This window comes from Achromobacter sp. HZ34 (genome assembly GCF_002209485.1).
Classification (GTDB): domain Bacteria; phylum Pseudomonadota; class Gammaproteobacteria; order Burkholderiales; family Burkholderiaceae_B; genus Bordetella_C.
In genome coordinates this window covers 1-57,671 of sequence record NZ_NJIX01000004.1, presented here as the reverse complement: position 1 = coordinate 57,671, position 57,671 = coordinate 1, and the positions used below count along the sequence as shown (strand labels likewise).

General features: G+C 64.0%; 44 protein-coding genes and 3 tRNA genes (1 of these 47 running past the window's edge). 35 read left to right on the top strand and 12 right to left on the bottom strand.

Translation table 11 applies throughout. The annotated features are described in order from the left end of the window. Positions 1 to 175, top strand: partial view of a DSD1 family PLP-dependent enzyme gene (locus CEY05_RS16840; protein WP_088596672.1) — the 3' portion only. It extends 989 nt beyond the left edge of the window; 175 of the gene's 1,164 nt are visible here — the last part of the coding sequence; the start codon falls outside the window, past its left edge; the stop codon is at positions 173 to 175. A 69-nt stretch (positions 176 to 244) separates the two neighbouring features. Here CEY05_RS16840 and CEY05_RS16835 read toward each other — a convergent pair whose 3' ends face one another. The 3 genes from CEY05_RS16835 to CEY05_RS16825 form a co-directional block, all read right to left on the bottom strand. Further along, a complete protein-coding gene (locus CEY05_RS16835) occupies positions 245 to 1,258 on the bottom strand; it encodes a zinc-binding alcohol dehydrogenase family protein (RefSeq protein ID WP_088596671.1) in 1,014 nt (337 codons plus the stop codon). Positions 1,259 to 1,390: 132 nt separating this feature from the next. Continuing rightward, positions 1,391 to 2,077: a YoaK family protein gene (locus CEY05_RS16830; protein ID WP_088596670.1), complete on the bottom strand. Its 687-nt coding sequence runs from the start codon at positions 2,075 to 2,077 to the stop codon at positions 1,391 to 1,393. A gap of 53 nt (positions 2,078 to 2,130) precedes the next feature. Beyond that, positions 2,131 to 2,706, bottom strand: coding sequence for an NADPH-dependent FMN reductase (locus CEY05_RS16825; RefSeq protein ID WP_088596669.1), 576 nt, complete (start codon positions 2,704 to 2,706; stop codon positions 2,131 to 2,133). A gap of 347 nt (positions 2,707 to 3,053) precedes the next feature. Here CEY05_RS16825 and CEY05_RS16820 point away from each other — a divergent pair, with 347 nt between their 5' ends. From CEY05_RS16820 to CEY05_RS16780, 9 genes are all read left to right on the top strand, one after another. Next, the gene (locus CEY05_RS16820) at positions 3,054 to 4,445 is read left to right on the top strand and encodes a GumC family protein (RefSeq protein ID WP_143220480.1); all 1,392 of its coding nucleotides are present in this window, start codon (positions 3,054 to 3,056) and stop codon (positions 4,443 to 4,445) included. Positions 4,446 to 4,609: 164 nt separating this feature from the next. Next, complete coding sequence (locus CEY05_RS16815) at positions 4,610 to 5,605, top strand: CpsD/CapB family tyrosine-protein kinase (RefSeq protein ID WP_088596667.1); 996 nt, start codon at positions 4,610 to 4,612, stop codon at positions 5,603 to 5,605. Positions 5,606 to 5,614: 9 nt separating this feature from the next. Further along, on the top strand, positions 5,615 to 7,024 hold the full coding sequence (locus CEY05_RS16810; RefSeq protein ID WP_088596666.1) for an O-antigen ligase: 1,410 nt from the start codon (positions 5,615 to 5,617) through the stop codon (positions 7,022 to 7,024). Beyond that, positions 7,021 to 9,390, top strand: a complete 2,370-nt coding sequence (locus CEY05_RS16805; protein WP_198952811.1) for a capsular biosynthesis protein — start codon at positions 7,021 to 7,023, stop codon at positions 9,388 to 9,390. The genes CEY05_RS16810 and CEY05_RS16805 overlap by 4 nt, the downstream gene beginning before the upstream one ends. Beyond that, complete coding sequence (locus CEY05_RS16800) at positions 9,387 to 10,322, top strand: glycosyltransferase family 2 protein (protein WP_088596665.1); 936 nt, start codon at positions 9,387 to 9,389, stop codon at positions 10,320 to 10,322. The genes CEY05_RS16805 and CEY05_RS16800 overlap by 4 nt, the downstream gene beginning before the upstream one ends. Positions 10,323 to 10,329: 7 nt before the next feature. Beyond that, entirely contained in the window at positions 10,330 to 11,520 is a 1,191-nt protein-coding gene (locus CEY05_RS16795) for a glycosyltransferase family 2 protein (RefSeq protein WP_088597616.1), read from the top strand. Further along, positions 11,517 to 12,827 carry a lipopolysaccharide biosynthesis protein gene (locus CEY05_RS16790; protein ID WP_088596664.1) on the top strand — a complete coding sequence of 437 codons (1,311 nt, stop codon included), beginning with the start codon at positions 11,517 to 11,519 and terminating at the stop codon, positions 12,825 to 12,827. Before CEY05_RS16795 ends, CEY05_RS16790 begins: the two co-directional genes overlap by 4 nt. Continuing rightward, positions 12,824 to 13,876: an acyltransferase family protein gene (locus CEY05_RS16785; protein WP_088596663.1), complete on the top strand. Its 1,053-nt coding sequence runs from the start codon at positions 12,824 to 12,826 to the stop codon at positions 13,874 to 13,876. Before CEY05_RS16790 ends, CEY05_RS16785 begins: the two co-directional genes overlap by 4 nt. Before the next feature lie 16 nt (positions 13,877 to 13,892). Beyond that, positions 13,893 to 14,975, top strand: coding sequence for an acyltransferase (locus CEY05_RS16780; RefSeq protein ID WP_088596662.1), 1,083 nt, complete (start codon positions 13,893 to 13,895; stop codon positions 14,973 to 14,975). Here the strand turns inward: CEY05_RS16780 and CEY05_RS16775 are convergent. From CEY05_RS16775 to CEY05_RS16755, 5 genes are all read right to left on the bottom strand, one after another. Then, the gene (locus tag CEY05_RS16775; RefSeq protein WP_088596661.1) at positions 14,947 to 15,963 is read right to left on the bottom strand and encodes a capsular biosynthesis protein; all 1,017 of its coding nucleotides are present in this window, start codon (positions 15,961 to 15,963) and stop codon (positions 14,947 to 14,949) included. The two genes, CEY05_RS16780 and CEY05_RS16775, sit on opposite strands and share 29 nt — an antisense overlap. Positions 15,964 to 15,987: 24 nt before the next feature. Continuing rightward, entirely contained in the window at positions 15,988 to 16,968 is a 981-nt protein-coding gene (locus CEY05_RS16770) for an NAD(P)-dependent oxidoreductase (RefSeq protein ID WP_088596660.1), read from the bottom strand. Continuing rightward, positions 16,965 to 18,674: an FAD-dependent oxidoreductase gene (locus tag CEY05_RS16765; protein ID WP_088596659.1), complete on the bottom strand. Its 1,710-nt coding sequence runs from the start codon at positions 18,672 to 18,674 to the stop codon at positions 16,965 to 16,967. Before CEY05_RS16765 ends, CEY05_RS16770 begins: the two co-directional genes overlap by 4 nt. Before the next feature lie 61 nt (positions 18,675 to 18,735). Then, positions 18,736 to 19,500 (bottom strand): GDSL-type esterase/lipase family protein, encoded by a 765-nt coding sequence (locus CEY05_RS16760; protein WP_088596658.1) that lies wholly within the window; start codon positions 19,498 to 19,500, stop codon positions 18,736 to 18,738. A 58-nt stretch (positions 19,501 to 19,558) separates the two neighbouring features. Further along, positions 19,559 to 20,644 (bottom strand): SLBB domain-containing protein, encoded by a 1,086-nt coding sequence (locus tag CEY05_RS16755; RefSeq protein WP_158219348.1) that lies wholly within the window; start codon positions 20,642 to 20,644, stop codon positions 19,559 to 19,561. Positions 20,645 to 21,011: 367 nt separating this feature from the next. On the opposite strand from CEY05_RS16755, the gene CEY05_RS16750 reads away from it, so the two are divergent. Together CEY05_RS16750 and CEY05_RS16745 are read left to right on the top strand one after the other, a co-directional pair. Continuing rightward, positions 21,012 to 21,806 carry a WecB/TagA/CpsF family glycosyltransferase gene (locus CEY05_RS16750; protein WP_233161573.1) on the top strand — a complete coding sequence of 265 codons (795 nt, stop codon included), beginning with the start codon at positions 21,012 to 21,014 and terminating at the stop codon, positions 21,804 to 21,806. An 8-nt stretch (positions 21,807 to 21,814) separates the two neighbouring features. Continuing rightward, entirely contained in the window at positions 21,815 to 23,095 is a 1,281-nt protein-coding gene (locus CEY05_RS16745; RefSeq protein WP_088596655.1) for a hypothetical protein, read from the top strand. Positions 23,096 to 23,150: 55 nt separating this feature from the next. Here the strand turns inward: CEY05_RS16745 and CEY05_RS16740 are convergent, their stop codons facing one another. Continuing rightward, the gene (locus CEY05_RS16740; RefSeq protein WP_233161572.1) at positions 23,151 to 24,569 is read right to left on the bottom strand and encodes an undecaprenyl-phosphate glucose phosphotransferase; all 1,419 of its coding nucleotides are present in this window, start codon (positions 24,567 to 24,569) and stop codon (positions 23,151 to 23,153) included. Positions 24,570 to 24,591: 22 nt separating this feature from the next. Beyond that, positions 24,592 to 26,010 carry a mannose-1-phosphate guanylyltransferase/mannose-6-phosphate isomerase gene (locus CEY05_RS16735; RefSeq protein WP_088596654.1) on the bottom strand — a complete coding sequence of 473 codons (1,419 nt, stop codon included), beginning with the start codon at positions 26,008 to 26,010 and terminating at the stop codon, positions 24,592 to 24,594. Between the two features lie 563 nt (positions 26,011 to 26,573). Between CEY05_RS16735 and bcsD the strand changes: the two genes are divergently transcribed. From bcsD to CEY05_RS16675, 12 genes are read left to right on the top strand one after another with little or no spacing between them, the layout of a single operon-like run. Further along, a complete protein-coding gene (gene bcsD / locus CEY05_RS16730; RefSeq protein WP_233161571.1) occupies positions 26,574 to 27,029 on the top strand; it encodes a cellulose biosynthesis protein BcsD in 456 nt (151 codons plus the stop codon). A gap of 54 nt (positions 27,030 to 27,083) precedes the next feature. Next, complete coding sequence (gene bcsP, locus CEY05_RS16725) at positions 27,084 to 27,818, top strand: cellulose biosynthesis protein BcsP (RefSeq protein ID WP_088596653.1); 735 nt, start codon at positions 27,084 to 27,086, stop codon at positions 27,816 to 27,818. Next, positions 27,815 to 28,594, top strand: a complete 780-nt coding sequence (bcsQ, locus tag CEY05_RS16720) for a cellulose biosynthesis protein BcsQ (protein ID WP_088596652.1) — start codon at positions 27,815 to 27,817, stop codon at positions 28,592 to 28,594. Before bcsP ends, bcsQ begins: the two co-directional genes overlap by 4 nt. Then, entirely contained in the window at positions 28,591 to 30,789 is a 2,199-nt protein-coding gene (gene bcsA, locus CEY05_RS16715) for a UDP-forming cellulose synthase catalytic subunit (protein ID WP_088596651.1), read from the top strand. The genes bcsQ and bcsA overlap by 4 nt, the downstream gene beginning before the upstream one ends. Positions 30,790 to 30,803: 14 nt before the next feature. After that, positions 30,804 to 33,149, top strand: a complete 2,346-nt coding sequence (gene bcsB, locus CEY05_RS16710) for a cellulose biosynthesis cyclic di-GMP-binding regulatory protein BcsB (protein ID WP_233161570.1) — start codon at positions 30,804 to 30,806, stop codon at positions 33,147 to 33,149. A gap of 38 nt (positions 33,150 to 33,187) precedes the next feature. Continuing rightward, on the top strand, positions 33,188 to 35,509 hold the full coding sequence (gene bcsB, locus CEY05_RS16705) for a cellulose biosynthesis cyclic di-GMP-binding regulatory protein BcsB (RefSeq protein WP_233161569.1): 2,322 nt from the start codon (positions 33,188 to 33,190) through the stop codon (positions 35,507 to 35,509). Continuing rightward, on the top strand, positions 35,509 to 36,804 hold the full coding sequence (gene bcsZ / locus CEY05_RS16700; protein WP_088596649.1) for a cellulose synthase complex periplasmic endoglucanase BcsZ: 1,296 nt from the start codon (positions 35,509 to 35,511) through the stop codon (positions 36,802 to 36,804). The genes bcsB (CEY05_RS16705) and bcsZ overlap by 1 nt, the downstream gene beginning before the upstream one ends. Beyond that, a complete protein-coding gene (locus CEY05_RS16695; RefSeq protein WP_088596648.1) occupies positions 36,795 to 40,865 on the top strand; it encodes a cellulose biosynthesis protein BcsC in 4,071 nt (1,356 codons plus the stop codon). The genes bcsZ and CEY05_RS16695 overlap by 10 nt, the downstream gene beginning before the upstream one ends. Positions 40,866 to 40,895: 30 nt before the next feature. Continuing rightward, positions 40,896 to 41,558 carry an SGNH/GDSL hydrolase family protein gene (locus CEY05_RS16690; RefSeq protein ID WP_088596647.1) on the top strand — a complete coding sequence of 221 codons (663 nt, stop codon included), beginning with the start codon at positions 40,896 to 40,898 and terminating at the stop codon, positions 41,556 to 41,558. Between the two features lie 53 nt (positions 41,559 to 41,611). Continuing rightward, complete coding sequence (locus CEY05_RS16685; RefSeq protein WP_088596646.1) at positions 41,612 to 42,286, top strand: alginate O-acetyltransferase AlgF; 675 nt, start codon at positions 41,612 to 41,614, stop codon at positions 42,284 to 42,286. Between the two features lie 15 nt (positions 42,287 to 42,301). Next, positions 42,302 to 43,723, top strand: a complete 1,422-nt coding sequence (locus tag CEY05_RS16680; RefSeq protein WP_088596645.1) for an MBOAT family protein — start codon at positions 42,302 to 42,304, stop codon at positions 43,721 to 43,723. A 10-nt stretch (positions 43,724 to 43,733) separates the two neighbouring features. After that, positions 43,734 to 44,882: a cell division protein FtsQ gene (locus CEY05_RS16675; protein ID WP_088596644.1), complete on the top strand. Its 1,149-nt coding sequence runs from the start codon at positions 43,734 to 43,736 to the stop codon at positions 44,880 to 44,882. Positions 44,883 to 45,235: 353 nt separating this feature from the next. On the opposite strand, the gene CEY05_RS16670 is transcribed toward CEY05_RS16675, so the two are convergent. Then, positions 45,236 to 45,508, bottom strand: a complete 273-nt coding sequence (locus CEY05_RS16670; RefSeq protein WP_158219347.1) for a DUF4148 domain-containing protein — start codon at positions 45,506 to 45,508, stop codon at positions 45,236 to 45,238. 1,605 nt (positions 45,509 to 47,113) lie between these two features. Further along, a complete protein-coding gene (locus CEY05_RS16665) occupies positions 47,114 to 48,280 on the bottom strand; it encodes a pyridoxal phosphate-dependent aminotransferase (protein ID WP_088596642.1) in 1,167 nt (388 codons plus the stop codon). A gap of 283 nt (positions 48,281 to 48,563) precedes the next feature. Here CEY05_RS16665 and CEY05_RS16660 point away from each other — a divergent pair, with 283 nt between their 5' ends. The 11 genes from CEY05_RS16660 to CEY05_RS16610 all read left to right on the top strand — a co-directional run. After that, the gene (locus CEY05_RS16660) at positions 48,564 to 48,764 is read left to right on the top strand and encodes a cold shock domain-containing protein (protein WP_088596641.1); all 201 of its coding nucleotides are present in this window, start codon (positions 48,564 to 48,566) and stop codon (positions 48,762 to 48,764) included. 1,751 nt (positions 48,765 to 50,515) lie between these two features. Further along, the gene (gene mnmG / locus CEY05_RS16655) at positions 50,516 to 52,432 is read left to right on the top strand and encodes a tRNA uridine-5-carboxymethylaminomethyl(34) synthesis enzyme MnmG (protein WP_088596640.1); all 1,917 of its coding nucleotides are present in this window, start codon (positions 50,516 to 50,518) and stop codon (positions 52,430 to 52,432) included. Further along, complete coding sequence (gene rsmG / locus CEY05_RS16650) at positions 52,429 to 53,115, top strand: 16S rRNA (guanine(527)-N(7))-methyltransferase RsmG (protein ID WP_088596639.1); 687 nt, start codon at positions 52,429 to 52,431, stop codon at positions 53,113 to 53,115. The genes mnmG and rsmG overlap by 4 nt, the downstream gene beginning before the upstream one ends. Then, positions 53,112 to 53,912, top strand: a complete 801-nt coding sequence (locus CEY05_RS16645; RefSeq protein WP_088596638.1) for a ParA family protein — start codon at positions 53,112 to 53,114, stop codon at positions 53,910 to 53,912. Before rsmG ends, CEY05_RS16645 begins: the two co-directional genes overlap by 4 nt. Positions 53,913 to 53,916: 4 nt before the next feature. Beyond that, positions 53,917 to 54,720, top strand: coding sequence for a GNAT family N-acetyltransferase (locus CEY05_RS16640; protein ID WP_088596637.1), 804 nt, complete (start codon positions 53,917 to 53,919; stop codon positions 54,718 to 54,720). A 2-nt stretch (positions 54,721 to 54,722) separates the two neighbouring features. Then, entirely contained in the window at positions 54,723 to 55,643 is a 921-nt protein-coding gene (locus CEY05_RS16635) for a ParB/RepB/Spo0J family partition protein (RefSeq protein ID WP_088596636.1), read from the top strand. 2 nt (positions 55,644 to 55,645) lie between these two features. Continuing rightward, positions 55,646 to 56,680 (top strand): asparaginase, encoded by a 1,035-nt coding sequence (locus CEY05_RS16630; RefSeq protein ID WP_088597612.1) that lies wholly within the window; start codon positions 55,646 to 55,648, stop codon positions 56,678 to 56,680. Positions 56,681 to 56,748: 68 nt separating this feature from the next. Then, a tRNA-Tyr gene (locus CEY05_RS16625) sits at positions 56,749 to 56,835 on the top strand. Positions 56,836 to 57,119: 284 nt separating this feature from the next. Then, positions 57,120 to 57,193, top strand: a tRNA-Gly gene (locus CEY05_RS16620). Positions 57,194 to 57,250: 57 nt separating this feature from the next. Then, positions 57,251 to 57,325, top strand: a tRNA-Thr gene (locus CEY05_RS16615). 47 nt (positions 57,326 to 57,372) lie between these two features. Beyond that, positions 57,373 to 57,671, top strand: a 299-nt coding sequence (locus CEY05_RS16610; RefSeq protein ID WP_233161568.1) for a GTP-binding protein, incomplete at its 3' end; no start/stop codon positions are given.

Here is a 57,671-nt window from a genome sequence, read left to right as displayed (position 1 = left end):
GCAAGCCGACACCGAGGCCGCGGCGCGCGCGGCGCCGCTGGCCGTGGGCGACCGCGTGCTGCTGCAGCCGGGCCATTGCGATCCCACCGTCAATCTGCACGACTGGCTGGTGGCGATTCGCGACGAGGTCGTTGAAGACGTCTGGCCGATCGACGCACGCGGCGCGCTGCGTTGAGGCACAAGCCGTCGCCGCGTGGCGTTTAGTGGGTCGCTTAATGCGTTCCGCCAAGCGCTGCGCAGCTTCTCAGAACCCTTCCAGCACGACCTTCCCGCGCATGCCGCCCTGTTCCACCAACGCATGCGCGCGCTTCAGGTTCGCGGCGTTGATGCCGGCGATCTTCTCGGTGAGGGTCGAATCCACCAGGCCGTCGTCGACCAGCCTGGCCACGCGGCGCAGGATGTCATGCTGGCGCGCCAGCGTCGACGTCTTGAACAGCGAACGCGTGTACATCAGCTCCCAATGCACCGACACCGACTTGGTCTTGAAGGGCACGATGTCCAGCGTCTTGGGATCGTCGATCAAGGCCAGTTGGCCTTCGGGACGCAGCACCTCGACGATCTGCGCGACATAGGAATCCGTGTGATTCAGGCCGATGACATGGCTGACGTCATCCATGCCCAGCGCCTTGAGTTGCGGCGCCCACGGCTGGCTGTGATCGATGACGTGATGCGCGCCTTGCGCCTGCACCCATTCCCGCGTGGCGGGACGCGAGGCGGTGCCGATCACCGTCAGTCCGGTCAGCGCCCGTGCCAACTGCAGCAGGATGGACCCGACGCCGCCGGCGGCGCCGATCACCAGCAGGCGATTGTCCTGGGCCGGATCAGCATGCTGCACCTGCAGGCGGTCGAACAACAGCTCCCAGGCGGTCAGCGTGGTCAGGGGCAGTGCCGCAGCCTCGGCGAAGTCCAGGCTGACCGGCATCGGGCCGACGATGCGTTCGTCGACAGCATGCAGCTCCTGGTTGCTGCCAGGGCGATCGATGGCGCCGGCGTACCAGACGCGATCGCCCACTTTGAAGCGGCTGGCCTTGGCGCCCACCGCGCGCACCACCCCGGCGGCATCCCAGCCGAGTATGCGCGGCTGGCCTTCCGGCGGCGTGGACTTGGCGCGCACCTTGACGTCCACCGGATTGACCGAGACGGCCTTCACTTCGACCAGCAGGTCGTGATCGCCGGGAACGGGCGTGGGCAGGTCCAGGTCGACCAGGGCGTCGGCCTGGGTGATGGGGGAGGGCTTGTAGAAACCGATGGCTTTCATGAGGGGCTCCGAAGGCGTTTGATCCAGGCCTCATGATGCGCCCACGGCGGGCGCGCGAAAAGCCTGCCCGGCGGTTAGCACTTATCTCATCGCGGTGAAAATGGAACGGCGTGCCAGTGGACGGCTCACGCCTCAGGCAACCGCCGGCACCTCGCGATGCAGGCACACCGCAAGCAGGGCCGTCAACGGCGGCAGCGCGAAACACCAGAGTCCCACGACCACGTAGAGCAGGGCGGCGATACCGCAACCCAGCGCGAAGGAAATCAGCACCGGCGCCATGCGCCCCACGCGCCCCCGGGCGGCCGCGCGTTCAGTGTCCGGCAAGGTGCGCATCAAGTCGGCTATGTCCAGCATCACCTGCGTGGTGGTGCCCGTCATCAACGTGGAGGGCGGCTCGCTGGTCAGGTGCACGCGATGCGCGGCGTTCTGGATGGCCATCGCGGCAACGAGCACCATGCCGGTGAGAATGGCGCGTCCGGTGTCCGCATCGTCGAACGGCCCCCAGGCGATCGCCATGGCGCCCCCTGTCGCCAGCAACAGGGCCTTGAGCGACAGCAGCACGCGCATGACGGGCGCGTCGCGCCGAGCCAGCCCGACGCCGAGCAAACGGATGGCGATGACCATCACGCAGAACACGGGCAAGGCCAGCAATTTACTGATGGCGCCGGTACTACCGTGCACCAGGGCAGCGCCCAGCGTCACGAAGTTGCCCGTGACGTGGGCGGTGAACAGCCCCTTGAGCGCCAGAAAACCGGCGGTATCGACGTAACCACCGTTGAATCCCAACAGACGCGCGACGCGTGCCGAAGAAGTTGCCATATGCGTTTTACCAAGTCGTCTGTCGGGTCGTGGCCTCAGGCTGCGGGCGGCACTCAGGCCGAACGCAGGGGCTTGAGCGCGTTGGTGTAGCGCAGCAGTTCGTCCAGGGCAGCCTTGGCCGAGTCGGTATGCATCTCGGTGGGCTTGAACTTGCCGTTTTCGTCCAGGGTCGAGGGGAAGTTTTGCACCATGACCTGTTCGTTCAGCGGCACGATCTTCAGCGTGGTCAGCAAGGTCTTGAGTTCCTGCACGGCACGCAGGCCGCCCGAGGCGAAGCCGTAGCTGACGAAGCTGGCGGGCTTGTAGTTCCATTCCTTGACCAGGTACTGCAGCGCATTCAGCAGCGACGGCGGCGCGTTGAAGTTGTACTCCGGCGTGACGAAGACATAGGCATCGGCGCTGTCCACGCTGGCGGCCCACTTGCGGGTGTGCTCGTGCGTGTACTTCTGCATGCGGGGATGGTTGGGCTCGTCGAAGACCGGCAGCTTGAACTCGGCCAGGTCGACCAGCTGGACGTCGAATTGGCCATGGGCCTGGGCGGCTTCGGCGAACCACTGGGCGAAAGCGGGACCGACACGGCCCGGGCGGGTGCTGGCGATGATGACGTTGAGGCGAGGTTTGGCGGACATTCTGGGATCCTGGAAAGGGGAATGGGAAGACGGCGGACGCATGATGCGATGCCGCATTCTAAGAGTTCCCAATTCCTAAATAAACACCCAGATTTGACATTCATTGTTATCAGAACTGCAACTATCCTCTGGCATGATTGCCGAAACACGTGCCGCGGTGCTATCCCGGGGTGTAATAGGTTTCCATGGGCTCTTACCATTTACACACCAAGCCGTTTGTGCGCTGCCGCGACAATCAAGGACTTTTCAAGCGTTTTCCCACTTAAATCATGGTTTTACGTATCCCGCGCCCAAGAGTCTCCAGTAGAATCGGCGATTACAATTCGCTACCTGGCTAAGGTCTGCCGTTGAGCCCGTCCTCTGAATACAGTCTGCTGTCCTTGAATCAAGTGCGGGCCATGCTGGCGGCGCGAGCCAAGCTGATCGCGCGGGTTGTCGTCGCCACGCTGATCCTGACGGTCCTGCTGGTCCTGATCCTGCCCCGGATCTGGACGGCGACTTCCGATGTCTATATCGACTATCGGGAGAATGACCCCATCACCGGGCGGTCGTTCTCCGCGTCGCTGGACGACAGCTATATGCAGACCCAGATCGACATGATCCAGAGCCAGGCCGTCGCGGATCACATGATCAAGACGCTGGCGCTGCTCTCCGGAGCCGACGCCCGCAGCGGCTCGCAGGCACGCAATGACCTGGTGGCGTACATCAGCCGCAACCTGGAAGTCACCAAGCAGCAGAACAGCCGCGTGCTGACGGTGTCGTTTTCCGCGGACACGCCGCAGAAGGCGCGCGAGTACGCAAATGCCATCGTCAATTCCTATATCGCCGTCAGCCAGAACATCTCGTCGGCTTCCGCGCGGGCACGCAGCGAACAATACACCGCGCAGTTGGAGCAGCTGCGTGGCGAAATCGACGCCATCCAGGATAAGCTGACCCATTATCAGCAGGAAACCGGCATCGTCGACACGCAGCAGGGCGGCGACATCGATTCGCGCCGCCTCAACGACATGACTACCGCCATGCTGGCCCTGAACAGCCAGCTGGAAGAGGCGCGCGCCCGCAATGAGGTGACTGCCAACCTGCTGAAAAGCGGCGTGCGGCCGGAAGACCTGCCGCAAGCGGGCCAGGTGGCCGCCATCAACGACCTGCGCAATGGCCTGACCGTGGTGGATCACCAGCTGGGCCAGTTACGCGGATCACTGGGACCCAATCACCCGAGCGTAACGGGCTTGATGGCGCAGCGCGGGCAGATGCAGGCGGAGATCGCGCGGCAGGCCAAGGCCGCGATCGAGGCGCAACGCACTGATCTTGAACGTCTGCAGGCGCAGAAAGACGCCTTGCAGCGCGATACCGACGCGCAGCGCGCCAAGGTGCTCGATTTGATGGCCAAGCGTGATCGCATCGCCGCCTACCAACGTCAGTTCGCCGGGGTCGAACAGGTCTACCAGACCGCCTTGCAGAAATACGACAGCATCCTGATGGCCAGCAATATCTCGCTGCCCAACCTGGCCGTGCTGCGGGCAGCCGAAGTGCCCACGTCGCCCTCACGCCCGCGGGTGAATCGCAGCCTGGCCCTGGGTCTGCTGGTCGGACTCTTCGCGGGTCTGGCGCTGGCGATGCTGTTGGAGTTGAGCCAGCGCCGTATACGCTGCCCGGACGATTTGTTGCGTAACACCAGACTGCCCGTGATCGGCCGTATCGGCCGCCGCAACGAGGCGCTCGCCACCGCCAAGCTATGAGCGATTCCGCCCTGCGTCCTCTGTTCGACCGTCTCAATCGAGCCCACGGCCCGACCGGTGAAGCCTACGTTGCCGATCCGTCGCTGCCAGATACCGCTGCGCCAGTCCACGCCGCTGACGCGCCTCCGCCCCTCCGGACGGCCCCTGCATCCGCCGCCGCGCCCATGCCTGAAGATGTGCATGTGACGGCGCCCGCGATAGCATCGGTGCCGGCTGCCGCCGCGGCAACGCCGCCAGCGGCCCCCGTTGAAAAAATGGGCGAACGCTTTTTCCGCCTGGGCTTGTTGACCGAGGAACAGGTGCAGCACGTCGTGCAGCTGCAGAAGACCGACGGCCTGCGCTTCGGGCAGGCGGCAGTCAAGCTGGGCTTTGTTTCCGAGGAACTGGTGCAGTCGGTGCTGGCCGAGCAGTACCACTACGATTACGCGCCGGCGCGCCAACAGACCTCCGACATTCCGCTGGCGATCGCATCGGCGCCGTTCAGCCAGGAGGCCGAGGCCATCCGCCAGGTGCGCGCGGAAGTTTCCATACGCCTGGAAGGGCAGCCGCGCATCGCCGTCGCGGTGGTGAGTCCCGATGACTCCGAAGGCCGTGCCTATCTTGCCGCCAGCCTGGCCATCGCGTTCGCGCAGACCGGCCGCAGCACCTTGCTGGTCAACGCCAATCTGCGCGCCAGCGGCCAGCGCGACATGCTGGGCACCAGCACCAACGCCGCGGGCCTGTCCACCGTCCTCGCCGGCCGCGCCGCCACCGGTGCCGCGCGCCCGGTGCCGGGCTTCCCCAAGCTGGCGGTGCTGGATGCGGGACCGCAGCCGCCCAATCCCGCCGAGTTGCTGCGCGAACCGGCCCTGGACAAGGTGCTGACGGCCTTTGCCGACAGCTACGAAATTTTCATCGTCAATACGCCCGCTGCCAGTCATTCGTCGGACGCGCAAAGTATCGCGCGCCAGGTCGACGCCTGCCTGTTGATCGCGCGCAAGGACGTGACCAATCTGGCCGATCTCGAACGTACCGCCGCCTTGCTGGAAACAGCCGGCGTACGCATTCTGGGCACGGTCTACAACGAATACGATCCGGATGCCAACGCGCGTGCCAGTCGTGGCCTGCGGGGCCTGCTGACCCGTGCGCGCGCGCTGTTGCCCACGCGCAGACACCGCTAGAAATCCATCATGGCCTTGTCTACACCCCGCATCCAGCCTGCCATGGGCGGTGAGCAAAGCCGCGGCGACCGCTGGGCGGTATGGCTGTTGATCGGCCTGAGCCTGCTGTTCGCTATCGTGCCCGATACCTTGTCCATGAACAATCTGGGCCCCGAGGCGACGCACACGATCGCGCAGGGTTCGATGTTGCGCCAGATCGAATACGGCGGCCTGTTCCTGGCTGCCGGCATACTGGTCCTGCGCCACGCGCGGACCGCCATGCTGAACCTGCGCCAGTGCAACTTCTTCCTGCTCGGTTTGATGCTCTATTGCCTGGCCAGCGCCACGTGGTCGCCGTTCCCCGATATCACGCTCAAGCGCACGATCATATTCGCCGGCCTGATCCTTATCGGACTGGCCATCGCCCCGCCTTTCAGCACGCCGCGCCAGTTCCTGCGCGTCGTCATGGGAACGTATACGCTGATCTGCATCGTCTCCTTCTTCGTCGTCCTGCTATTCCCCAGCGTAGGGATAGATAATTTCCTGGGCGGCGCATGGCGCGGCATTACCTGGCAGAAGAACATGCTGGGCTCCATCGCCGGCTTCGCCGCCATGTTGTGGCTGCGTGAATGGCTGATGGAACCGCGACAACGCCGCTGGAGCACCCTGGGCATACTGTTCAGCGCCTTCATGCTGGTGATGTCCCGGAGTGCCACCGCGGTACTGGTCACGGCCCTGGGCACGGGTCTTTATCTGTTCACGCGCAGGCGCTGGCTGGGCGGACGCCACAGCGGACAGATCATCCTGTTCGGTGGCATCATCGTCGTCCTCTACGGGTTGTTGATCTTCTATGTTTCCCAAGGCCGTATGCCCGAAGGTTCGGACGTCGTCGGCCTGGTAACGTCGCTTTTCAACAAAAGCAGCGACTTGACCGGCCGCGGCCAGATCTGGGACCTGGTCGAAATCGCCATCCGCAAGCATCCCGTATGGGGTATCGGCTACAGCGCGTTCTGGGTGGGCGAGGGCGGACCTGCCCAATACATCGCCAATCGCATGGGCTGGATGCCGGCGCACGCGCACAATGGCTTTCTGGACATACTCAACGACATGGGCCAGGTCGGCATGGGCCTGTTCCTGGCCTGCCTGACATGGCATTGCATCAGCCTGTTCCGCCTGTTCCGCGTGGATCGCGAAGATGCCGCCATGCATCTGGGCATCTGCCTGACCATCATGATCAGCAACTTCTCGGAGAGCCAGATCCTGCGCGATACCTCTTTCCAGAACATCATGTTCATCTGTTCATCGCTCGCGATCAGCGGACGCCTGGCGGCACACCGAGCAGCACAACGCTCAGCACCCCAACAGCATGAGCAGGCCGAAGGCGGCCCGCGGCCGTCGGCCACCGGGCTGGCCATGCGCCGCCAAGGGCACGGGGTATGAAGCGCCGCCGCGGCGCTGCCGCGCTGCACCTGGCAGCAGCGGCTGTTCTGTTGTGCACGACCTTCACGAGCGCGAGGGCGGCCAGGGCCCAGGACTACTTTCAATTCGAGATCGACCCCGCCGCCATGACGGGTGCGGTCGACGCCTCGGCGCTCAATCAACCGCTGGACGCCAGCTCACGTATCGTCGCGCACGACGGCCACTTCTATCGGATCGGCGCCGATGGCCGACCAGGTACGGGCGACGACCAGCGCGCGCGGCTGTTCGGTGTGAACCTGACCTTCGGCGCCAACTTCCCGGACGACATCGAGGCCAAACGTCTGGCGCGGCAGTTACGCAAATTGGGCTTCAATGCCGTGCGCTTGCATCACCTCGATTCATTGCCCTCGGATTATCCGGACTCTCCCATCAGCATCCTGACGACAGGGCCCTTTCCCACGTTCAGTCCCAGTGCCGTGGCGCGCCTGCGCGGCTTGATCGCGGCCTTGTCCGAAGAGGGCATCTACGTCAACCTGAACCTTCACGTGGGCTACCGCTTCCGCCCCCGCGTGGATGGCCTGCCGGCGCTGGACGGCGGCGAGCAAACGCCATCGCTGACAGCGCCCATCCATATTTACGATCCCCGCCTGATCGACAGGCAGGAAGCGTACGCACGACAGTTGATCCAGGCCCTGGGCTTGAAGGGCAATCCTGCCCTGGCCATGGTGGAAATCAACAACGAATCTTCCTTGCTGGCGGCATGGCTGGGCAAGGAATGGCAGGCCGCCATTCCGTCGGCCTACGCACCGGCGTTGCAGGCGCAATGGCGTGCCTGGCTGTTGCAGCGCTATGGCACGCTGGACAAGGCTTGCGCCGCCTGGTCCGGTTGCGGCAGCGGTGACGCGGATCAACTGCCCACGCCCGGCCAGCAACAGGCTTATGAAAACGGCCTGGCGCAACTACGCTCGGGCATCGCCCGCCGGGTCAATGCCTGGTTCGGCGACGATAAAAAGCCGGCCGATCTACGTGAACGCGACTTTCTCCGATTCCTCGCCGCCACCGATCGCGCCTATTTCGACCGGCTGCGGCGCGTCGTGCATGAAAGCACCGACGACCTGGTGCCCGTGACCGGAACCCAGATGGCTTTCGGCGGCCTGCTGAACTTCGATTCGCAGCCGTCGATGGACTATATCGACGAGCATTTTTACATCGCTCATCCCGACATGCGCGGCGGCGCGGATGACTGGCGCATCCCCGATCTCAGCGCCAGCGGCAACGAGTTCCAGCGCGTACTGGCCTTGTCCCTGCGGCGCGATCGCACGCGCCCCTTCGTGGTCAGCGAGTTCAACCAGCCGTTTCCCAATCCACGCGGCGCGGAGATACTGCCGCTGATGAGCGCCGTCGGCGCGCAGCAGGATTGGGACGGCCTGTTCTATTTCGAATACAGCGACGCGCAACGTGCTCCGCAAGCGCCATCGCGGTTCGCGCTAAGCGGCGATTGGGGCCGCATGGCGCTGGCCGGCCAAAGTGCGCGTATCTTCCGCGCAGCCTTGCTGGCGCCCCTGGCTCGCCACATCGACATCCCTGTCGGTCCCGAGCAACGCCTTGCGCTGGGCGCGGATCGCCGCTTCGACGCCATCTCCGCCGGCCTGGCGGACGGTCTCGGCGTGCAGCCTCAGCTGGCATACCTGGGGCAGGTAGCGCTGACGCTTGCGGCCACGCCGTCGACCCAGGCGCCGGCATTACCCGCCTTGCCCGATCGCACAGCGACGTCCTACGTCACCGCGGATGGCGTACTGCGGCAGGATGTGGCAGCCGGACGTATCACCCTGGACGCACCCGGACTGTGGGGCGTGTTTGGAGCCATAGGCAAGGCACGCATCGCCGGCACCGCGGCATGGATGGAATTCCGGGGGGACGCCTCGGGCGCGGCCGACGCGAGCACCACCGCCCCTGATGCGGCCAGCGTGCTGCTGACGGCGCTCGACGGCAAGCCGCTGGCGCAGTCACGCCATTTGCTGCTGAGCCTGGGCAATGAGACCGCCGGCACTCAGCCCGGCTCCATGCCCCAGCGGCCCAAGCAACTGATCCCCTATCGTGGCGATGCAAGCTGGCTCACGCTGGAACCCGACGCAGGCTCGAAAGGACCGTCCGGCAATCTCGCCACCCGGGCTCCGGCCTGGCTGCGCCGCGTGCCCGCCGTCCTGGGCTTGCCCCCCCGCGCCGGCGGGCTGACAGTCTATCCCCTGGACGGTACGGGCAAACGCCGCGCGCCGTTGTCGTCGACGGACGCCAGCAATGGTCCGGACGGCGCCCGGGTGCGCGTACAGTTCGCCGGCACGGACGCCACGCCCTGGTACGAACTGGTCTACGAAGGTGCGCCATGAGCGGTGACACGGCAGGCGACATCAGCGTTTGCATCGCCACCTACCGGCGCCAGCCGCTGCTGGACGCGCTGCTGGGCGATCTGGCGCGCCAGGCAATGATCCCGCGCCAGATCGTCGTGGTGGACAATGACCCCGCAGCCAGCGCGCGCACGGTCGTCGAAAGCCACCGCGCGGCGCTGCAGGCGCGCGCCATCGATCTCGTCTACGCCGTGCAGCCTGAAAAGAACATTTCATTGACGCGCAATATGACGGTGCAACTGGCGCGCTGCGCCTGGCTGGCCTTCATCGACGACGACGAACGAGCGCCGCCGCAATGGCTGGCCTTGCTGCATGCCAGCGCCCAGACGCATCGCGCCGACGGCGTTCAAGCGCCGGTGGTGCCAGAGTTTCCTGCGCATACGCCCGCTTGGGTGCGGCGTGGCGGCTTCTATGACTGGGCTCGCTTCCGTACTGGCGAGGTCGTGCCCCGTAACGCATTGCGCTTCGGCAACATCATGTTGGCGAGTAACTGGCTGCGCCGCCAGCAGCAGGTTTTCGATCCCGCTTATGGCCTGACGGGCGGCGAAGACGGTGATCTTCTCATGCGTCTGGCCGGGCAGGGTGCGCGCCTGGTGTGGTGCGACGAAGCCCACGTCACGGAGCCCCTGGCCGACAGCCGCATGTGTGCATCATGGATCCTCAATCGCGCCCTGCGCGGTGGCCAGGATTTCGCCATTCACTACCGCGCGGGCAAGTTGAACAACCGCCCCGGCATCGCGCGCACGGTCCTGTTCTACGGCCGCGCGCTGACGCAGATGCTGGCAGCCGGCCTGCTCGCCCTGCTGCTGTGGCCGCTGGGCCGCCATCACGCGGTGCGCTGGCTGGCGCGCGCCTATGCCAACTACGGCAAGCTGTCCATCCTCTGGGGTGGGCGCTACCGCGAATACGCCTGACACCATCATGTCCTATGTCCTGCATCTCCTCCTGGCGATCGTCGCCCTGCCGGTCACGGCGGCCACGCTTTATCTGGCCGTGCTGACCCTGCTTTCTGCCCGCCTCAAGGTGCCGCGAGCGCGGCAGCATGACCTGCGCTTCGACATCATCGTGCCCGCGCACAATGAAACCGCGGTGATCGAAAGAACGGTGCGCAGTCTCTTGGCGCTGGACTGGCCACCTGAAAATTTTCGCATCATCGTGATCGCCGACAACTGCGACGACGACACCGCAGCGCTGGCACGCGCCGCTGGCGCGGTGGTGCTCGAACGTAAAGACCAACACCGGCGCGGCAAGGGTTATGCGCTGGAGCATGGCATTGCTCACAGCGCGGCCGACGGCCGGGCCCATGCAGTGGTCGTGATCGATGCCGACACCGAAGTCACGCCCAATCTTCTTGCGGCGTTCGCGGCGCGCATCGAGCAAGGCGCGACCGTCATGCAGGTGCACTACGGCGTCCTCAATCCAAACGATTCATGGCGCACACGCATGGTCACCATGGCGTACGGCGCGTTCCACGCGGTACGCGGCCGTGGCCGGGAACGCCTGCATGCGTCCTGCGGCCTGCGCGGTAATGGCATGTGCATGACCCACGCGCTGCTGCGCGAAGTGCCCTTCAACATCCATTCGATCGCCGAGGATCTGGAATATGGCATCGTGCTGGGCCTGCATGGCCACCGCGTGACATACATCGACGAAGCCAGCGCCGACGCGGAACTGATCCCGTCCGAACGGGGCTCGCGCACCCAGCGCCAGCGCTGGGAGGGCGGACGCATGATGGTGGTGCGCGCGTACACAGGCCGGCTGCTGGCGCGCGCCCTGCGCCAACCCAGCTGGATCTGCTTTGAACTGGCGCTGGACCTGTTGACCCTGCCGCTGGGCTATATCGTGCTGCAGACAGGCGCTCTGCTCGTGGCGGGCACCGTGGCCGCACTATTGCTGCCCGGCGCCGGACTCTGGACATGGCCAGTGCTGGCGGCGGTGCTGCTGGTGCTTCTGGTGTGCCATGTGCTGCGTGGCTGGCAGCTTTCGCCACTGGGTCCGCGTGCCTTGCTGGACCTGTTGCGCGCACCCTTCTTCGTGATCTGGAAACTTTACGTGCTGACACGCAATCGCGGCAACAAAAGCTGGATCAAGACCGACAGGAACTCCCGGTGAACGCAACACGCTCATCCGCATTCAGCATTGCGCGCCTGTTCGGCAGCTCCATCGTTGACCAGGCCATGCTGTCGGCCGCCAATTTCGGCGTGGGCCTGATTCTCATCCGGTATGCGGCCGAGGCGCAGTACGGGTACTACATCCTTGCCTTCAACACCATGATCCTGCTGACCACGCTGCAGGGAACTTTCATCGGCACACCCATGGTGATCCGTCTGCCGACGCTGGACGACGGTGCCCGGCGCCAATGGATGGGAAGCCTGCTGCGCGATCAACAGCGCTGGGGCCTGGCGGGCGGGCTGCTGGCGCTGCTGACAATCGCCGTAGTCTGGACAGCTGGCCTGCTGGACCGGCAATCGGCGCAGGTGGCCGTGGCGGCGACCGCCCTGGTGCTGGCCGCGCTCTATCGTGAATATCTACGCGGCATCCTGTTGATGTATCACCGGCCGCAGCAAGTCCTGGCGGCCGATGCCATCTATGTAGTCGTCCTGCTGGCTGGCTGCGCCGCGTCCGTGCATACCCCCGCGGCGGCGGTCGGCGCGCTGCTGGCCGGCATGCTGGCTTCGCTTGCCTGCGGCCATGCCTTGCGCCGCAAGCTGGGTACCGAGATCGACGATCAAGCCGCGCCCGGTCGCCTGCGCGACATCGCCAAAATGGGCTTCTGGGCCGCATCGGGCGGCGTCATCTACTGGCTGTTCAACCAGGGCTACAACTTCCTCACCGCGGCTACGCTGGACCTGGCCGCCGTGGCCGCGCTGGCGGCTTCGCGCCTTACGCTGATGCCCATCAATCTGCTGCTGGCGGGCATGCAGAAGCAGTTGACGCCGCTCGCCTCACACTGGCTGCACCAGATGGGCGCGCGCCGTACCTTGCACCGCCTCGCCTGGTTTTCAGCGGCGCTGGGCGTCACCACGCTGGTCTATGGCGCGGTCATCTGGCTGTTGCGCGACTGGATTTTCCTTGACGTGATGCGCAAGGACTTCGCACAGCGCGACGAACTGGTCCTGCTGTGGTGCGGGCTGTTCGTCCTGATGGTGATGCGTGAACCCGTGATGATGATCGCGGTGTTGAGGCAGCGCTTCCGGATCCTGAGCGGCGCCACCTTCGTTAGCGCGGTAGTGTCGCTGTCCGTCAGCTATTTCGCCATGCTGCGTCTGGGCCCGGTAGGCGCGGCGGTCGGCATCGTGGTGGGAGAAGTCCTCTATTGCAGCGCCGTGCTGGTGCTGGTGCTGCAGGAAGTCCGCAAGGACGATACGCCGGCCGGACCTGTCATGCACGGTGCATCGGAATCAGGAAACCGGCAATGAACACCCACGCGCCCGTCACCGCGCATACGCGCAACGCCACCATCGATGTCGCCAAAGGCATCGGCATACTGCTGGTGGTCCTGGGGCACAATTTCTGGGTAGTGGACCAGGTTGCGCTGAAGTCAGTGGTGTATTCCTTTCATGTGCCGTTGTTCATTTTCCTGGCAGGCGTATTCTTCCGTCCTGATCGGTCATTAAGACTCACGGTGGCGCGCCGCGCCGATGCCCTGCTCAAGCCTTACTTCATAACCCTGGTGGCGCTCGCGGCCTTTCAGGTCTTCTTTCGGGGCCGTGATGGCGCGGAGCTTGGCGGCGGTATCCTTTACGGTACCGGCGCGACCATCGCGTGGATCCCTTTGTGGTTCCTGCCTTACCTGTTCCTGCTGACTTTGGGGGCATGGCTGTATTGGCGCGTCTGCGGCCTGCGGCAGGGGGGGGCTGTGCGACGCATTGCTGCGTTGGCGGTCCTTCTGGTGGGCGGTGTATGGGCGATGACGAAGATCGCTGCGTCTTCCGCCGTTCTGTTCGGCCAGCCCATCGCAACCGCCGGTCTACCCTGGAGCGTGGGACTGCTGCCAATCGGCGGCTTCTACTTCATGCTTGGCTATTACTGCCAGGCGTACCTGATGCGCATCCGCTGGCATACGGCAGGCGCGGCATTGGCGTTGCTGGCTTTCGTCGCGCTGTTCTACTTCGTGGGCGCCACCATGGATTTGAACCAGAACCGCTATGACGGCTTGTTTGGCTCGACCGCCGCGGCGCTGCTGGGGATCTATCTGGCCTTGCAATTGGCCGCGGTCTTGCAGCAGTGCGAGCCTGCCGCGCGGGCGCTGCGCTACGTGGGCGAGTCCAGCCTGCTCCTGCTGCTGCTGCACGGTATAGTGCAGGCCATTTTCTTCACGAAGGTGAGAGAAGATCTTGTCGGCGGTGCCGTGCCCCATGCCGCCCTTGCCTATGTAGTCGGCGTGGGGGTGCCCCTGCTGGTGGGCGAGGTGCTCAAGCGCCTGCCCCTGCTGGAGCACTTGCTGCTGCCACGCCGGCTATCCTGACACCCATCCACAGGCCATGGAAATTTTCTCGATCCAGTATTTGCGCGCCATCGCGGCGATGATGGTGGTGGTGGTTCACCTCTACCCACAGCTGCAGCGCATGGGCTACCAGGGCTACTGGCCCGAATGGATGGGTGCCGGCGTCGACGTCTTCTTCGTCCTCAGCGGCTTCCTCATGTGGATCACGACCTGCGAGAAGAAGGTTGGCGTGATGACGTTCTACCGACGCCGTGCCGTACGCATCGTGCCGCTGTATTGGGCGCTGATGTCCGTCGCGGTGGCCATCATGCTGATGGCTCCGCAGCTGCTTCAAACCACGCGCTTCAACCTTTTCCACGTCATCGCGTCATACCTGTTCATCATGGTGCCCAACCCCGCGGGTCTGGTGGAGCCGGTCTTGACGGTGGGCTGGACGCTCAATTACGAGGTGCTGTATTACGTCGTATTCGGCCTGACATTGGCGCTGCCCGTCGCGTGGCGTTTCGGCGCGACGGCACTGGTGTTCGGCACCCTCGCAGTGCTTGGATGGGCAGGTGTGGGAGGCAGCTCGCTGATCGTCAAGGCCTATACCGCCGACATCATGCTTGAATTCCTGCTGGGCATGGCGCTAGGGGCGTGGTTCCTCAAGGTGGATAAATCAACCCGGACGAACGAAGGGTGGCCAGCACTGCTGGGGTGGGTGCTGGTCCTGGGTGGTCTTGCGACGTTGCCGCTGATGGCCGTAATGGCACCGGGCGCGATTCGGCCCTTGGCGCAAGGCATCCCGGCCACGGCCATCGTCGGCGGCGCAATCCTGTTGGAACGTTGCCTGGCGCTGCCGCGCATGAAGCTCCTGCACAGGCTGGGAGATGCGTCATATTCGTTGTACGTGTCACACGCCTTCGTACTGTCCGCCGTCAGCCAGGCCTGGCGCAAGCTGCATCTGGATACGCTGCCCGGCGGCAAGGCAGGTTTCTGCGTCGTCGCCATGCTGTGCGCGTTGGCGGGCGGTGCCATCGTCTATGAAGTGCTGGAAAAGCCTCTCATCGCCTTCTTCAGGAAGCGGCGTGAACAGGCCGCGTCCACGACAGCTACGCGCCGATCCGCAGCCGGTCTTTGAGCATGCGCAGCCAGCGCTTGTGACGGCGCGTGGCGGCTCGTTGCGAGGACCAGTCGATGATGCTGTCATGCACATCGTAGTGGCCCCGTTGGGCATCCGGTATGCGTCCCGCTTCGACATCCGCGATCAGGGCCGGCAAGTTGCGATAGAACTCCTCGCCACGGTAGGGAGGATGCAGTGACCACAGGCCTGGCGCCGCGCCCAGCAGATCGACGCGGTACAGCCCGTGCTGGCGCAACACCATACCCAGTATGACCTCCGCCTCGCGCGCCTGCGGCGGATTTCCCAGCAAGTGCGATTTGAAGCGTTGCAGCGCGCTCGGCGGCAGCAGTGGAAATGTGCCCAGCGTGGCGCGCAGCCGCTCCATGTCGAGCATGAATATACGCGTGCTCGCGGACTGGAATCGATACGCTGGCGCGTTGGCCACTTCGGTGCGCACCGGATGCGGCGAGCCATGTCCATGAATTGCAGCATCCGTTGCGGGAGGCCCGGGAAAGGGTCCGGTCAACAGCACCGTGGGATCCTGTTCGGTGAATGCGATGGCTTCCTCCACCCAGGTCCGGCTGCCGCCACCGAACAGCATGTCGCCATCGAAGTGCACGATGTGGCGTGCGCGGCTGTGATACATGCCGTAGAAGTAGGCATAGAAAGGACCGCCGTCCCAGGCTTTGACGGGGATGTCGTCCGTACCGAAATAGGCCTGCGCCACTTCCCGGCGAGCGGCGGCGGCATAGTCGACCTCGATGACTTCCAGCTTCGGCATGTCACGTTGCAGGTCGCGCGCCAGTTGCAATAGCTTGGTCCGATATTCGTCGAAGCGGTTGCCGCGATAGCGGCCCGAACGGCTGCGATGAGTATCGATGGTCACCAGGATGCGATCGACCATGGGTGACCACACCCGGATCTGATGTGGCAGCAGCTGCGCCGCATGGGGATAGTCCATGGGATACATGCTGATCTGCGCAGCGACACGGTAGGAATAATCCAAGTCTGCTTCTCCTCTTTTGCGCGGCTACGTAGCGAGACCGGCATGCCGGCCGTCCGCCGCCGCGCAGGCGGCCACGCCTTGCGCCAACGGCGTCCAGTCCAGGCCCAACGTATCCTCGGCGCGCTTCGACACCAACCGCATATCCTGGCTCCACAGCCGCTTCAGCGAGGGCGGAATGGGTGGCGGCACGCTCACGCCGACGAGGGGCAAACCGATCTGCGCCACCTTCAAGGCAGGCGCCGCCACGTGCGTCTCCAGCTGCAGCCTGCGTGCGCCCACGCGCCGCAGGGGTACGGCACCGAGCGCGCGCGCATACTCCAGGAAGTAGCGGTTCCAATCCGGCGCATGCGCCATCGCCAGGTTATAGACCGGCCCGTTCGCCACCTGGGAAGCCGGCGCCAACAGACTGGTCCGTACCGCGGCCAACACATCATCGATATACACGAGATTGCTGTTGCCATCGCCGGCAGCACCCAGGTCACCAATGCGGCGGGCGCGTAATAGCCTGGCGATGCGCTGACTCCAGTGCGGACTGCCGGGACCATACACACAACCTGGCCGCAACGTGACGACGCCATCACGTCCCGCGAGCAGTCGCTCGGCACCGACGCGGGCGCCGGCATAACCGCCCATGCCCTCCGCCACCGGCTGAGTCTCGTCGACCGCGCCACGCGCGGGTCCATAGACGACCATGGAACTGAAATGCACGACCCGGACGCGGTCGCCGCCGCGCGTGTCCAACGCAACGCTCAGCGCGCGTGCGCCGCCGAGGATCCTGGCGGGCGCTCCCGCCACGCAATTGACGGCGGCGTCCACTGCGCTCAGTGCCCGCGCCACGGCGATCCGGTCGGTGATATCGACCGCGACCTGGCGCACATTGTCGTGCAATTGCACGGGACGTCGCACGCACGCCACGGGCTCGGCCCAGTCACTGGCTGCCAATGCCGCGATCACCCGACGGCCCACATATTCGTCGGCGCCCAATACCAGTACCCGCTGCTTCATGTCCGCGCCGTCTCCAGGGTGGTGGCGCCGGCAACAGGAGTGCGGGCGGCCGGCGCATATTCACGCCGCAGATGCGCCGCCAGGCGCAAGGCCAGCGCCACGATCGTCAAGGTCGGATTGGCCTGGCTGGAAGTGGGAAACACCGCGGCGCCAGCCACGTACAAATTGCTGCATTCATGCACACGGCAGTCGCTATTCACCACGCTATCGTGCGGATCGCGGCCCATGCGAGCCGTGCCGATATGATGGCCGCCGTAAGCCCCATAGCGTGTCATTTCCATTTCCACCTGCGCGGGGTCATATTCGAAGCTGCCCACACCGCTGTTACGCAGTTCGTCGGCCAGGGCCGCAAGCGCTACCTTTACCGTCTCGACATCGCCAGGCGTATAGCGCCAATCCACATGCAGGCGCGGTACGCCCAAGGCGTCGACATCCGTACCCAGGCTCACCCGGCTCTGCGCGTTCGGCTCCTGTTCGGCATGGAAATCCAGACTGTAGCGGCGATTGCGTGGATGCACGATGATGGATGGAAACTTGCGCTCGGCCAGCTTGCGGCGAGTGAACAGTTGCCACACGAACGACACAGCCGCGGGTACTCCCAGCACGACGTTGCGCAAGTGGCGCAGCCATAAGCCGAACGTGCCTGGCGTATCGCCATACAGCCGCTTGGCGTATTCATACGGCACGATGGGCCGCGCCAGATAAAGCGCCGATAGAATGCTGTTGCCATGCCCCGCATCGGGTATGCGCGGATGATGCAGCCGCGCCACGAAATTGCCCGCGCGCAGCCGCCGCTGTGCGGCGGGCCTCAAGGCCAGCCGCCGCCGGCAGTACACACCTTCGTCGGAAACTTCATAGCCGTGCCAGACCGACGCGGCGCTGGCCAGATCGACAGTGCCGATGGTGCCGGCGATATGGCACATGTAGTACCGGCCCACCACGTCGCAAGAATTGCCCAGGCCCCGTCCGCTGGCGCCCGGGCTGGCCAACAGCAGGCGCGCCGTTTCCAGGCCGCCGGCCGCCAGTACGTAGGCGCGTGCGCGTACCGTGAACGCGACGCCGGACAAGGTACGCACTCGGGCGGGTCCCACCGCTGCGCCATCCGCCGCGGATGTACTGTCCAGACCGACCAGGTTGGCATGGTGGATGACCCGCACCGGCCCTGTACGCAAGCGCTCGCCATAGCGTTTGCCGAAGTCGGTCGGACAGCTGAAGCGCTCCAGCGTATCGGTGGAGAACACGGTGCTGTCGAAGCCACCTATCATCGGCCGGATGGGGTGCTCGAAAGCCGTTTCCGCGGTATAGGCGAAATCGCCCGCTTCGCAGATCTGGTTGGCATGCGGATAGTAGGGCAGCAGATCGTCCAGGCCGATGGGCCAGCCGCTAAGCGGAATATAGGCGCGCGTCTCGAAATCGATGGGGTCCATGGGCATGCAACGCCCCCCCCAGATCGTGGTCGAGCCGCCCATGCGGCGCGCGCGGTAGCGATCCGGCTCGCTATGCATGCGTACGTCCGGCACCGTACCCTGGTATAGCGCCTGCGTATCCTTCTCCGCGCGCGGGCCGCCGCTTTCGAGCAGGACGACGTCCAGGCCGCTATCCATCAAGGCCAGCGCCATCGTGATCCCGGCGGCGCCAGCGCCGACGATGCAGATATCGGCGTCCAACACGGAACCGGTGGGGATCGTATTGGCGTCCAGGATCATCGGTTCGCTCCGGACGGGCACTGCGCAGCGGCGCGCGGCCGGTGGACGAAGCGCACCCGCATCAGTAATGCACGGCGGAGCCCGCCGGCAACTTCAGCGTCTCATGGACATAGCGCGCGAAGTCGGTGTAGCCGGCCGGGGAAGGATGCACACCGTCGGCGAATTTTCCAGGAGCCAACACGCGATAGTCGTTGGTACCGCCGCTGGACCAGTAGAGATAATCGACCACCCGCATATTGGCGTAGCGCGGCGCCAGCGTGCGCTGCAACCATTCATTGAAAGCGCGGGTCTGCGCGATCATGGGATCGTTCATGCCCAGGTAGGCGCCGATGTTGTCCACGATGAAGGGAATATGCTTTTCCGCAAGCGTGCGGGCGAAATAGGAAAAATTATCCTGCATGGTCTGCAGCGACAAATGCGCCGCCGCCACGTCATTGATGCCGACATGCAGATAGACCAGGCGTGGCAGTGAACCCGCCGGCAGTGTGCGCGGGCCGCGTCCGTCGCCCGGATCAAAGTTCTCCGCCAGCACGTCTCGGCGCCAGCGCGCGCGCACCTGCGACGACGTTTCTCCACCGATGCCATGATTGAAATGAAACACCCCGGAGTATCTGGCCAGCTCGTAAGACAACTGGCCAGGGCTGGAGGGGTAGTCAGGCACGAACTGGCCCTGGACGTTGAGGCGGCCCTTGCGCTGGATTTCACCTTCGGCGATGGAGTCGCCCACCACCACGGCATAGACTGGCGCCGATTGGGCCAGTGCGGGCAGCGCGTGGCCGCCCACCATCAAGGGCAGGGCCGTGAGGAAAGTCCGACGATTCAACATGCTGCAGCCTGTCTGTGCGCACCCTGGCAGGGTGCCTGTTCGCATCCGGTGAGTGAACTCAGAAGATGCGTTCGTTGACGTGAATGACGTCGCCCGGCTGCACGGCATCGGTCATCTTGACCCGCTTTTCCGTGACCTTGCCGGTCAGCACGTCGGTGCGATTGATATCGATGCGGCTGTCCGATGCGCGTGGCGTCAGCCCTCCCGCCAGCGATAATGCGCGCATCAGGTTCAGCCCCTGCTCGACGGGATAGGCGCCCGGCTTGCCGACCTCGCCGTAGACGTAGAAGCGCGGCGCCTCCGGCACGAAAATCACGTCGCCAGGCTGCAGCTCGGTGTCCTGCACCGTCTGCGACGGCGATTGCCGGTTGCCGACGTACAGGTTCAAGCGCTGATTGCCGCCGTCGGCGCGGCGCACCAGCGTCGCCACGTCGCCCGCGCCGCCACTGGTGCCGCCAGCCATCGCCAGCAGCTCCAGCACCGACAGATGTCCTTCGATGGGATAGCGGCCCGGCCGTTCCACCTGGCCCAGCACGGAAACGATGCGGCTGCGCAAGGTCAGAACCTCCACCGCCACTTGCGGATCGGTCATGAAGCCCTTGTTGCGCAGTCCCTGTTCGATGCGCCTGCCGATCGCCGAAGGCGTCAGCCCCGACACCCGCAGATTGCCCAGCATGGGTATGACCACCTGGCCGTCAGCATCGATGGTCACACGTGCCTGTGCGCCGCCAGTACCCATGATGTTGATGCCCAGCGTATCTCCAGGACCGACCGCGCCGATGGCGCCGTTGACGGCCTGCTCCATGGCTTCATCGCCACCAGGCGTCAGCACGGGCGTGGGCGCGCCCGCCGCGCGGCTCGCGGCAGCACCTGCCACTACGCCGGTTTCGGGCAAGCGATTGCCAGCGGCGTTGCGCTCCGAGCCGCGGTCGCCACTACCGATTTTCGGCGCGGGCACCGCAGGCGCGGGCACGTAGTTGCTATTGGCGGCCGGCGTCACCGGCACGGGAGGTGGGGCATAGGGCTGCTGCGGCGGCGTTGCCCGTGGCGGCGTATAGGTAGGCACGGGCTGGGCCGGTGCCGGCGCGGTATAGCCAGGAGATTGATAGGGCGCGTTGTACCGCCCGTAGTCACCGCCAGGCATCGTCCTGGCACCAGGCGCGGGCGTCGTGGGTGCCTGTCGCGGCGCCGCAACAGGGTCGGGGATAGGCAAATCCTGGGCGCGCGCGGATACCGCCAACACAAGCAGCGCCCCTGGCACCGCCATCCTCAACCCTGCTTTCAGACCCGCCACGTCATTCTCCGGTCGCAAAATCGTTGCGCGCGCGTGTAATAGTAGCCGAAGCAATCTGTCACACCGAGTGTTTTTAAATACAATGCTCAAGCGATGTTGCGTGGCATCAGGCATGGAGTTCTCATGCGGCCGGATGAGAACGTCGTTCCAAAGCCCACAGCCTTTCGTATCGAGATAATTCTTGTCCAGTTCAGCGCATGTATCCGGACCTCTCGCGGTGACGAGCAGTGATACGCTGGCCTTGCCCAGCGTACGTTTGTTCGACCTCGACATCGCCGCCGTCTCGTTCGACACAGCCCTGGAGCGGCTGTCACACGCCGCGCTGCGGCGTGATGGCCACGCCCGCGTCGTGGTGACGCCAAACGTGGATCACCTGACCCGTCTGGACAAGGCACCGGAATTTCGCGAACGCTATAGCAAAGCCGAGTTCATCTTCGCCGACGGCATGCCCGTCGTCTGGGCCAGCCGCTGGTTAGGCAAACCCTTGCCCGAACGGGTCACCGGCGCCGACTTGTTCGTCGCCTTGTGCACCGAGGCTCAACGCCAACAGTGGCGCGTGATGCTGCTGGGAGGCATGCCGGGCACCGAATCCAGGCTGCTGGATGGTTTCGCCCGTTTTTTCCCTGGGATGGATATCGAAATCACTGCACCCTCCATGCGCTTCGATCCTTATGGCGCGGAAGGTGAAGCCTTTGCGGAGAAAGTGAGGAGTAATCAACCTGACGTGGTTTTCCTGTGTGTCGGCATGCCGAAGCAGGAAAACTGGGCGCTGCATTACGCACCGACGTTGCCAGGCGGCATCGTCCTGTGCGTGGGCGCCGCCATGGAGTTCGCCATCGGCTTGCAACGCCGCGCGCCCAAATGGGTACAGCGCATGGGCATGGAATGGGCCTGGCGCCTGGCCAGCAATCCCCGCCGTCTCTGGCGCCGCTATCTGGTGGACGACACCCGATTCCTTGGATTGTGTTGGCGGCAATGGCGCAATCAACGCGGTTCCACAGCCGCGCCGTGAAGTTTGCAATGCGCCGGACCCTGGCAGCCGCCGGACTGGCGCTGTGCGGCGCGCCGGTCGTCGGCGCCCCCGGTCCCGCTGACTGGGCGGTGCAATTAGGCAGTTCGTACCAATATCAGAACAACCCGGCGCGCCTGCCCGATTCGTCGTCCGACATCCGCGGCTCGGGCATCCTGGTCAACTCGCTGGGCCTGGGTCTGCGCATGCCTTTGCTGTCCGATGACACCAGGCTGGAAATCGGTGGCACCTTGGGTGACGCACGCTACACCAGCAATCAACAGCTCGACCACCAACCGCGCAACATGCTGTCCACGCTGCACTGGCGCGCGACACCCTTGTTCGCCGGGCGCTTCGATTACGGCTACCAGAACCAGTTGGCGTCCAACCTGGGCTTGACCTGGCCGGACCGTGACTTGACGACCCGCGATTACAAATCGGCCGAGATCGGCCTGCGCGTGACCGAGCGCCTTACCCTGCCCGTGGTCAGCGTGTTTCGCAACGGAACGCGCTACGACCAGGCCTCGAACCAGACGCTGTACGACCGCACGGATACCGGCTGGCAACTGTCCGGCCGCTATGCCGGATATGGCCGTTCGCTCGCGCAAATGGGCCTGCGCCATACCAACGTGGACTACTACGATCGCACGCCTGGCTTGGTGTCGACCATAGACAATCGCTACACGGACAATGAGGCGTTCATCGCGGCGCGCTGGGACTACAGTCCCAAGACGCTGTTGCAGGGGCGCATCGGTATGCTCAAGCGCGACTACGACAACCTGACCGATCGCGACACACGGCTGTTCACCTTCGAAGGCCGGGCTACCTGGGATTACTCGCCCAAGACGCGCCTGGACCTGCAGCTTTGGCGTCGGCCGTATGCGTACGACGATGACCCGACCGTGCTGTATTCCATCCAGACCGGCGGCCTGGCGGCCCTGACCTGGAGGCCTACGGTGAAAACCGCGCTAAGCCTGGGCGTGGAGCACAGCCAACAGCGCAACACGGCCTTCACAGGCAGCGACGACGAGACCTTGCAGATCTGGCGCCTGGGCGCCCGCGTGCAATGGCAACACACCGACAGCCTGCGCTGGATCATGGACGTCTATCACGACCGTCAGCGGGGCAACAGTACGCAGGACAGCTATAACCAGAACTTTGTCCGCGTCGGTTTCGAATACACGTTCGGCAGCCGCGCCAAGGAAGACCTGCGCATGCTGATGCAGCCGACCGATTGCCTGTGGCGCCGCCCAGACCTGGCGATGTGCGATCCGATCAACGCGCAGCCATAGGCCTCCCGCATCCCATGCCGCCGCTCGTAATGCGGCACGTCGGCCCAGGCAATGGTCAGTACGCGTTGCGGTCCCAGAACACCACCAACACCGTGCGCACCAGGATCTTCAGATCCAGCTGCAGCGTCCAGTTGGCGATGTAATAGCGGTCGTACTTCACCCGGCGATGCATCTTTTCCGGCGTATCGGTTTCGCCGCGCAGGCCATGTATCTGCGCCCACCCCGTGATGCCCGGCTTGACGGAATGGCGCAGCATATAGCCGCGGATCAGGCGCCGGTACATCTCGTTGTGCTCGGCGGCATGGGGGCGCGGACCCACCAGGCTCATGGAGCCGGACATCACATTGAAAAGCTGCGGCAACTCATCCAGCGACGACTTGCGCAGGAAGCGGCCGACGCGCGTCACGCGCTTGTCGCCCACCTGCGCCTGGCGCAAGGTGCCGTCGGCTTCCCGGCCCGAAGTCACTGTCATGGAACGGAACTTGAACACGGTGATGGGCAGGCCACGTTCACCGTAACGCTGCTGGCGGAAGATGACGGGACCCGGCGAAGTCAGCTTGATGGCCACGGCCGCGGCCAGCATGACGGGCGACAGCATGACGATCATCAGGCCGCCGATGAAAAGGTCCATGGCCCGCTTGATGCTGCGCGACAGCCCCACCATATGCGTTTCGTGCAGCGCCAGCAGGGGCACGCCGGCGATATCCGCACTGCTGGCGGAGAGCTCGCCCAGGAACGGCGATTCAGGCATCAGGTAGATTGCCGAGGTCGAGTCGTACAGGCGGTTCATCAGGTCTGCCGTCAGCGGCTTTTCCTTTTCATCGTCCAGCGTCACGAAGGCCATGCCGAACTCGCCGGTCTCGATGCGCGGCAAGGCATCCGGGTAGCGGCCCAGGTATCTGGGTACGGGCGGTTCGCCGTCGCGGACATGCACTTCCTCTGCCGCGTAATAGCCCGCCACGTAGATGCCCAGGATGGGGGAACGCTGCAGGCGCATGGCCAGCTTGCGCGCTTCCGGCCCCATGCCGAAGAACACCGCGGCACGGCGGCTGGAAGGTGAATTGTTGAGGCGATACGCCACGCGGCGCAGGCAGAACAAGCCGATGACCTGCAAGGGGAGGGCCACCGCGGCCCACTGCAGCGTCATCAGACGCAGCCAGTCCGGATCGTTCTGCTCGCGCGGCAGGAAGAACAGGGCAGCCACGCACAGGAAGACGACGTTGAACCAGCGCATGGCGCCCCGGCCCAGCATCCACCAGGTGCTGCGCGCGCTGATCAGCAGCGAGAAGCGCGAATATATATAGAAGGCGCCCGCGGCCAGCACCGCCGGCACCCAACTGAGAAAGACGGGCGACTTCATCCCGTGCACGCCGGACAGGATCAGGAATGCCCCCGCATTGAGCAGGGCGCACACCAGCCCGGCCAGGGCCATGAAGGAACGATGGGGATGGGTCGGCGGCGCGGGCGAGAGCATGATGGAGGGCGCGGGGAGAATTTCAGCGGCCGTAGACGTCGTCGAACCGCACGATGTCGTCCTCGCCCAGATAGGGACCGGATTGCACTTCGATCAACTCCAGGTCTATGGAACCCGGATTCTCCAGCCTGTGCTTGACGCCCAGGGGAATGTAGGTCGACTGGTTCTCGGTCAACAGGAAGACTTCGTCGCCGCGCGTCACGCGCGCGGTGCCGGTCACCACGATCCAGTGCTCGGCGCGGTGATGATGCATCTGCAGCGACAGGCGAGCACCGGGCGCCACGCGGATGCGCTTGACCTGGAAACGTTCGCCATTGTCGATCGAGTCATAGCTACCCCACGGCCGGTAGACCAGCCGGTGCGCGGCCGCTTCGGCCCGCTTGGCGGCGTTCAGGCGGGCGACGATGCGCCGGACTTCCTGCACCTTGTCGCGCGCGGCCACCAGCACCGCGTCCGCGGTTTCCACCACCACCACGTCGTCGACGCCCAGCAGGGTCACCAGGCGCTCGCTGGCATAGGCATAAACGTCGTGGCAATCCTCGACGATGACGTCACCGCGCACGGCATTGCCGTCGGCGTCGCGCGGCGCCAGTTGCCACAGCGACGCAAAGGAGCCGATATCGCTCCAGCCGGCGTTCAGCGGCACCATCGCGACGTCGGGATCGCGCTCCATGACGGCGTAGTCGATGGAATCGGACGGACAAGCGGTGAAAGCGGCCTTATCTACCCGGACAAAATCCCCATCGTGACGGGTGCCGGCCATGGCGGCGCGGCAGGCCGCCAGGATATCGGGGCGATGCGCCTGCAGCGCCTGCAGATACCTGGACGCGCGGAACAGGAACATGCCGCTGTTCCAGTAATACTGGCCGCTGGCCAGATACTGTTCCGCCGTGGCGGCATCGGGTTTTTCGACGAAGGCCTCGACCGGGGCAACGCCGTCGCGCGAAGCACCGGCGCGGATGTAACCGTAGCCCGTTTCGGCATAGGCCGGCTGCACGCCGAACGTCACCAGCTGGCCCGCCTCGGCGGCGGCCCGGGCGATACCCACGGCCTCGTGGAAGCGCGCTACGTCCGGCACGGCGTGGTCGGATGGCAACACCAGCAGCAGGGCATCGTTGTCATCCGCCGTGGCCAGCAAGGCGGCCAGAGCGATGGCCGGGGCGGTATTGCGGCCTGCCGGTTCGAGCAGGATGGACGGCTGCTCCAGGCCGATCTGGCGCAACTGCTCCGCGACAATGAAGCGATGTTCTTCATTGGCGACAAAGATAGGGGGGAGTTCGGCAAGCGCGGAGACACGCTCGCAGGTCGCCTGCAATGCGGACGAATCGCCCAACAGGGGCAGGAACTGCTTCGGATAGCCCAACCGCGACAGCGGCCATAACCGGGTGCCTGAGCCGCCTACCAACAGTACGGAGCGCAGCTTGAGCGGGGCACTGGACATCTGGACTCCCTGGCAATCCCCGGCCGTCACACATTTGTTGCGGCGCAGGTACAAACTTCTGCATGTGGGGCCGAAAACCCCGCCTTTCGCACGTCATCCTTACGAACGATGACACGTAACCGTTGTAGCAACGCCCGTATCTATTTATTTTAATTTAAGTCGCCAATATACTAAAATCGTTTGTTGCAGCGCGCGAAATGGGGTGTGGCATCTTTGCCTCATTCGCCTACAGATGCAAGGTCATGCTCCAAGAATGCGGCCTAAAGTCCCGCAGCTCCGCCTTGCCGAACCGGGTACAGAGCCTATGCAGGGCCACGGCACCGAAAAAGTCGCGATGGCCCGCTCCCGTAATCTCCTTTTACGTGCAAGGCGATGTGCAACTGCCATAAGCAGTAGGGTGTTCAGGCTCCGGGGTTACGCCTTCTGGCACCATACGCGCGGTGCTGGGTTCGCCCTCCAGCCCTCCGAAGTTACATATTGGCCGCGTCCAGCGTCGTCATCGTTACGAACGCCAGCCGCGCCGATCCCCCGGCGTCACTGAGTACCGCCAGCGAAGGAGCATCGTGGAAAGCGCAGTCCTGTCCCACCTGAACGACCGACTATGTGCCAGTCAGTGGCGCGAAGCACTGGCCGCCTTTGCACAGGAATTGGCCCAGGACCTGACGCCGCAGCGCCTGCGCACCTTGATGCGCCGCGCGGGCGAACGCTTTGCCGCCGCGCACGTGTTGCCGCAAGCCGCCTCCATCGAAGACCTGCAGAGCGCCATCAATCATCTCTGGCAGACGGTGGATTGGGGCTGGGTGACGATCACCGAAGCCGACGATCACCTTGCCCTGACCCATTACTGCGCCCCCCTGCGCGCCGCCTTCGGCGCCGAGCACATGGCCTGGAGTAGCGGCTTCCTGGAAGGCGTCTACGAGTTGTGGATGCGCCAGTTGGGGGCGGACAGCCAATTGCACGTCGCACAACCGCAAGCCGCCAACCCTGACGGGACCATCGTCTACCGCTTCGGACGGTAGCCATCATCGATTTGGACACCGGGCCGGGGGGCCCGTTAGAAGGGGGGGTGGCGAGTGAACCGCGAGACCAGCGATATCTCCAGTCTGTACCGGCAGTTCGGTGGCGATCCCGCGCATTACCGGGAAATCGGGCGCAGCAACAGGGCAGCGGTGGCGCGCGAGCGCTGGCCGCTGCTGGACCAGGTGCAGCCCGGCACGCGCTATGTGCCGCCCAAGGTCGGCAGCAGCACGGCTGACCGTCCCGTGGTGGTGGCAAGCTGGCCGCCATTGGCCGTGCCGGCCACCCTGGACCTGCCTTTGCCCGATCGTTCGTCGGTCGGCCCCGTCCGTGCGGGCGCCGTCGCCAGCGCCGAGGCGGTCGCCGCGCTGATCCACAGTGCGCAGGTGGAACGCCAGGCGCTGGACGCCCTGACGGTGCCGCTGGTGATCGAGGAAGATGCCACGGTCAGCGAAGACCCGGTCGGCGACATCGAGTTCGCCCCAGCCGTCCCCGCCGCCACGCCAGCCGTCGACACGCCGGTCGCCGAAGCCTACGTCGCCACCGTACCGGAAGTCCCCCCAGCGCCGCCGCCCCGTATGCAGGAGCGCGTGGAACCGCATCTGCAGCCGATCCACGTTGTCGCGCCACCGCCGGCCGTGGCGCCGACGCCCGCCCCGGCCGCCGCGAAGCCCGCGGCAACGACTCCCACCACATCCCTGCAAGGCATTTTCGATCGCCTGGCCCAGGCCCCCCGTTCCGACGCGAATCCTGAACAGAATTCGCCGCCCCGCAAGACGACGCAAAAGTGAAGACCATAGCCATCGTTTCCGCCAAGGGCGGTGTAGGAAAAACCACGGTAGCCGCCAACCTCGGCCTGGCGCTACGCCTGGCCGGCCAGCCCACGCTGGTGGTGGACCTCGATCCGCAGAACGCCCTGCGCTTCCATCTGGGCGCCGATCGCCAGACCGGTATCAGCGGCCTGGCGCGCGCCTCCCTCAACGGGACCCCGTGGCGCGATGTCAGCGTGCAGGGCGATTCGGGCGTGCACCTGCTGCCGTTCGGCCAGATCAACGAAGACGACCGCATCGCCCTGGAACAGCAGATGAACCAGGACAAGCATTGGCTGGCCCGCCATCTGGAAAGCCTGGCGCTGCCGCAGGACACGCTGGTGGTCCTGGACACGCCGCCGGGTCCATCGGCCTACCTGCGCCAGGTCCTGGCCTGCGCCGAGCTGGCGATCATCGTGACGCTGCCGGACGCCGCGTCCTACGCCACGCTGCCCTTGATCGAAAGCCTGATCACGCAGTACTGCGAAGGCCGCCAGGATTACCTGGGCCACGCCTACATCGTCAACCAGGTCGACCGTACGAAACCGCTGGCACGCGACGCCGTGCAAGTCATCCGCAACGCCCTGGGCAACCGCGTGATCGGCTCCGTGCACCTGGACCCCACCGTGGGCGAAGCGCTGGCCTACGGCAAGACCGTCATCGAGCATGCACCGCACAGCCAGGCCCGTAATGACCTGGCCGCCTGCACGCAATGGGTGGTGCAACAGCTGCACGCCGCCGGAGGTTCCCGCGCATGAAATCGTCGACCACCGAAACCTCGGCCAGCAGCGGCCGCGTCTCCCGCTGGGGCAACAGCCTGCTGTCCTGGCGCATCTGGAAAATGGGTTGGGCGCGCATCGTCGCCACCGTGCTCGCGTGCATTCTTTTCGTGCTGGCCGTCGCGGTCGAAATGGACCTGTCGCAGCAGTTTTTGTTCGCGCTCGCCTGCGTGGTCATGACGCTGCTGCTGCATCGCGTGGCCGGCCGCCTGGCAACCCTGGTGATGGTGATGCTGTCCATCACCACGTCCGTGCGCTACATGTGGTGGCGTATCACCGACACGCTGGGCTTTCACGGCTTCCTCGACAACCTCTTCGGCTACGCCCTGCTGTTCGCGGAGATGTATGCGCTGTCGATGATGCTGCTGAGCTATTTCCAGAGCGCGTGGCCACTGCATCGCAAGCCGGCGCCATTGCCGGCCGATGCCACGCGCTGGCCCACCGTCGACATCTTCATTCCCACCTATAACGAGCCGCTGGATGTGGTGCGCCAGTCGGTGCTGACGGCGCTGGCCATGGACTGGCCGGCCGACCGCTTCAAGGTCTACGTGCTGGACGACGGCCGCCGGCAGGAGTTCCGTGAGTTCTGCGAACAGGCCGGTGCCAACTACCTGACCCGTCCGGACAACAAGCACGCCAAGGCCGGCAACATCAACGCCGCCATGGCCAAGACCGACGGTGAATTCGTCGCCATCTTCGATTGCGACCACATACCGGTGCGGTCTTTCCTGCAGATCTGCATGGGCTGGTTCGTCAAGGACAAGAAGCTGGCGATGTTGCAGACGCCGCACGTGTTCTTTTCGCCCGATCCCTTCGAACGCAACCTGGACACCTTCCGCAACGTGCCCAATGAAGGCGAGTTGTTCTACGGCGTCGTGCAGGACGGCAACGATCTGTGGAATGCCACCTTCTTCTGCGGTTCGTGCGCGGTGATCCGCCGTACGGCCTTGATGGAAGTGGGCGGCGTGGCCACCGAAAGCGTGACCGAGGACGCGCTGACCGCGTTGAAGATGAACCGCGCCGGCTACAACACCGCCTACCTGGCCGTGCCGCAAGCCGCCGGCCTGGCCACCGAGAACCTGTCACGCCACATCGGCCAACGCACCCGCTGGGCGCGCGGCATGGCGCAGATCATCCGCGTCAACAATCCGCTGTTGGGCAAGGGCCTGAAGCTGGGCCAGCGCATGTGCTACCTGAGCGCGATGCTGCACTTCTTCTTCGGCCTGCCGCGCGTGATCTTCCTGACCACACCGCTGGCTTACCTGTTCTTCCACGCCAATGTGTTCCAGGCTTCCGCCATCATGGTGGCGGCCTATGCACTGCCGCACGTCATCCTGTCCAACCTGACAGGTTCGCGCATCCAGGGCAAGTTCCGCCATTCGTTCTGGAACGAAGTCTACGAATCGGTGCTGGCCTGGTACATCATGAAGCCGGCGATGATGGCGCTGCTGCGTCCCAAGGCGCCCCAGTTCAACGTGACCGCCAAGGGCGGCATCATCCGCGAATCGTATTTCGACTGGACGCTGGCACGGCCCTACGTGGTGCTGCTGGGCTTGAACCTGGCGGGTCTCATCGTCGGCCTGATCAGCCTGGCCAACGAAGCCGGCGACATCGACCATCGCTTCACCATCGTGCTGAACCTGGCCTGGACGGTCTACAACATCATCATGACCAGCGCCAGCGTCGCCGTGGCCGGCGAGGTGCGCCAGCTGCGCAATGCGCCGCGCGTGGCGGTGGCGCTGCCGGCCATGCTGACGCTGCCCGACGGCCGCACGGTAGCGTGCGACACCAGCGATTTTTCGCAAGGCGGCCTGGGCCTGGTCCTGCCCGCCGGCGTGCTCGTGCCCACCGGCATGCAGGTCAACGTTTCCGTGTTCCGTAGCGAGGAAGAAGCCATCTTCCCCGCATTGGTCACGTTCAGCCAGGGCAGCCGTCTTGGCGTGAGCTTCCGCGAACTGACCATCGAGCAGGAAAAAGAACTGGTGCAGATGACCTTCGGCCGCGCCGACACCTGGGCCTTGACGTGGGGCAGCATGGCGCCCGATTCACCGCTGGCGGCGCTCTACCAGATATCCCAGATCGGCATGCGCGGCTTCTCCCTGTTGCTGCGCCAATTGCGTGACCGTGCCCTCGCGGGCCTGCGACGTCCCGCGTCTGTATCCACCAAGCAATGAAGGACGATAGATCGATGACCCCCAGGCTCGAAGCGCGACCGCTCCTGCTGCGCCGCTCGCGCGTATTGCCCGCCCTGGTATCAGCCTTGCTATCGCTCGCCGCGTCGCGCGCCATGGCGGCACCCACGGACACCGCGCCCGCAGGCCCTGCAGCCACACCGCAAACGGCTCCGCAGGCAGCCCCACAGGCCGCCGCGCCCACGGCCCCGCTGCCGCCAGGCGCCTATACCTATTCAATTCCACTATCGCGCCTGAGCGGCCAGACGGCGTTGCCACTGCGCGGTGTCGACGGCACCAATGGACTGGGTTTCGCACAACGCATCGACCAGACCATCATTGGCGCGAACGTTCACCTCGACTACACGTATTCGCCTTCCTTGCTGCCGGATCTGTCTCACTTGAAGATCATCCTCAACGGCGAAGTGGCGCAAAGCATCACGCTGCCGAAGGAAGCCGCGGCCGAGCCCGTGGAACGCACCGTCGCGTTGCCGGTCCCGGCAATGAGCGAATTCAACCGGCTCGACATCCAGTTGGTCGGTCACTACACGCTGGGCTGCGAAGATCCCTTGCACTCCAGCCTGTGGGCCGACGTCGCCGGCCGCAGCACGCTGGACCTGACGGTACTGCCGGTCGACCTGCCGAATGACCTCGCGCTGCTTCCCGCACCGTTTTTCGACAGCCACGACATTCGCCAACTGGACTTGCCCATCGTACTGGGCCGCACGCCCGACAGCGCCCGCCTGGAAAGCGCGGGCATCGTCTCATCCTGGTTCGGCGCGCAAGCGGGCTACCGCGGCGCCAGGTTCACCGCCACCGTTCAGGATCTGCCTGCCAAGGGCAATGCGGTCGTGCTGCTGCAACAGGGCGACAACGTGCCCGGACTTCAGGCCGCCGCCGTACAAGGCGCGACCTTGGCCATGGTGGCCAACCCGAATGACCCACACGGCAAGCTGTTGCTGGTCATGGGTCGCGATGCAAAGGAGTTGCGCCAGGCCGCCATCGCGCTGGCGCTAGGCAACCAGACATTGTCGGGCCCCACCGTGCGCATCAACGAACTGGCCACGCTGACGCCACGCAAACCGTTCGACGCGCCGAACTGGCTGCGCAGTGATCGACCCGTGCAGTTCGGCGAATTGGCCACCGCGCGCACGCTCAACGTCTATGGCCACCGGCCCGCCCCCATCAACGTGCCCCTGCGCATGCCGCCCGGCCTGTTTGGCTGGCACAGCGACGGCGTGCCCGTGCAACTGAAATACCGCTATTCGCCGCGCCCGGATGCCACCCAATCGGTGATGGAGATGGTCGCGGGCAATCAGTTGGTGCGCAGCTTCCGACTCAATGACGGCACGCCTGGCGTCTTCAGCAAGATGAGTGGCATGCCGGTCTCCGAAGACGAAGCGCGGGTGATGGTGCCGACTTACCTGCTGCCGCCGCTGACCGCACTGCAATTCCGCTATGTGTACGAGTACGCCAAGCTGGGCGAGTGCCAGAACAGCATCGTTGACAATATCCAGAGCGCCATCGATCCCGGCTCCAGCATCGATATTTCCAGCCTGCCCAAATACGCGGCCATGCCTGACCTGTCGCTGTTCGCCGACGCGGGTTTCCCGTTCACGCGCATGGCCGACCTGTCGGAAACCGCGGTGGTGCTGCCGGATGGCGCCGGGTTGTCGGATTACGGCGCCTACCTCACCTTGCTGGGCGCCATGGGGCAAGCCACCGGCTACCCCGCGACCGGCGTGACCGTAGCCCAGGCCGCGCAGGTCGAAAGCCTGAAGGACAAGGATTTCCTGGTGTTGGCTTCCGGCAATAACCAGCCTCTGGTCAAACAGTGGAGCGCCTATCTGCCTAACGGCTTCGACGGCAACCAGCACCGGTTCAGCGTGTCCGACTGGTTCTCCGGTATCGCCAACTGGTTCGGCCCGGACCCGCGTGACCGTAAGCGCACCGCCGATCTGAAGCTGACTTATGTCGGCAGCGGCGCCAACGCCATGCTGGCCGGCCTGCAGTCCCCTCTGCAGTCGGGCCGTAGCGTGGTACTGCTGTCCGGCTCCAATAGCGCGGGACTCGACGCCGCGGTCGATGCAGTATTGGCGAATCGCGACACGATGAACAAGGTTGAAGACCTGCAATACAAGATCGGCGGCAGCCTGACGGTGGTTTCCGGTAAACAGGCCCTTACCGTACTGGACGATCAAAGCTACTACGTCGGCTCGCTGCCGATCTGGCTAGGCATGCAGTGGTTCTTCTCCAACCACCCGCTGACATTGGTGGCCGCCTTGGTCATCAGCGCCCTCGTCATCGCCGTGCTGCTTTACCTGTCCCTGCGCGCCCGCGCTCACCGCCGCCTGGGATCGTGATCATGCTCAAGAACGCCAGTCCAACTACGAAGCCGACCATGCAGAAGCCTGTATCCCCAGCTCCCCATCGCCGCCGCCGGCCCACGCTCGCGCGCTTGTCGCTGGCGTTGTTGACGAGCTGCTCGCTGGTGGCCCAGGCCGCCGAAGTCGGCGCGGCGACGGCCGGCACGGTGCCGCCCGCCGCGGCTGCCGCGCCAACACCAGCCGTGCCCTTCCAGGCCGACCAGGCCTATTCGCTCAAGCAACTGGGTGCGCAATATCCTTTGAACCTGCGCGGCGTCGACAGCAGCAATACGCTGAATTTCAGCGTGCGCAACGATCGCGTGGTGACTGGCGCGCGCCTGGATCTGCGCTACGCGTATTCGCCGGCACTGCTCAGCGACATTTCGCACATCAACGTCCTGGTCAACGACGAGGTTGCAGCCACCATCCCGGTGCCGCGTGAAACGGCCGGAACCAATCTGCAACGCACGATCGAAATCCCGTCCTACCTGATCACCGCATACAACGACTTGCGTCTGCAGCTGATCGGCCATTACACGCTGAATTGCGAAGACCCGTTGCACTCAAGCCTCTGGGCCAACATCAGCAACCATAGCGAACTGGAGCTGGCCACCGCGCCCCTGCGCCTGCCCGATGACCTGGCCAACCTGCCGCTGCCTTTCTTCGACAAGCGCGACATGCGCAAGCTGGTGCTGCCCTTTGTGTTCCAGGCCAAGCCGGATGACGCCACGCTGGAAGCAGCAGGCGCGCTGTCCTCGTGGTTTGGTGCACTGGCGGGTTACCGCGGCGCCGACTTCCCCGCAACGGTTGCGCAAGTGCCTGCCAAGGGCAACGCCGTGGTGTTCGCCACCGGCTCCAACATCGCCAGCTTGACGCAGCTCACGGTCACCGGTCCGACCCTGGCCGTGGTGGCCAATCCCAACGATGCCGACGGCAAACTGCTGCTGGTGCTGGGCCGCGACGGCAAGGAACTGAAGCAGGCCGCTGCCGCATTGGCCCTGGGTAGCCAGACCCTCTCGGGCGCCTCGGCCGCGGTGACGCAACTGGCCGACCTGAAGCCGCGCCAACCTTACGATGCGCCCAGGTGGCTGCGTAGCGATCGTCCCGTCAGCTTCGGCGATATGGTCGATCCCAAGCGCTTGAACGTCTCCGGCTTCAGTCCCGACGTCATCCGCATCGACGTGCGCGTGCCGCCCGACCTGTTCGGCTGGCACGAGAAGAACGTGCCGGTGGATCTGCGTTATCGCTATACGCCGCAGCCGACATCGGTGAACTCTTCGCTGCTTTTCAGCGTCAAGGACCAGTTCGTCAAGTCCATACCGTTGTTCGCGCTGGAACGCATCGAAGGCGGCGACAAGCTGCGCGCCGAAGTGCTGCCCGATACCAGCCTGCCCATGCGCGCACAGCTGGAAGTGCCACTGGAACTGCTGAAGTCACGCAGCCAGCTGCAGTTTCGCTACATGTACGACTACATCAAGCAGGGCGAGTGCCGCGACATCATCATCGACAACACGCGCGGCATGATCGAGCCGGAGTCGACGATCGACATATCCGGCTATCCACACTTCATTGCGATGCCGGACCTGCGTGCGTTCTCGGATGCGGGCTTCCCCTTTACCCGCATGGCGGATCTGTCCGAAACCGCGGTGGTATTGGGCGACAACGCCGGGCCGCGCGAATATGGCGCCTATCTGGCCGTCATGGGCCGCATGGGTGAATCGACCGGCTATCCCGCGGTAGGCGTCACCGTCACGCGGGCCGCGCAAGTCAATGCCCAAGCCGCCAAGGACCTGCTGGTGATCGGCGCCGGCACCGACCAACCCTTGCTCAAGACATGGGCCGCGCGCATCCCGGGCGCCTACGAGGGCAGCGCACGCTTCAACGTGTCCGATATCGTGTATCGGGTGGCCGACTGGTTCCACCTGGATCCACGCAAGGACAAGCAGTCCGCGCGCGCCGCCATGTCCTATACCAGCGCGGGCGTCAGCGCCATCGTCGCCGGGTTCGAATCGCCGCTGGCCGAAAAGCGCAGCGTCGTGCTGCTGGCCAGCAACAAACCGGAGGGCCTGGACGAAGCCGTGGCCGCGCTGCAAGGCGGGGAGGGCTATGACAAGGCGATCCAGGGCAGTCTGTCGGTGATTCGCGGCAAGCATGTCGATGCCCTGGTCGGCGACCAGACTTACTACGTCGGCGAGCTGCCTTTGCTTACGCGCATCGACTGGTGGATTTCATCCGTGCTGCCCGGCTACACCCTGCTCAAGCTGCTGGTGACGTTGTTGGCATGGCTGGTGGTAATCCTCGTCGTGGTGCGCATCCTGCGCGCATTGTTCCAGCGCCGCCCCCCAAAGGTCGATTGATGTCCCTGTCGCCGGCTGCGCAGCGCCCCTCCGTTCGTCCGCAATCGCTTGCATGGCGTCCACGCGCCATACTGGCGGCGTTGACGCTGGGTGTCGTCGCCAGCCAGGCCCATGGTCAGGCACAGGCCGCCGCGGCAGCGCAAGGACAGACGCGAACAGCGACGCCGCCGTCCTGCACCGCGATCGCATGGCCGCAGTGGTCGGACTTCGTCAAATACTTCGTGCAGGACGACGGCCGAGTCATCGACGCCAGCACCCGGCAGCGGATGACCACGTCGGAGGGCCAGTCCTACGCCATGTTCTTCGCGCTGGTGGCCAACGACCGCGCCACGTTCCAGAAGCTGTGGCGGTGGAGCGTGCTGAATCTGGCCGCCGCCGATATCGCGCATCACTTGCCGGCATGGTCCTGGGGACAACTCGACAACGGCAGTTGGGGCGTGCTGGACACCAATTCCGCGTCCGATGCCGACTTGTGGTTCACGTATGCGCTGCTGGAAGCAGGACGCTTATGGCATGAGCCCGACTACACCCGCGATGGACTGGCGCTGCTGAAGCAGATAGAAGCCCGCGAGATCGCCGATCTGCCCGGGCTCGGTCGCATGCTGCTGCCGGCGCCCCAAGGCTTCGTCGAGGGCGGCACGCAATGGCGCCTGAATCCCAGCTACATGCCGATACCGGTCTTGCGCCGGCTGGCGCAAGCATCGCCCAAGGGGCCATGGACGCAGGTAGCCACCAACACGGTGCACCTGATCCAGGCCATTACGCCGAAAGGTTATGCGGCCGACTGGGTAGCCTATCGCAGTTTGCCCGCCGTGCCGGGGCAACAGGCATCGGGGCTGGGCCAGTTCATCCCCGATCCGCAACATGGCGTCAAAGGCAGCTATGACGCCATCCGCAACTATCTTTGGGCCGGCGTGACGCCGGCCGGCGATCCCGCGTCACAAGCATTGCAAACCGCGCTGCACGGGCTGGCGGATGCCACCGCGATAGCGGGCGCGCCACCTGAATCGGTACAGGCCGATAGCGGCACGACGCAAGGTACCGGCCCCATCGGTTTTTCCGCGGCCTTGTTGCCATATTTGCAGGCGCGGGGCAACGACGTCGTGCTGTCCGCCCAACTCGAACGCGTGCGCGCCGGCCTGGCCGCCAGCGTAAGCCCCGATAACCTGGCGGCCAGGCAGCCGCCTTATTACGATTACGTGCTCAGCCTTTTCGGTACCGGCTGGTTCGAGCAGCGTTACCGGTTCGGCGATGCCGGCCGTGTGTCATTGGAGTGGGAGAAGAAATGTCCTTGAGCCGCCACAAGCACAAGCTGGCCGTCGGTCTGCTTGCGACTCTGCTGCACCAGAGCGGCTGGGCGCAACCCGCCGCCACCGCTTCGCTGCTCGAACAGGGCCGCTACTGGCAGACACAGGGGGACAACCGGCGTGCTACCCAGGCTTGGGAAAAGTTGCTGCTGTCCGATCCAAACCAGCAGGAAGCACTCTATGGCCTGGGCCTGGCCGCCGTGCGCGAAAAACGCACGGGCGACGCCCAGGCCACGCTGACCAGGCTGACCCAGCTCGATGCCAACAGCACCTGGGTCAAACGGTTGCAACAGGACATCGCGCTGGCCAGCGGTACCGGCTCGGCGGACCTGGAGCAGGCACGCATGCTGGCCGTTTCCGGTGATATCGACAAGGCCATGCAGACCTACGACAAGGCGCTGCAGGGCCGCGAACCGCAGGGCGATATCGCGCTGGAGTACTACAGCTTTCTCGGCTATAGCGACAAAGGCTTGCAACGCGCCATCGACGGCCTGCAGAGGCTGCAGCGCGAAAACCCCAATAATGCCAACGTCCGCCTGGCGCTGGCCAAGCACCTCATCCGCACTGAAGACAGGCGGGCCGAAGGCGTGCGCATGCTGGCGCAACTGGCGCAACGCAAGGACGTGGGCGCGGACGCCACCGACAGCTGGCGTTCCGGCCTGATCTGGATAGGTGCACCGCGTGCCGACGAAAAGGCACTGTTCGAAGCCTACCTGAAGGATCATCCGGATGACGCCGAGGTGCGCGCCGTCATGAACAATCCCGCGGCGCCACGCGGCGCGCCCGCCGTGGCATGGCGCCAGGATGCACGCCTGGCGCGCGGTTTCGCGGCGCTGAAGAACAACGACCTGGCCACGGCGGAAGCCGCGTTCCAGGAGAAGCTACGTGCCACGCCCAATGACCCCGATGCGCTCGGCGGCCTGGGTCTGGTACGCATGCAGCAGGACAAGCCGGCGGAAGCCCAGCAATTGCTAGCACGCGCGGCGGGGCGTCCTGGAGCGGGCCGAAACTGGACCCGTGCATTGGCCGGCGCGCGCTACTGGACCTTGGTCGATCAGGCCGAAGCCGCGCGCCTGCGCGGCGATACCGACGGCGCGCGCAGGTTGCTGGAACAGGCTATCCGGCTGGACGGCGCCAACGTCGGCGCCTATAACGCCATGGGCCGCGTGTATGCCAGCGCGGGCGACATGGCCAATGCCGAGAAGACCTATCGCTATGTGCTGGCACGCCAGAAGAACGACCCGGAAGCCATGCGCGGCCTGGTGGGCGTACTGGCGCAGACGAATCGACCGGAAGAGGCATTGCGCCTCATATCCAGCATGACGCCGGCGCAGGCCGCCGAGATCGGCGACGTCAGCCGTCTGCGCGCTTCCGTCGCGGCAAGCCGCGCACGCACGGCGCAGCAACGCGGCGACATGGCGGGCGCCCGCCAGCTGCTGGAGGACGCTCGCAACACCGATCCGAGCAATCCCTGGATCACCTATGAACTGGCCCGTTTGCTGCTTCGCAACGGTGATTCGGCGCGGGCCCAGCGTCTGATGGATGACATGGTCAAGGCCCAGCCTGAAGCGCCTGACGTTCTGTACGCCAGCGCGCTACTGTCCTCGGAACGCGGCGAATGGGGCAAGGCCTATGACACCATGACGCGTATCCCGGCCACCGGCCGTACGCCGGAAATGACACCGTTCCAGCGGCGCTTGTGGGTACATGAACAAGCGGCCCAGGCGGCGCGCCGGGCGCAGGCCGGCGACACCACGCAGGCACGCAGCCAGTTGGCCGGGCTGGAGGCCGCCGCGGCCGGCGAACCCGATCTGCTGGGCGCGATTGCGCAAGCCTATGTGGATGCCGGCGATACGCCGCGCGCGCTTGCGCTGATGCAGCCCTTGGTCAACGGCACGCGCCCGGCTGGTCCGGACGTATTGATTCCTTACGCCAGCGTACTGATCAAGGCTGGGGACGATGCGCAGACCGCCAGCGTGCTGCGCCAACTGCAGAAACAACCCATGGATGCCGACCAGCATCGCCAATTCCAGGACCTGGTCAGCCTCTATACCATTCGCCAAGCCGAAGCGATGCGCCAGCGTGGCGATCTGGTGGCGGCATACGATATCCTGCAGCCCGTGCTTCAGCGCAATCCCGATGATCCCCTGGCGCAGGGCGCACTGGCTCGCATGTATGCCGCCGGTGGCGATCGCGACAAGGCATTGGACATCTATCGCAAGCTGCAGGCGCGTGATCCCGACAACGCGCAGCTGCAAATCGCCGTGGCAGGCATCGCAGCCGAAGCCGATGACTGGAGTGGAGCGCAGCAGGCGCTCAATAAGGCAGTGGCGCTGGCGCCGCGCGATCCAGACGTACTTGCCGGCGCCGCGCGCATCTATCGCGCGCGGGGACGCACGGGCAAGGCGGCCGAGCTTTACCAGGCCGCCATCGCCGCGCAGGAACAGCGCAACGGCGGTATGGCGCTGGCCGCCAATAGCCAGCCAGCGATGGGCAACGGCAATCCAGATGGCAATCCTTTCGTTGGTTTGCCGGGACAACGCAGCGCGCCCACGCGCATGTCGCAAGTGATCGGCGAAGCCTTGGGAGAACAACAACCGTCCCAGCCCGCCTACGCTTATCCCACCTCCGAAGCCCAATACGCGCGTTCGACCGAAGCGCCTTATCCGATTGCGGCGGCACAACCGCAACAACCCGCCGGTGCGTATCCCACGGATGCACGCGGCGACAATGCCGTCGCGGCCAACGGGGCCGCGGCAGCTTATGCCGGTGGTATCGCCACGCGCCCGGGCCCAGGTACGGGCGCCACTCAAACGTATTCGCCGGCTTACTACTACGCGCAGGCCGATCAGGCACAGCCCACGGTACCCGGCACACCGGTTCGCGCCAACACCCCCGACACATCGCCTGGCACGCTGCGCCAGGAACTCGATGAGGTCATGCAGGAACGCAGCCCGGAAATGCGCGCGGGCGCCTTCGTGCGTTCCAACAACGGAGAATCCGGCCTAAGCAAGCTGACCGAGGTCGATGCGCCAGTGGAAGCGCTGATACCCGCCGGCGACGGCAAAGTCTCGTTGCGTGCTACACCGGTGTGGTTGAACGCCGGCGGCATCGACAGCAACAGCGTCAATCGCTTCGGCGGCGGCGCCGCGACTGGTTCACCGGGAAGACAGCGCGATAACGGTGTCGGCGTATCCGCCGGCTACCAGATGCAGGGCTTGTCCGCCGATGTCGGCGCGACGCCCCTGGGCTTCGAATATTCCAATGTGGTCGGCGGCGTCCGCATCAATGGACCCATCAGTGCATCCGATGGTACCTGGTATAGCGTGGAAGGATCGCGCCGCGCGGTGACCGACAGCCTGGTGTCCTTCGCGGGCGCCCGTGACGACCGCACGGACCAACGCTGGGGCGCAGTGACGAGCAATGGCGTGCAGGGCCAGATCGGTATGGACAACAAGGACTATGGCGTCTATGCCTATGGTTCCTGGAACAAGCTGCTTGGCCACAACGTCGAGTCCAATACCCGTACCGAAGCCGGCACCGGCATCTATTGGAACTTGATGCGTGAGTCGACGCGTCAGCTGACGGCCGGCCTGAACCTGGGCACGATCTTCTACGACAACAATCAACGCTACTTCACATACGGCAATGGCGGTTACTTCAGTCCGCAGCAGTTCTATGCGCTGAGCGTCCCGGTCACTTGGGCGCAGCGGTCCGGCAACTTCAGCTACAAGCTGCAAGGTTCGGTCGGCCTGCAGCACTTCAAGGAAGACGACGCCGATTACTTCCCCACCAACGGCGATCTGCAGGCCGCCAATGGCAATCCAAAATACAGCGGACAGTCGCACACTGGCGTCGGCTACAACCTTGCCGCGGCAGCGGAATATCAACTCAACAAGCACCTTTTCCTCGGCGGCACGCTGTCCATGGACAATGCCACCGATTACCGGCAATACGCTGGCGGTCTTTACTTGCGTTATGCCTTCTACCCGCAAACCCGGCCGCTCGCACTTCCGGTCAACCCGTATCAATCGCCTTATGCCCGTTAGGGCAGGCGCGTTTCACGTAGGAGTATCGTCATGCTGACTTCCCTTTTAGCTGGTCTGAGTATCCTTATCGTCGGCGATAGCCATCTGGCCGCCCCCGGCTATCTCATCACCACCCTGCAGGACGACCTCGTCAAGCAAGGCGCCCAGGTCCACACCATCGGCGTCTGCGGCAGCAATGCGGGCGACTGGACCAAGACCGTGACCGGCAGTTGCGGCGGCGCCGAGCGCGTCAATTCGGGCCAGGTTGTCCTGAAGGGCAAGGATGCGCATACGACGCCCATCACCGAGCTTATCGCCAAGGAAAAGCCCAATCTGGTGTTGGTCGTATTGGGTGACACCATGGCCGGGTACACCAATCAGTCCTTCCCGAAAACCTGGGTCTGGCAGCAGACCACGGAACTCACCAAGGCCATTTCTGGAACGGGTACCACCTGCGTGTGGATCGGTCCGAGCTGGGGCACCGAAGGCGGCAAGTATGGCAAGAACTTCCCGCGAGTGAAGCAGATGTCGGCGTTTCTTTCGACCAATGTCGCACCGTGCACGTACATCGATTCGACAACGTTCTCCACGCCTGGGCAATGGCCGACCACGGACGGCCAGCATTACACCAACGTCGGCTACAAGACCTGGGGGGATGCCATCGACAAGCAGCTCGGCGAACTTCCCGCCGTCAAGGCACTGCAGAAGAAGTGACGCACGGACCCGCGTGACAACCTGATGAACGACTGCCGACGAGACCACGACAGATGAAGCACCGCATTGAACGCACGCTTACCGCGCTGACCCTGCTGCTGTGCGCGCACGCCGCAGGCGCCGCCACTATCCAGCTCTACGAAACCGGACCGGCAGAAGACGCTTCATTCGTGCGCTTCGTCAATGGTGGTGCCGACGAGCTGGAAGTTTCGGCCAAAGGCTCGCAAGCTCGCATCAAACTGGATGCGCAACAGCCGGTCTCCGACTTCATGCCAGTGCGCGCCGGCACCACGATGCAGGGAACGCTGGAGTCTGGTGCCAACAAACAGACTGTGGACATATCCGTGCAGCCCGGCGAATTCGCTTCCGTCGTCGGCTTGCCCGCGAAGGAAGGCCTGCAGGCCGTCATCATGCGCGAGCAACCGGATGACTTCAACGCGCTGAAGGTATCCATCGGCTTCTACAACCTGGACACCGATTGCGCCGATGCAGGCCTGTTGGCCGCGGTGCGCAACGTGGCCATGTTCGAGCACGTCGCCAATGGCGCCGTGGCGCGACGCCAGGTAAACCCGGTACCGCTGTCCGTGATCGCTTCCTGCGCAAGCAAGCCGACAGGCACGGCAGTGGACCTGGGTACGCTACAGGCCGGTGAACGCCACACGATATTCCTGCTGCCATCGGCCAATGGCCCGCGTCTGCTGCACGCGGTAGACAAGACCGCGCGATAAGGTCGGCCTGCCACCATGGTCTTCGCGTCTCTTGAATTCCTGACGCTGTTCCTGCCGGCGTTCCTCGTGATCTATGCGTTGTCGCCGCAGCGCGCGCGCAATTTCGTCCTGCTGGTCGGCAGCTGGCTGTTCTACAGCTGGCTCAAGCCCATCTACCTGCTGCTGCTCGTCGCGGTGACCGTGGTGGCCTGGGGCGGCGGTCTGCTGATCGAGCAGTGCCGCGCCGGACGCGGACGCAAGTGGCTGCTGGTGCTGCTGCTGACGGCCAACGCCGGCGTGCTGTGCTGGTACAAGTACGCCAACATACTGGTCTCCACGTTCAACGACATCGCGGCCATGAGGGGCGCAATGGACGGCGCCATGACGCTGGCCTGGGAACGCGTGGCCTTGCCCGCGGGCTTGTCCTTCTTCGTGCTGCAGGCCGTGTCCTATCTGGTCGACGTCTATCGCCAGGACGTGCGCGCCGAACGCAACTTCATCGACTTCGCCGCATACAAAGCCATGTTCGGCCAGCTCATCGCGGGTCCCATCATCCGCTGGGCCTGGGTCGACAAGGAAATGGCCCATCGCACGATGGACTGGGAGAACTTCTGCCTGGGTGCGCGCCGCTTCATGGTCGGCATGAGCATGAAGGTATTGATCGCCGATACGCTGGCACCCGTGGTCGATGCCGCGTTCGCCTTGCATCAACCCTCACTGGCCGATGCATGGATAGGGTGCGGCGCCTATACCTTGCAGCTGTTCTTCGATTTCGCCGGCTATAGCGCGATGGCGATAGGCCTGGGCCTGATGATGGGCTTCCATCTGCCCGAGAACTTCAATCACCCCTATCTGGCGCGCAGCATCCAGGACTTCTGGCGCCGCTGGCACCTGTCGCTGTCCAGCTGGATCCGCGACTATCTCTACATCCCCATGGGCGGCAATCGCGGCGGGGTGTGGAAGACTTATCGCAACCTGCTGTTGACCATGGGCATCGCCGGCTTGTGGCATGGTGGCGAAAGCTGGAACTTCCTGTTGTGGGGCCTGGCGCATGGCGCCGCGCTGGCCGTGGCACGCGCCTGGAACAGCAACGGCCTGCCGGCCATCCCGGCATGGCTGTCGCGTGTCCTCACGTTGCTGTTCGTCATGCTGGCGTGGACCATCTTCCGCGCCACCAATTTCCACGCCGCACTGGCCATGTATGGCGGGCAATTCGGCCTGAATGGCGTGGGCCTGGGCGACGCCATGACGTACACGCTACGGCCCGCGCATTGGCTGGCCGCCGCACTGGGCGTACTGTGCGTGGTGTTGCCAGCGCTGCAGCCCTGGTGGTCGGCACGGCCGCCAACGCGCATGCGCGTCGTCTGGAGCGCCTTGTGGCCCGTCGCGGGCTTTCTGCTGGCCTACGCACTGATCGCCTCGCGTGGTGCCGTGCCTTTCCTGTACTTCCAGTTCTAAGGCGCACACGATGACGACTCGCCCCGAACAACCGCCCACGCTCAATCCCAACATGCTGAACCGGCGCACCGCGCGCCTTGCCGGCGTCGTGCTGGTCGCCTTCATGGCGGCCGGCGCGGCCAGCAACGCATGGTGGACCTGGACCGGCGATCACAGCTTCCTGCCTGACGATATATCGACCCATCGCATTCTGGATGGCGGCGTCACCCACGACATGTCGACCCGCCTGGCGGATATGGATTTCAGCAGCGAGGCGGCCAGGCTGCAGCGCGGGCTGGGCTGGCTGACCATCGGCGACCTCGGTGACCGCGTGCGGCGCGGCTGCCCTGGCTGGCTTTTCCTCGGCGATGAATTGCAGGTACACGCCAACGGCCAGGCCCACGAGCAGGCGCGCGCGGACATCGTGGCGCAGTTGCAGCAGTCCCTGGCCAAACGCGGCATCAAGCTGCTGGTGGCCGTGGTGCCGGACAAGAGCCGCATCGAAGCGCAGCGTCTGTGCGACCTGCATCGCTCCCCGGCATTCCAGGATCGCCTGTCGCATTGGGTGCAGACCCTGCAGGGGCGGGGCGTGCAGACCGTGGATCTGAGCGCCGCGCTGACGGGGCTGGGCCAGGACGCCTATTACCGTACAGACACGCACTGGACCGAGGCGGGTGCCGGCGCCGCGGCACGCGCGGTGGCGGAACGCATCAAGGGCACGGGCGTGCCTTTGCAGCCGCCGACAGGCTATCGCGTCACTGCATCCGCGCCGGCGCTGCGCCCGGGCGATCTGGTGCGCCTGGCGGGTGTCGATTGGCTGCCCGTCGGCCTGCAACCGCCTGGCGAGGTGATCGAGCAACATACCTGGACCACGCAAGCGCCGCCGGCATCCGCCGCCGGTAACAGCGCGGACGACCTGTTCGGCGACAGCGGCCTGCCCACGCTTGCACTCATCGGCACGTCGTATTCGCGCACTTCGTCGTTCGCGCCGCAGCTATCCCAGGCCCTGGGCGTGTCGGTAGGCAATTTCGCGCGCGATGGCGGCAAGTTCGGCGGTGCCGCGCAGACCTACTTCAAGAGTGCGGCCTGGAAGCAGACGCCGCCACGCCTGATCGTGTGGGAAATGAACGAACGCGACCTGCAAACACCGCTCGCGGCGGAAGACCAGGTCCGCTTCTAGAAGTAAAAGCGTTCCAGGTCGGTGCCGGTTTCAGGTCATGTGCCGCCGACACCAAAAAAACGGTGGAAGCGCATTGGCCTCTATGAAGGCGGCCAAGTTTTCCACTGTTATCACGGCGTTTCCCCCAGGCAATCCACAGCGTTTGCACAGGGTTGCCCACATGATTTCCCCTGGATTTGCGTATGTTTTCCCGGCGCTGTCCACAGCTTGCTCCCAGCCTGTGCCCAGGCTTATCCCCAAGGTTTTCCCCAAGAAAAAAAAGCCCCGCTGTTCGCGGGGCTTCGGCATTTCACGACGTTATCGAGTTCTCTTTCTGCGTCGTCCTTGCATGACTTCAGTGGCTTGCGCCGCGATCAGGCAAATTCGGTACGACCACTGTCATCGCCTTCGCTGACCTTCACGCCTTGTTGGAAGGCAGCGTTGTCGATGTCGCCGATCGTGCTCAGGCCATTGGCCTTGGCTTGTTCCAGTTCGGCCTGGACCTGGGCGCGGCTCACGCCTTGGTCGGCTTGGCCATAAGTGCCCTGGAAGGGGACGTTGTCGGAATCACCCCGGGGGGTGGCCGCTTGGGCGGCGCCGGCGATCATGGCCAGGGAAACAACAACTGCGCTAGCTAGGATTTTCATTTCAAACTCCAGTCCGGTTAGGTCGGTCCAGGGGGCGGTACCCACCGCGCGCCTGCTGAACCGTTTCTCTATGGACTGCATTGTGCGCCGCCTCTTACCTGGGATAAACCCTGGCTATCGGAAAAGATCTATCCAATAAAACGACTAATCGGCAGATAGATATGCCGATTGCGGTGGTCTACGGGCTGCCGCGCACGTGCAGCACGGGTCACTGCGGCGCAAAAGTGCTGTGGATAACGTCTAAGCAGGCGAGTTGTGCACACGCTGTGGAAGGAATCTGGACAAAACCCCTTTGCGATCGGGTCGCCGGAAGTTGCTCAACTTTTCCCCTGTCTAAAAACAGACTTGCTCCACATCCAAAAAGCCGCGCAAGTGGCTGAAAGAAAAGCAGTTTTCAAGGTTGAGGTAGTTATCCACAGACACCCATCATAATCAGTCTTTATATATAGAAGAAAAGATGTGAAAACATTTTTTCTCCTACTCCTACGCCGGCCCCCTCAAAAAAAGGTCTGTCGAAGACCTCGTCCTGCGGACCTTGCCTTGGTAATGCAGAGTCTGGGGACGCGTCTGCGTCGGAAGTCTGGCTGGCGTCCATTTCGGTTCAGCATAGCCAGCTACGCGTACACCTGTTTCCGGCAAACGCGACCGCGCGTGGATAACCCATAGTCTCCCGAAGACACCCGCCCTGGGCGTTCCTGGAAATCCTGCCGTTCTGCTCACTAACTGCGCGTTTTTCGCATTCCAGGGTGGCATCGCAGCCTCCTTATCCACAGCAAGCACGAAAATCGGGCCGCCAAGCGTTCAAAACCGGGGTTCCTTGAGCCAGGTACTGCCGCTTATCCACCGCGCGCGCTCAACGCGGCAGGATTGCTGTACGGCAAATCCGAGCAGGATAGAAATTTTCGTGGACAACTCAGGTGCGGCGCGGAGGCCGGACCCGGGCTGGCGGCCCTCGGGGCGTTTTTCTGCGCGGAAAGGGCTGATGTCCACAGGAAGAGGGATAGTTTGCAATCCAACCTTCCTGCCGGCCTGTGGATAAGCACTAAGGAGCGGGGTTGTGCACAGCGTGTGGACCGCACAGGTACAAATACCGTCTTCGATGGCGCCCACAAAAGTTGCTCAACTTTCGTGCACATCGCAAACAGAACTGCTACACACGCAAAAACCGCTGCAAGTTTTTGAAAATCCGGGTTTTTTCTGAGTTGATGCAGTTATCCACAGCCCTTATCCATCATTAGTCTTTATATATAGAAAAGATAGTTGAACAACTTAGGGAGTGGGAACAGCGGGGACAAACCGGCATGCCGACTTGATGCGAAGTCGTCATCGGATGGCCTGCTTATCCCGGGATATCCAGAGAGGGAAGGGCTCGGATGCCAGACCTTGCTGATTTCTTGAGCGAAGCCAGCCCCCAAAACGACAAGGGCAAGGCCTCTGGCCTTGCCCTGACGTTTTCCAGCCATCGATCGGCCCTGGGATGGGTCCCAGGCAGGAAAAAGCCCTCTTGAAGCGCCAGGAGCGCCTCAAGAGGGCTTGGGAGTGGGTTTATCCACAGACGATAGCCAATCTGGTGGCCGGCTGCGTACAACCGGCGTGCAGGCCGCGTCAGACCTGCTGCAGTTTCTCCAGGGCGGCATCCAGCGTTTCGTCTTTCTTCGCAAAGCAGAAACGGACCAGGCGGTGGTTGGACTCAGGCGCATCCGGACGCTGGTAGAACGCGGAGATGGGAATGACGGTCACCCCGTGGTCGACCGTCAGCCACCGGGCGAAATCCGCTTCGGGCAAATCCGACATGGCCGAATAGTCCGCCATCAGGAAGAACGTCCCCGGACTGGGCAGGGGTTTGAAGCGCGTCTTGGCCAAACCCTGGCTGAGCCGGTCGCGCTTGGCCTGGTAAAACGCCGGCAGGTCCAGGTAGGGCTGGGGATCGTTCATGAACTCCGCCAATGCGAACTGCATGGGCGAAGACACGGTGAACACCATGAACTGGTGCACTTTGCGCAGCTCCTGGCTCAGTTGGCGGGGGGCGCAGCAGTAACCGATCTTCCAGCCGGTGGTGTGATAGGTCTTGCCGAAGGAGGAGATGACGAACGCGTGTTCGGCCAGCAGCGGACGACGCGCCAGGCTGGCGTGCGGTTTCCCGTCGAACACGATGTGCTCATAGACCTCGTCGGACACCAGCAGGATGCCCGTGTCCCGCACGATCTGCTCCAGCGCATCCAGGTCGCTTTCGTCCAGGATGGCGCCCGTCGGATTGTGCGGAAAGTTCAGCATCAGCAGGCGGCTCTTCGGCGTGATGGCGTCACGCACACGCTGCCAGTCGATACGGTAGTAGGGATCGGCGGCGGTGGGCGCGCGCAGCGGTACCGGCACCGCGGTGGCGCCGGCCAGGCGAATGGAAGGCAGGTAGGAGTCGTAGCAGGGCTCGATGACGATCACTTCGTCGCCGGGGCCCACAGCGGCCAGGACCGTGGCCATCAGTGCTTCGGTGGCGCCGCTGGTCACCGTGATTTCCGTCTCGGGATCGTAGGCGTGGCCGTACAGGTCCTTGGTCTTGCGCGCAATGGCCTCGCGCAACGGGGCCACGCCGGGCATATACGGATACTGGTTATGGCCATCGGCCATGGCCTTGTCGACCAGCTTCAGCAGGCGGGGGTCAGGATTGAAATCCGGAAAACCCTGGCCCAGATTGACCGCCTTGTGTTCGATGGCCAGGCGGCTCATGACGGTGAAAATAGTGGTGCCGACGTCGGGCAACTTGGATCGGATCATTTTTAGTCGTCAGGGGGTGTGATGGGAGGTGGGGTGAAGTATCCCACCATTGGCTGGTGGGAAAAAAGCCACATAAGGGTAAACAGCACATTGTCCGCGCCAGGGGCGTCTGAGTATGCTCGATCGGCAGTGGTATTCATGCCGGGCGTCATTAGCTTTCCGCTACCTCGGCCCACCTGCGTCACGCGGCGTGGCTTCGGTGCAAGCATGGCCCCATGCGGTTGGTAAAACCATTTTTTGAATAACACCGCCTACCGTACTGTATCTATAAAGGAAGTGAGTCATGAAGGGCAAAGTGAAGTGGTTCAACGCTGACAAGGGCTATGGTTTCATCACGCCGGATGAGGGTGGCACGGAAGTGTTTGCCCATTTCTCGGCGATTCAAGGTCGCGGCTATCGCAGCTTGAACGAAGGCCAGGATGTCGAATTCGATGTGAAGGAAGGCCCGAAGGGGCCCCAAGCGGCGGAGATCCGTCCGCTATAAGCCGGGTAATCCGTTGCCCGCGCCGGTCGTAGAGCCGGCACCAACGCCCCGTGACTTTCCAGTCCGGGGCGTTTTGCTTTGCGGCGGGCTTTGTGACGGCGATGTGCATAACTATGTGAGTAACTGTGCGGTATCGCGGGACAAGTCGCGCTGAGGGGCGGTATCCAGGGGACGCTTTCCGGGTACTGGCTGGATATCCACATACGGAGTTATGCACAGGTTGAGCGCTATCCATTAGGCGCAGTCCGTCCCTGGGAAGGGTGCAAAAACGCGGGGTAGGGAGCGATCTTTATAGGCCTTTTTGTAAAACGGTGTCGTTTTATGCCCTGCAGTTGGTATTTTTCGCCCTGGGAGTGGCGACTGGAGAGGCGCGCGTCCCCTGTGCTCCACGAGGCCTTGTGGATGTTATTCACAAAACTATCCCCAGGCTTGTTGGCGTGGGTTGGGTTGTGCACAGCAACCAGTTCGCCCGTTGCGCAACCTGTGGATTACTTTTGCAGAATCACCCGCTTCCTTCGCTGCTCCGTCCGCTGTTGTGGACTTCTTTGCCGCATCAACGATTCGGAAAAGTCGCGGGCGGGAAGCGGGTTTCTTGAACGGGCCGTTCGCGGGATAGCCGCTATACGTGGACTATTACGCGGGTCATTGCTCGGCCTTCCAGTAGAAGGGCAGCAACGCATCCAAGGCTCAGCCATATGGGCTAGAGCTTTTACCCGTTCTGTTTCACGTGGAACATAAGGTGGATTCTTAACGGGTTCACTCAGTCAACCGTGGACCTGAGAAAGGGACGTCGGCCGCAGCCCTCCAGGCAAAGGGATATCGCAGCGGGTGTTCCACGTGGAACATTCTCACTTCAGGTAGACGGAGCTTAGGCCAAGTATCAGTAAGTGTATGGGGTTAGGCACAGACACACGCAGGTATAGGCGAACGCATGGGCACAGTCGCAGACACAGGCACAGGCGGACGCATAGGCATCGACGCCGGCATAGGCATTACCTGGTGGCGGCGCAGAGGCCTACCAAGGCAAGATCCGTTAGATCCTGGGTCGCATCGTGGGGTCCACAGCGCGTTAAAGGCACTGCCAGATTCTTGTAAGCCGGCAGCAAATCGTTCAATGTTTCACGTGGAACATCCGGGCGAAGTCTGATTGCGCGCGTTCGCGGCCCGTCCCCGTCTGCCTGAAGCAACAACACTCGTTCCCCGTACTTAAAAGCGGTAACCAGACTTGGCTCCCCGGCACTCGACCGGCTACACTCTGTAGCTCGCTGGAGACAGGTGCAGAGGGCTACGCTCGACAACCGTGGTGCCAGCCCTTGGGTAGTGAGTAGGGCGCAAAGCCCGTCCAATGTTCCACGTGAAACATTGGCATTGTGGCGACGTACCACTCACAACTTGAGTCGTTGCCGACTGCCGCAGCACATTGGAATCCCAACCCTTCGATCCAGAACGGTCACCGCACACCGGAGGGCACACTGCACGACGGTGCCTCGCTCGCAGAGGGTTCTACGCGTGCGGGCAGCTGATCGTCATGGCGCTAGCGCTTGTTGTCTGCAAGGGGGCAGGGCAGTGAGTCACGAGCATCAGTCATAGGGCGGTAGTTACGGGATAGAAGTCACAGGACAGAGGTCGATACAGGGCAGACCATATGGCCTAGACCCTTCCGCCTCCACCCACTGTTTCACGTGAAACATAGCAAGGCCCTGGCAGCGAATTTATAATCCCCACCTACAGCTCTTTATCTGATTTGCAAAATGGATTATCCGCGTGAGTTTGACGTGATCGTGGTAGGCGGTGGCCATGCCGGAACGGAGGCCGCTCTGGCATCCGCTCGTGCTGGCGCCAAGACCTTGCTGCTCACCCACAATATCGAAACCTTGGGACAGATGTCCTGCAATCCCTCGATCGGCGGGATCGGCAAGGGCCACCTGGTCAAGGAGATCGATGCCCTGGGCGGCGCGATGGCGATCGCCACTGACGAAGCGGGCATCCAGTTTCGTACCCTCAACGGCTCCAAGGGCCCGGCCGTACGGGCAACCCGTGCCCAGGCCGACCGGGTGCTGTATCGCAAAGCCATCCGTACCCGTCTGGAGAACCAGCCCAACCTATGGCTTTTCCAACAGGCCGTGGACGACCTGATGGTAGAAGGCGACCGCGTGGTCGGCGCTGTCACCCAGATCGGGCTCAAGTTCCTGGCCCGCAAGGTAGTGCTGACCGCCGGCACATTTCTCAACGGCCTGATCCACGTGGGCCTGCAAAACTATTCGGCCGGACGTGCCGGCGATCCGCCGGCGATATCCCTGGGCCAGCGCCTGAAGGAATTGAAGCTGCCGCAAGGACGCCTGAAGACGGGAACGCCGCCTCGCATCGACGGCCGCAGCATCGACTACAGCGTATTGGAAGAACAGCCCGGCGACCTCGATCCCATCCCCGTGTTCTCCTTCATGGGTTCGGTGGCCATGCACCCGCGGCAACTGCCGTGCTGGATCACCCATACCAACAGCCGTACCCACGACATCATCCGCGCCGGCCTCGATCGCTCGCCGATGTACAGCGGTGTCATCGAAGGGGTAGGGCCGCGCTACTGTCCTTCCATCGAAGACAAGATCCATCGTTTCGCCGACAAGTCAGCCCATCAGGTCTTCCTCGAACCCGAAGGCCTGGACACGCACGAGGTCTATCCCAACGGGGTATCGACCAGCCTGCCTTTCGACGTCCAGCTGGATCTGATCCACTCCTTACCCGGCCTGTCCAACGCCCACATTCTTCGCCCCGGTTACGCCATCGAGTACGACTACTTCGATCCACGTGGATTGAAGTCGACGCTGGAAACGCGTGCCATTTCCGGCCTGTACTTCGCTGGCCAGATCAATGGCACCACCGGCTATGAAGAGGCGGGCGCCCAAGGCCTGCTGGCTGGCGTCAACGCCGCGCTTGCGGCCTTGGACAAGGAATCCTGGACGCCGCGCCGAGACGAGGCTTATCTGGGGGTCCTCGCGGATGACCTGATCACACGCGGCGTTACCGAGCCGTATCGCATGTTCACTTCGCGTGCGGAATATCGGCTCACCCTGCGTGAAGACAACGCGGATCTGCGCCTTACCGAAATAGGGCGGCGCCTGGGCCTGGTGGACGATGCGCGTTGGGAGGCTTTCAATCGCAAACGCGATGCGGTGGAAACGGAAATCCAGCGTTTGCGTTCCACCTGGGTGAATCCCCGCATTTTTCCCGCGGAGGTCGCAACGCCCCTGCTGGGCCAGGCAATTGAACGTGAGTACTCACTCTCGGATCTGCTGAAGCGGCCGGGTTTGTCATACCGCCAATTGATGGATGCGCAGAACGTCGACGGCAGCCTGCTGGCAGGCCCGGGCGTGACTGACGGGGAAGTGGCTCAACAGATCGAGATCCAGCTGAAGTACGCAGGCTATATCGCGCGCCAGCAGGACGAAGTGCAGAAGCACTTGAACCACGAGCAGCAGCCCATCCCCGCGGACATCGATTACGACGCTGTCACCAGCCTGTCCTTCGAAGTGCGGCAGAAGCTCAAGACCCACCGTCCCGAAAACATAGGCCAGGCAGCGCGCATTTCCGGCGTGACCCCGGCGGCGATATCCCTGCTATTGATCCATCTGAAGCGCCTGCATTACGGCTCGCGCAAACACGCCGCATGAGCCCCACCCGGATTTCATCGAACGATCCGGCGGCGCGCGTGCGTGCCTGCTGCGCCGCCCTGCAGCTGGCCGTGAGCGATCGCCAGGTGGAGCAGCTGCTCGCCTATCTGGCGCAGCTGCAGCGCTGGAATCGCACCTACAACCTGACGGCGCTGCGCGATCCGGAGCAGATGCTGGTGCACCACGTCTTCGATAGCCTGGCCGTGGTAGCGCCTCTGGACGGTGCCATGCCGGCCGCCGGCAAGCTGTATGACATCGGCGCGGGCGCGGGCCTGCCCGGCGTCATCCTGGCCATCATGCGGCCCGCCTGGCGCATCAGCTGCGTCGACGCGGTGGAAAAGAAAACCGCCTTCATCCGCCAGATGACAGGCGTGCTCGGCTTGTCCAATCTGCAAGCCCTGCATGCGCGCGTGGAACAGTTGGAGCCGGCCGACTGTGACGTGGTCACGTCGCGCGCGTTTGCCTCGCTGTGCGACTTTGCCGATCTGGCCGGACGCCACGTGGCCGACGATGGTACCCTCGTCGCCTTGAAGGGTAAGACGCCCGACGAGGAAATCGACGAGCTGCAGTTGCAAGGTGCATGGCGCATCGAAAACATCCAGCCCATCTCGGTGCCGGAACTCGATGCACAGCGCTGCCTTATCTGGATGCGCCGCGCGAGCGGCAGCCTAGGAAACCCATGAGCACTACTCCCCCCAACAGCACCGCACGCGTATTCTGCATCGCCAATCAGAAGGGCGGTGTCGGCAAGACCACTACCGCCATCAACCTGGCTGCCGGCCTTGCCACATACGGCAAGCGCGTCTTGCTGGTCGACCTCGATCCGCAGGGGAATGCGACCATGGGTAGCGGCATCGACAAGAGCTCGCTCGAATCCAACCTTTATCAAGTGTTGATCGGCGACACTACCATCGCCGATGCGCGCGTGCGTTCGGAAGTGGGCGGTTATGACGTGCTGCCGGCCAACCGCGAACTGGCGGGCGCGGAAATCGACCTGGTGCAGATGGACGAGCGCGAGCGCCAGTTGCGCGCCGCGCTGGGCACGGTCGCCGATGACTACGATTTCGTTCTCATCGATTGCCCGCCCACGCTGTCCTTGCTGACGCTCAACGGGCTGGCCGCGGCGCATGGCGTCATCATTCCGATGCAGTGCGAATACTTCGCGCTGGAAGGGCTGTCGGACCTCGTCAACACCATCAAGCGCGTACATCGCAACATCAATCCCGAGCTGCGTGTCATCGGCTTGTTGCGCGTGATGTTCGATCCGCGCATGACCCTGCAGCAGCAGGTTTCGGCGCAGCTTGAAGCGCACTTCGGCGACAAGGTCTTCACCACCATCGTGCCGCGCAACGTCCGGCTGGCCGAAGCGCCCAGCCATGGATTGCCAGGCGTGGTCTATGACCGTAATTCACGCGGCGCGCAGGCCTACATCTCGTTTGGCGCGGAGATGATAGAACGCGTCAAAACCGTTACCACTTGAACCTATGCAAACGATCGATACCGATATGGCCGTGGCCACTCGCGATCCGCTCAGTGCGCGCATGGAAGAAGCCGCGCTGAATGCGACCGTGGTGCGCGAACAGATGCTCTACGACGGTTGGCTGCTGCGCTGGGCCAATGCCAAGGCGCGCCGCGCGCGCAGCATCAATCCGATTGCCGCGCCGCTGCTCGATATCGATGAAAAGCTGGCGTTCTGCCGCGCGCATTATCAGCGCGTTGGACGTCCCCTGATTTTTCGGCTCAACTCGGCCTGCGTGGATCCCACGTTGGACGCCACCCTGGAACAGCGCGGCTTCGAACGCATCGATGAGACGCTGGTCATGGGTGTCGAACTGCCGACGGTGGCGCCTTCCGCCACACCGTTGCTGCATTACGAGATCGGCTCGCCCGATCTGTTCGCGTCCGTCACCGGCAAGCTGCGTGATTATGGCGAGGAGCATGTACGGGAGCATCAGCAGCGCATCACCGACATCGCCGTTCCCAACGCGCGAGTCATCGCGCGCGATGGCGCAGGCCGCATCGTCGGCGCCGGTCTCGCGGTCATGGATGCAGGCGTCGTAGGCGTGTTCGACGTCGTCGTCATTCCCGAGGCGCGCCGGCGCGGTTACGGCCGCGCCCTGGTGGAACATCTGCTGGCACAAGGCCGTGCGCATGGCGCGCGCCACGCGTATCTGCAGGTGGAGAGCGGGAACGATGGCGCGCGCAAGTTGTACGGCGTGATGGGCTTCGCCGAGCGCTACCGATACTGGTATCGCGCGCCCCAAGATAAACAGCCTGGCAAGGATTGAATATGGCGACGAAAAAACCTAAAGGATTGGGGCGCGGGCTCGATGCCTTATTGGGCGCCGATGCGCCGGCCATCGAAACCTTCAGCAAGAAGACCGCCAAGGAAGAAGAGGGTCCGCCATCGGTCCTGCCGGTCACGCGCATGCGTGCGGGCAAGTACCAGCCGCGTACCCGCATGGATGAAGGTGCACTGACCGAGCTGGCGGATTCGATCCGCACGCAAGGCATCATGCAACCTATCCTGGTGCGCTCGTTGCCGGACTTGCCGGGCGAGTATGAAATCATCGCCGGCGAACGGCGCTTCCGCGCCGCGCAACTGGCCGGCCTGAAGGAAGTCCCCGTTCTCGTACGCGACGTGGCCGACGAACACGCCGCGGTCATGGCGCTGATCGAGAACATCCAGCGCGAAGATCTCAATCCGCTGGAAGAAGCGCACGGCGTGCGGCGCTTGCTGGATGAGTTCGGCCTGACGCATGAACAGGCCGCGCAAGCGATCGGACGTTCGCGCTCGGCCACCAGTAATCTGCTGCGCCTGCTCAACCTTGCGACGCCGGTGCAGACCATGTTGCTGGCCGGCGACGTCGACATGGGCCACGCGCGCGCCTTGCTGGCTGTCGATGCCGCGACGCAGATCCAGCTGGCCAATCTGATCGTCGCCAAGCGTTTGTCGGTGCGCGAGGCCGAAAAGCTGGTTACCGCGGCGGGCATGGCGGCGGAGCCTGCCGAGCGCAAGAAGAAGAAGACCGGCGCTTCGCGCGATGTCACCCGCATGGAAGAAGCCCTGTCCGATTTTCTCGGCACGCGCGTTGCGCTGAAGGTCGGCGCGCGCGAGCGCGGCCAGATCGTCATCGATTTCCATGGCTGGGAACATCTGAATGCGCTGCTGGAAAAGCAGGGCTTGTCCGGCGTCCTCGACGAGGCTTGAACATGCATGACACGTCCGCTGCGTCCGCTTCGGTGCAAGCCAAGAGCGCGTCCTTGCCCCTGGTCGCCGTGCTGGCCACGGGCGGCACGATTGCCGGCGTACAAGCCAGCGTGACGTCTTCGTCCTATGTAGCCGGCAGCATCACTGTCGAGCAGCTCATGGCCTCCGTGCCCCAGCTGGCCGGCCTGGCGCGCCTGCGCAGCGAGCAGATCGCCAATGTCGGCAGCCAGAACATGACCCATGCGGTCTGGCAGGCGCTGGCGTCACACATATGCGCGCTGGAAGCGGATACGGACGTGCAGGGCGTCGTCGTCACGCACGGCACCGATACGCTGGAAGAGACGGCGTGGTTTCTAAGCCTGACCGTACCCGCGCGCAAGCCGCTGGTGCTGGTGGGCGCCATGCGGCCCGCGACAGCCTTGAGTGCCGACGGCCCCGCCAACCTGTATGCGGCGGTGGCGTTGGCGCGCCATGCCTCGGCCAAGGCGCGCGGTCCCCTGGTGATGATGAACGGTGACATCCACACCGCGCGGGAAGTGCAGAAGGTCGCCGCCAGCGGCATCAACGCTTTCGCGTCGCCCAACGGCGGCCGTATCGGCGTGATGGTGGGGGTGGAGCCCTTGTTCCACGGCCATGTGCAAGCGGCATCCGAACACTTCGACCTGGCGGCGCTGGGGCCCGTGGCGCAGTGGCCGCGCGTGGCTGTCGTGTACGCCCATGCGGATCTGCAGGCGGACGTCATCGATGCGCTGGCGACCTTGTACGACGGCCTGGTGCTGGCGGGCGTGGGTGACGGCAACGCCACGGATGCCGCGCTGGACGCGTTGAAGCGCGCGAGCGCGAAGGGCGTGGCGGTGGTGCGCGCCAGCCGTACCGGCAGCGGCTACGTCGGCCGTGGCGCGGAGATCGACGATGGCGCTGCGGGTTTCGTCGCCGCGGGTGAACTGTCCGCGCAGAAATCCCGCGTGCTGTTGATGCTGGCGTTGACGCGCACGCGCGACCCCGAGCGCCTGCAGGAAATCTTCGACAGACGCTGAATTCAAAAAAACTCCTCCGCATCGTTTGACAAGCAAAACAAACATCTCCATAATCTCGAATTCTCTGCGGAGGGGTGCCCGAGTGGTTAAAGGGGGCAGACTGTAAATCTGTTGGCCTTGCGCCTACATTGGTTCGAATCCAATCCCCTCCACCAAGATTCTTCAGCGGCAGGCGAAAGCGTGTCGTAGCAGTTGGCGGTAGCCAAGCAGAAGTCGATGGCCGAATCCAGGCGCGGTTTGCCTGGATTTGCAATGTCTGGAGTATGCTTCGCGGCCGTGCAGGCAATTGCGGGATGTTGTGGCAGAGAAGAAGCAGTGAATGTTGTTGTGGCGGAAAGCCAGACCGTCGTGTGGCGGCAAACGTAGTCCAGCGGTACAGGCAGCAAGCAGGTGTTTGGCAGTGAGTAGTACCAGTCGTCGCAGTGCGAGCTGAAGGTAAGCGGGTGTAGCTCAATGGTAGAGCAGAAGCCTTCCAAGCTTATGACGAGGGTTCGATTCCCTTCACCCGCTCCAGCACACTGCAGGACGCGTAGTGAAAGTAGTACCACCGCAGTGAAGAAGTTTTTCCCTGCCCATGTGGCTCAGTGGTAGAGCACTCCCTTGGTAAGGGAGAGGTCACGCGTTCGATCCGCGTCATGGGCACCAATTTTTGTGTCATCTCTTAGTTCGCACATCCAGGTCAGGAGTCAGCCATGGCAAAAGGCAAGTTTGAACGTACCAAGCCCCACGTCAACGTGGGTACGATCGGTCACGTTGATCACGGCAAAACCACGCTGACGGCAGCGATCACCACCGTTCTGTCGAAGAAGTTCGGCGGCGAAGCCAAGGCTTACGACCAGATCGATGCAGCGCCTGAAGAGAAGGCACGCGGTATCACCATCAACACCGCCCACGTCGAGTACGAAACGGAAGCGCGCCACTATGCGCACGTTGACTGCCCGGGCCACGCTGACTATGTGAAGAACATGATCACGGGCGCCGCGCAGATGGA

Bases quoted from the DNA above. Each gene is read 5' to 3' on its own strand.
- CEY05_RS16695 (WP_088596648.1), top strand. From the start codon at position 36,795: ATGTCCTTGAGCCGCCACAAGCACAAGCTGGCCGTCGGTCTGCTTGCG.
- CEY05_RS16660 (WP_088596641.1), top strand. From the start codon at position 48,564: ATGAAGGGCAAAGTGAAGTGGTTCAACGCTGACAAGGGCTATGGTTTC.
- CEY05_RS16640 (WP_088596637.1), top strand. From the start codon at position 53,917: ATGCAAACGATCGATACCGATATGGCCGTGGCCACTCGCGATCCGCTC.
- CEY05_RS16755 (WP_158219348.1), bottom strand. From the start codon at position 20,644: ATGCCTGGCGGTGACTACGGGCGGTACAACGCGCCCTATCAATCTCCT.
- CEY05_RS16785 (WP_088596663.1), top strand. From the start codon at position 12,824: ATGAACACCCACGCGCCCGTCACCGCGCATACGCGCAACGCCACCATC.
- CEY05_RS16680 (WP_088596645.1), top strand. From the start codon at position 42,302: ATGGTCTTCGCGTCTCTTGAATTCCTGACGCTGTTCCTGCCGGCGTTC.
- CEY05_RS16635 (WP_088596636.1), top strand. From the start codon at position 54,723: ATGGCGACGAAAAAACCTAAAGGATTGGGGCGCGGGCTCGATGCCTTA.
- CEY05_RS16690 (WP_088596647.1), top strand. From the start codon at position 40,896: ATGCTGACTTCCCTTTTAGCTGGTCTGAGTATCCTTATCGTCGGCGAT.
- CEY05_RS16830 (WP_088596670.1), bottom strand. From the start codon at position 2,077: ATGGCAACTTCTTCGGCACGCGTCGCGCGTCTGTTGGGATTCAACGGT.
- CEY05_RS16740 (WP_233161572.1), bottom strand. From the start codon at position 24,569: ATGCTCTCGCCCGCGCCGCCGACCCATCCCCATCGTTCCTTCATGGCC.
- CEY05_RS16685 (WP_088596646.1), top strand. From the start codon at position 41,612: ATGAAGCACCGCATTGAACGCACGCTTACCGCGCTGACCCTGCTGCTG.
- CEY05_RS16805 (WP_198952811.1), top strand. From the start codon at position 7,021: ATGAAGCGCCGCCGCGGCGCTGCCGCGCTGCACCTGGCAGCAGCGGCT.
- mnmG (WP_088596640.1), top strand. From the start codon at position 50,516: ATGGATTATCCGCGTGAGTTTGACGTGATCGTGGTAGGCGGTGGCCAT.
- CEY05_RS16835 (WP_088596671.1), bottom strand. From the start codon at position 1,258: ATGAAAGCCATCGGTTTCTACAAGCCCTCCCCCATCACCCAGGCCGAC.
- CEY05_RS16815 (WP_088596667.1), top strand. From the start codon at position 4,610: ATGCCTGAAGATGTGCATGTGACGGCGCCCGCGATAGCATCGGTGCCG.
- CEY05_RS16760 (WP_088596658.1), bottom strand. From the start codon at position 19,500: ATGTTGAATCGTCGGACTTTCCTCACGGCCCTGCCCTTGATGGTGGGC.
- CEY05_RS16670 (WP_158219347.1), bottom strand. From the start codon at position 45,508: ATGAAAATCCTAGCTAGCGCAGTTGTTGTTTCCCTGGCCATGATCGCC.
- CEY05_RS16735 (WP_088596654.1), bottom strand. From the start codon at position 26,010: ATGTCCAGTGCCCCGCTCAAGCTGCGCTCCGTACTGTTGGTAGGCGGC.
- CEY05_RS16800 (WP_088596665.1), top strand. From the start codon at position 9,387: ATGAGCGGTGACACGGCAGGCGACATCAGCGTTTGCATCGCCACCTAC.
- bcsB (WP_233161570.1), top strand. From the start codon at position 30,804: ATGACCCCCAGGCTCGAAGCGCGACCGCTCCTGCTGCGCCGCTCGCGC.
- bcsZ (WP_088596649.1), top strand. From the start codon at position 35,509: ATGTCCCTGTCGCCGGCTGCGCAGCGCCCCTCCGTTCGTCCGCAATCG.
- CEY05_RS16630 (WP_088597612.1), top strand. From the start codon at position 55,646: ATGCATGACACGTCCGCTGCGTCCGCTTCGGTGCAAGCCAAGAGCGCG.
- bcsB (WP_233161569.1), top strand. From the start codon at position 33,188: ATGCAGAAGCCTGTATCCCCAGCTCCCCATCGCCGCCGCCGGCCCACG.
- CEY05_RS16770 (WP_088596660.1), bottom strand. From the start codon at position 16,968: ATGAAGCAGCGGGTACTGGTATTGGGCGCCGACGAATATGTGGGCCGT.
- CEY05_RS16825 (WP_088596669.1), bottom strand. From the start codon at position 2,706: ATGTCCGCCAAACCTCGCCTCAACGTCATCATCGCCAGCACCCGCCCG.
- CEY05_RS16665 (WP_088596642.1), bottom strand. From the start codon at position 48,280: ATGATCCGATCCAAGTTGCCCGACGTCGGCACCACTATTTTCACCGTC.
- CEY05_RS16765 (WP_088596659.1), bottom strand. From the start codon at position 18,674: ATGATCCTGGACGCCAATACGATCCCCACCGGTTCCGTGTTGGACGCC.
- CEY05_RS16780 (WP_088596662.1), top strand. From the start codon at position 13,893: ATGGAAATTTTCTCGATCCAGTATTTGCGCGCCATCGCGGCGATGATG.
- CEY05_RS16810 (WP_088596666.1), top strand. From the start codon at position 5,615: ATGGCCTTGTCTACACCCCGCATCCAGCCTGCCATGGGCGGTGAGCAA.
- CEY05_RS16645 (WP_088596638.1), top strand. From the start codon at position 53,112: ATGAGCACTACTCCCCCCAACAGCACCGCACGCGTATTCTGCATCGCC.
- CEY05_RS16745 (WP_088596655.1), top strand. From the start codon at position 21,815: ATGCGCCGGACCCTGGCAGCCGCCGGACTGGCGCTGTGCGGCGCGCCG.
- bcsA (WP_088596651.1), top strand. From the start codon at position 28,591: ATGAAATCGTCGACCACCGAAACCTCGGCCAGCAGCGGCCGCGTCTCC.
- CEY05_RS16675 (WP_088596644.1), top strand. From the start codon at position 43,734: ATGACGACTCGCCCCGAACAACCGCCCACGCTCAATCCCAACATGCTG.
- rsmG (WP_088596639.1), top strand. From the start codon at position 52,429: ATGAGCCCCACCCGGATTTCATCGAACGATCCGGCGGCGCGCGTGCGT.
- CEY05_RS16795 (WP_088597616.1), top strand. From the start codon at position 10,330: ATGTCCTATGTCCTGCATCTCCTCCTGGCGATCGTCGCCCTGCCGGTC.